56 protein-coding genes (2 of these 56 running past the window's edge) are annotated in these 57,493 nt (G+C 53.8%); 11 read left to right on the top strand and 45 right to left on the bottom strand.

Features of this window, described 5'->3' with window-relative positions:
• The 9 genes from MKZ15_RS03590 to iolD form a co-directional block, all read right to left on the bottom strand.
• On the bottom strand, positions 1-225 hold the beginning of the coding sequence (locus MKZ15_RS03590) for an ABC transporter permease (RefSeq protein WP_193416607.1). It extends 774 nt beyond the left edge of the window; only the first 225 of its 999 coding nucleotides appear in the window; the start codon lies at positions 223-225; the stop codon falls past the left edge of the window.
• A 101-nt stretch (positions 226-326) separates the two neighbouring features.
• Positions 327-2,297 (bottom strand): ABC transporter substrate-binding protein, encoded by a 1,971-nt coding sequence (locus MKZ15_RS03585; RefSeq protein WP_339819894.1) that lies wholly within the window; start codon positions 2,295-2,297, stop codon positions 327-329.
• Positions 2,298-2,686: 389 nt separating this feature from the next.
• Positions 2,687-3,715, bottom strand: coding sequence for a LacI family DNA-binding transcriptional regulator (locus tag MKZ15_RS03580; RefSeq protein WP_193416609.1), 1,029 nt, complete (start codon positions 3,713-3,715; stop codon positions 2,687-2,689).
• 90 nt (positions 3,716-3,805) lie between these two features.
• Positions 3,806-4,642 carry a 5-deoxy-glucuronate isomerase gene (gene iolB, locus MKZ15_RS03575; RefSeq protein ID WP_339819892.1) on the bottom strand — a complete coding sequence of 279 codons (837 nt, stop codon included), beginning with the start codon at positions 4,640-4,642 and terminating at the stop codon, positions 3,806-3,808.
• A gap of 4 nt (positions 4,643-4,646) precedes the next feature.
• Positions 4,647-5,696, bottom strand: a complete 1,050-nt coding sequence (iolG, locus tag MKZ15_RS03570) for an inositol 2-dehydrogenase (protein WP_193416611.1) — start codon at positions 5,694-5,696, stop codon at positions 4,647-4,649.
• A gap of 27 nt (positions 5,697-5,723) precedes the next feature.
• Positions 5,724-7,172 carry a CoA-acylating methylmalonate-semialdehyde dehydrogenase gene (locus MKZ15_RS03565; protein WP_213623585.1) on the bottom strand — a complete coding sequence of 483 codons (1,449 nt, stop codon included), beginning with the start codon at positions 7,170-7,172 and terminating at the stop codon, positions 5,724-5,726.
• Between the two features lie 42 nt (positions 7,173-7,214).
• Positions 7,215-8,231 carry a 5-dehydro-2-deoxygluconokinase gene (gene iolC / locus MKZ15_RS03560; RefSeq protein ID WP_339819888.1) on the bottom strand — a complete coding sequence of 339 codons (1,017 nt, stop codon included), beginning with the start codon at positions 8,229-8,231 and terminating at the stop codon, positions 7,215-7,217.
• Positions 8,228-9,145 (bottom strand): myo-inosose-2 dehydratase, encoded by a 918-nt coding sequence (gene iolE / locus MKZ15_RS03555; RefSeq protein ID WP_213623587.1) that lies wholly within the window; start codon positions 9,143-9,145, stop codon positions 8,228-8,230. The genes iolC and iolE overlap by 4 nt, the downstream gene beginning before the upstream one ends.
• A gap of 25 nt (positions 9,146-9,170) precedes the next feature.
• The gene (iolD, locus tag MKZ15_RS03550; RefSeq protein ID WP_339819884.1) at positions 9,171-11,033 is read right to left on the bottom strand and encodes a 3D-(3,5/4)-trihydroxycyclohexane-1,2-dione acylhydrolase (decyclizing); all 1,863 of its coding nucleotides are present in this window, start codon (positions 11,031-11,033) and stop codon (positions 9,171-9,173) included.
• 153 nt (positions 11,034-11,186) lie between these two features.
• Here iolD and MKZ15_RS03545 point away from each other — a divergent pair, with 153 nt between their 5' ends.
• A complete protein-coding gene (locus tag MKZ15_RS03545) occupies positions 11,187-11,864 on the top strand; it encodes a hypothetical protein (RefSeq protein WP_339819881.1) in 678 nt (225 codons plus the stop codon).
• A 162-nt stretch (positions 11,865-12,026) separates the two neighbouring features.
• On the opposite strand, the gene MKZ15_RS03540 is transcribed toward MKZ15_RS03545, so the two are convergent.
• The 3 genes from MKZ15_RS03540 to MKZ15_RS03530 form a co-directional block, all read right to left on the bottom strand.
• On the bottom strand, positions 12,027-13,316 hold the full coding sequence (locus tag MKZ15_RS03540; RefSeq protein ID WP_339819880.1) for an ABC transporter permease: 1,290 nt from the start codon (positions 13,314-13,316) through the stop codon (positions 12,027-12,029).
• Between the two features lie 55 nt (positions 13,317-13,371).
• On the bottom strand, positions 13,372-14,082 hold the full coding sequence (locus MKZ15_RS03535; protein WP_339819877.1) for an ABC transporter ATP-binding protein: 711 nt from the start codon (positions 14,080-14,082) through the stop codon (positions 13,372-13,374).
• A 95-nt stretch (positions 14,083-14,177) separates the two neighbouring features.
• Positions 14,178-15,497, bottom strand: a complete 1,320-nt coding sequence (locus tag MKZ15_RS03530; RefSeq protein WP_339819874.1) for an MFS transporter — start codon at positions 15,495-15,497, stop codon at positions 14,178-14,180.
• A gap of 266 nt (positions 15,498-15,763) precedes the next feature.
• On the opposite strand from MKZ15_RS03530, the gene MKZ15_RS03525 reads away from it, so the two are divergent.
• A complete protein-coding gene (locus tag MKZ15_RS03525; protein ID WP_155607251.1) occupies positions 15,764-16,231 on the top strand; it encodes a MarR family transcriptional regulator in 468 nt (155 codons plus the stop codon).
• A gap of 295 nt (positions 16,232-16,526) precedes the next feature.
• Here the strand turns inward: MKZ15_RS03525 and MKZ15_RS03520 are convergent, their stop codons facing one another.
• The 7 genes from MKZ15_RS03520 to MKZ15_RS03490 form a co-directional block, all read right to left on the bottom strand.
• On the bottom strand, positions 16,527-16,700 hold the full coding sequence (locus MKZ15_RS03520) for a hypothetical protein (RefSeq protein ID WP_167521246.1): 174 nt from the start codon (positions 16,698-16,700) through the stop codon (positions 16,527-16,529).
• A 24-nt stretch (positions 16,701-16,724) separates the two neighbouring features.
• On the bottom strand, positions 16,725-17,066 hold the full coding sequence (locus MKZ15_RS03515; protein WP_155607252.1) for a hypothetical protein: 342 nt from the start codon (positions 17,064-17,066) through the stop codon (positions 16,725-16,727).
• A 156-nt stretch (positions 17,067-17,222) separates the two neighbouring features.
• On the bottom strand, positions 17,223-18,749 hold the full coding sequence (locus MKZ15_RS03510; protein ID WP_193416619.1) for an MDR family MFS transporter: 1,527 nt from the start codon (positions 18,747-18,749) through the stop codon (positions 17,223-17,225).
• A gap of 145 nt (positions 18,750-18,894) precedes the next feature.
• Positions 18,895-19,842, bottom strand: coding sequence for an ABC transporter ATP-binding protein (locus tag MKZ15_RS03505; RefSeq protein ID WP_339822276.1), 948 nt, complete (start codon positions 19,840-19,842; stop codon positions 18,895-18,897).
• Positions 19,843-20,443: 601 nt separating this feature from the next.
• The gene (locus tag MKZ15_RS03500; RefSeq protein ID WP_155607254.1) at positions 20,444-21,049 is read right to left on the bottom strand and encodes an ECF transporter S component; all 606 of its coding nucleotides are present in this window, start codon (positions 21,047-21,049) and stop codon (positions 20,444-20,446) included.
• A 161-nt stretch (positions 21,050-21,210) separates the two neighbouring features.
• Complete coding sequence (locus tag MKZ15_RS03495; RefSeq protein WP_193416621.1) at positions 21,211-21,963, bottom strand: energy-coupling factor transporter transmembrane component T; 753 nt, start codon at positions 21,961-21,963, stop codon at positions 21,211-21,213.
• A complete protein-coding gene (locus MKZ15_RS03490) occupies positions 21,953-22,537 on the bottom strand; it encodes a GNAT family protein (RefSeq protein ID WP_339819870.1) in 585 nt (194 codons plus the stop codon). Before MKZ15_RS03490 ends, MKZ15_RS03495 begins: the two co-directional genes overlap by 11 nt.
• A gap of 228 nt (positions 22,538-22,765) precedes the next feature.
• On the opposite strand from MKZ15_RS03490, the gene MKZ15_RS03485 reads away from it, so the two are divergent.
• Positions 22,766-23,719 carry an alpha/beta hydrolase gene (locus MKZ15_RS03485; protein WP_213623594.1) on the top strand — a complete coding sequence of 318 codons (954 nt, stop codon included), beginning with the start codon at positions 22,766-22,768 and terminating at the stop codon, positions 23,717-23,719.
• Here MKZ15_RS03485 and MKZ15_RS03480 read toward each other — a convergent pair.
• Complete coding sequence (locus MKZ15_RS03480; protein ID WP_155607258.1) at positions 23,701-23,901, bottom strand: aspartyl-phosphate phosphatase Spo0E family protein; 201 nt, start codon at positions 23,899-23,901, stop codon at positions 23,701-23,703. The genes MKZ15_RS03485 and MKZ15_RS03480 overlap by 19 nt on opposite strands.
• 220 nt (positions 23,902-24,121) lie before the next feature.
• Here MKZ15_RS03480 and MKZ15_RS03475 point away from each other — a divergent pair, with 220 nt between their 5' ends.
• Positions 24,122-24,601: a GAF domain-containing protein gene (locus MKZ15_RS03475; protein ID WP_155607259.1), complete on the top strand. Its 480-nt coding sequence runs from the start codon at positions 24,122-24,124 to the stop codon at positions 24,599-24,601.
• Between the two features lie 459 nt (positions 24,602-25,060).
• Here MKZ15_RS03475 and MKZ15_RS03470 read toward each other — a convergent pair whose 3' ends face one another.
• Complete coding sequence (locus tag MKZ15_RS03470; protein ID WP_339819866.1) at positions 25,061-27,046, bottom strand: DNA mismatch repair protein MutS; 1,986 nt, start codon at positions 27,044-27,046, stop codon at positions 25,061-25,063.
• Positions 27,047-27,996: 950 nt separating this feature from the next.
• Between MKZ15_RS03470 and MKZ15_RS03465 the strand changes: the two genes are divergently transcribed.
• On the top strand, positions 27,997-29,877 hold the full coding sequence (locus MKZ15_RS03465; protein WP_339819863.1) for an LTA synthase family protein: 1,881 nt from the start codon (positions 27,997-27,999) through the stop codon (positions 29,875-29,877).
• Between the two features lie 75 nt (positions 29,878-29,952).
• On the opposite strand, the gene MKZ15_RS03460 is transcribed toward MKZ15_RS03465, so the two are convergent.
• The gene (locus MKZ15_RS03460) at positions 29,953-31,389 is read right to left on the bottom strand and encodes an MATE family efflux transporter (RefSeq protein ID WP_193416626.1); all 1,437 of its coding nucleotides are present in this window, start codon (positions 31,387-31,389) and stop codon (positions 29,953-29,955) included.
• 148 nt (positions 31,390-31,537) lie between these two features.
• Between MKZ15_RS03460 and MKZ15_RS03455 the strand changes: the two genes are divergently transcribed.
• Both MKZ15_RS03455 and MKZ15_RS03450 read left to right on the top strand, forming a co-directional pair.
• Positions 31,538-32,443 (top strand): helix-turn-helix domain-containing protein, encoded by a 906-nt coding sequence (locus MKZ15_RS03455; RefSeq protein WP_339819859.1) that lies wholly within the window; start codon positions 31,538-31,540, stop codon positions 32,441-32,443.
• Between the two features lie 107 nt (positions 32,444-32,550).
• Positions 32,551-33,414 (top strand): DegV family protein, encoded by an 864-nt coding sequence (locus tag MKZ15_RS03450; protein WP_193416628.1) that lies wholly within the window; start codon positions 32,551-32,553, stop codon positions 33,412-33,414.
• A 164-nt stretch (positions 33,415-33,578) separates the two neighbouring features.
• On the opposite strand, the gene MKZ15_RS03445 is transcribed toward MKZ15_RS03450, so the two are convergent.
• Together MKZ15_RS03445 and MKZ15_RS03440 are read right to left on the bottom strand one after the other, a co-directional pair.
• On the bottom strand, positions 33,579-34,721 hold the full coding sequence (locus tag MKZ15_RS03445; protein ID WP_193416629.1) for a phosphodiester glycosidase family protein: 1,143 nt from the start codon (positions 34,719-34,721) through the stop codon (positions 33,579-33,581).
• Between the two features lie 124 nt (positions 34,722-34,845).
• Positions 34,846-35,634, bottom strand: coding sequence for a sulfite exporter TauE/SafE family protein (locus MKZ15_RS03440; protein WP_339819854.1), 789 nt, complete (start codon positions 35,632-35,634; stop codon positions 34,846-34,848).
• Between the two features lie 121 nt (positions 35,635-35,755).
• On the opposite strand from MKZ15_RS03440, the gene MKZ15_RS03435 reads away from it, so the two are divergent.
• Positions 35,756-35,938 (top strand): hypothetical protein, encoded by a 183-nt coding sequence (locus MKZ15_RS03435; RefSeq protein ID WP_167521247.1) that lies wholly within the window; start codon positions 35,756-35,758, stop codon positions 35,936-35,938.
• A gap of 41 nt (positions 35,939-35,979) precedes the next feature.
• Here MKZ15_RS03435 and MKZ15_RS03430 read toward each other — a convergent pair whose 3' ends face one another.
• From MKZ15_RS03430 to MKZ15_RS03415, 4 genes are all read right to left on the bottom strand, one after another.
• A complete protein-coding gene (locus MKZ15_RS03430) occupies positions 35,980-36,387 on the bottom strand; it encodes a rhodanese-like domain-containing protein (protein ID WP_339822273.1) in 408 nt (135 codons plus the stop codon).
• A 5-nt stretch (positions 36,388-36,392) separates the two neighbouring features.
• Positions 36,393-36,704: a rhodanese-like domain-containing protein gene (locus MKZ15_RS03425; protein WP_155607268.1), complete on the bottom strand. Its 312-nt coding sequence runs from the start codon at positions 36,702-36,704 to the stop codon at positions 36,393-36,395.
• Positions 36,705-36,724: 20 nt separating this feature from the next.
• On the bottom strand, positions 36,725-36,997 hold the full coding sequence (locus MKZ15_RS03420) for a metal-sensitive transcriptional regulator (RefSeq protein WP_193416631.1): 273 nt from the start codon (positions 36,995-36,997) through the stop codon (positions 36,725-36,727).
• Between the two features lie 165 nt (positions 36,998-37,162).
• A complete protein-coding gene (locus tag MKZ15_RS03415; RefSeq protein WP_339819851.1) occupies positions 37,163-38,437 on the bottom strand; it encodes an extracellular solute-binding protein in 1,275 nt (424 codons plus the stop codon).
• Positions 38,438-38,818: 381 nt separating this feature from the next.
• On the opposite strand from MKZ15_RS03415, the gene MKZ15_RS03410 reads away from it, so the two are divergent.
• The 3 genes from MKZ15_RS03410 (at position 38,819) to MKZ15_RS03400 (ending at position 41,668) form a co-directional block, all read left to right on the top strand.
• Positions 38,819-39,829: a substrate-binding domain-containing protein gene (locus MKZ15_RS03410; RefSeq protein WP_339819849.1), complete on the top strand. Its 1,011-nt coding sequence runs from the start codon at positions 38,819-38,821 to the stop codon at positions 39,827-39,829.
• A gap of 151 nt (positions 39,830-39,980) precedes the next feature.
• Positions 39,981-40,850 carry a sugar ABC transporter permease gene (locus MKZ15_RS03405; RefSeq protein ID WP_155607272.1) on the top strand — a complete coding sequence of 290 codons (870 nt, stop codon included), beginning with the start codon at positions 39,981-39,983 and terminating at the stop codon, positions 40,848-40,850.
• The gene (locus MKZ15_RS03400; protein ID WP_155607273.1) at positions 40,847-41,668 is read left to right on the top strand and encodes a carbohydrate ABC transporter permease; all 822 of its coding nucleotides are present in this window, start codon (positions 40,847-40,849) and stop codon (positions 41,666-41,668) included. Before MKZ15_RS03405 ends, MKZ15_RS03400 begins: the two co-directional genes overlap by 4 nt.
• Positions 41,669-41,725: 57 nt before the next feature.
• Here MKZ15_RS03400 and MKZ15_RS03395 read toward each other — a convergent pair whose 3' ends face one another.
• The 17 genes from MKZ15_RS03395 to map form a co-directional block, all read right to left on the bottom strand.
• Entirely contained in the window at positions 41,726-42,310 is a 585-nt protein-coding gene (locus tag MKZ15_RS03395; protein WP_339819847.1) for a hypothetical protein, read from the bottom strand.
• Positions 42,297-44,108 carry an ATP-binding protein gene (locus tag MKZ15_RS03390; protein ID WP_339819844.1) on the bottom strand — a complete coding sequence of 604 codons (1,812 nt, stop codon included), beginning with the start codon at positions 44,106-44,108 and terminating at the stop codon, positions 42,297-42,299. Before MKZ15_RS03390 ends, MKZ15_RS03395 begins: the two co-directional genes overlap by 14 nt.
• Entirely contained in the window at positions 44,105-44,785 is a 681-nt protein-coding gene (locus tag MKZ15_RS03385) for a response regulator transcription factor (protein ID WP_339819840.1), read from the bottom strand. Before MKZ15_RS03385 ends, MKZ15_RS03390 begins: the two co-directional genes overlap by 4 nt.
• A 468-nt stretch (positions 44,786-45,253) precedes the next feature.
• Positions 45,254-45,520 (bottom strand): hypothetical protein, encoded by a 267-nt coding sequence (locus MKZ15_RS03380; RefSeq protein WP_339819839.1) that lies wholly within the window; start codon positions 45,518-45,520, stop codon positions 45,254-45,256.
• Positions 45,521-45,647: 127 nt separating this feature from the next.
• Positions 45,648-45,848, bottom strand: coding sequence for a hypothetical protein (locus tag MKZ15_RS03375; protein ID WP_193416638.1), 201 nt, complete (start codon positions 45,846-45,848; stop codon positions 45,648-45,650).
• A gap of 12 nt (positions 45,849-45,860) precedes the next feature.
• Positions 45,861-47,144 carry an ABC transporter permease gene (locus MKZ15_RS03370; protein WP_339819838.1) on the bottom strand — a complete coding sequence of 428 codons (1,284 nt, stop codon included), beginning with the start codon at positions 47,142-47,144 and terminating at the stop codon, positions 45,861-45,863.
• Positions 47,137-48,042, bottom strand: a complete 906-nt coding sequence (locus tag MKZ15_RS03365) for an ABC transporter ATP-binding protein (RefSeq protein ID WP_155607278.1) — start codon at positions 48,040-48,042, stop codon at positions 47,137-47,139. The genes MKZ15_RS03370 and MKZ15_RS03365 overlap by 8 nt, the downstream gene beginning before the upstream one ends.
• Before the next feature lie 39 nt (positions 48,043-48,081).
• Entirely contained in the window at positions 48,082-49,008 is a 927-nt protein-coding gene (locus tag MKZ15_RS03360; RefSeq protein ID WP_155607279.1) for an ABC transporter ATP-binding protein, read from the bottom strand.
• Positions 49,008-49,421, bottom strand: a complete 414-nt coding sequence (locus MKZ15_RS03355; RefSeq protein WP_339819835.1) for a GntR family transcriptional regulator — start codon at positions 49,419-49,421, stop codon at positions 49,008-49,010. Before MKZ15_RS03355 ends, MKZ15_RS03360 begins: the two co-directional genes overlap by 1 nt.
• Positions 49,422-49,466: 45 nt before the next feature.
• On the bottom strand, positions 49,467-50,189 hold the full coding sequence (locus tag MKZ15_RS03350; protein WP_339819833.1) for a hypothetical protein: 723 nt from the start codon (positions 50,187-50,189) through the stop codon (positions 49,467-49,469).
• 239 nt (positions 50,190-50,428) lie between these two features.
• Positions 50,429-50,893, bottom strand: a complete 465-nt coding sequence (locus MKZ15_RS03345) for a DUF420 domain-containing protein (RefSeq protein WP_155607281.1) — start codon at positions 50,891-50,893, stop codon at positions 50,429-50,431.
• A 58-nt stretch (positions 50,894-50,951) separates the two neighbouring features.
• Positions 50,952-51,905 carry a cytochrome c oxidase assembly factor CtaG gene (gene ctaG, locus MKZ15_RS03340; RefSeq protein ID WP_193416642.1) on the bottom strand — a complete coding sequence of 318 codons (954 nt, stop codon included), beginning with the start codon at positions 51,903-51,905 and terminating at the stop codon, positions 50,952-50,954.
• A gap of 136 nt (positions 51,906-52,041) precedes the next feature.
• A complete protein-coding gene (locus MKZ15_RS03335) occupies positions 52,042-52,362 on the bottom strand; it encodes a cytochrome C oxidase subunit IV family protein (protein WP_155607283.1) in 321 nt (106 codons plus the stop codon).
• Positions 52,363-52,365: 3 nt separating this feature from the next.
• Positions 52,366-52,992 (bottom strand): cytochrome (ubi)quinol oxidase subunit III, encoded by a 627-nt coding sequence (locus tag MKZ15_RS03330; RefSeq protein ID WP_155607284.1) that lies wholly within the window; start codon positions 52,990-52,992, stop codon positions 52,366-52,368.
• The gene (gene ctaD, locus MKZ15_RS03325; RefSeq protein ID WP_167521250.1) at positions 52,989-54,839 is read right to left on the bottom strand and encodes a cytochrome c oxidase subunit I; all 1,851 of its coding nucleotides are present in this window, start codon (positions 54,837-54,839) and stop codon (positions 52,989-52,991) included. Before ctaD ends, MKZ15_RS03330 begins: the two co-directional genes overlap by 4 nt.
• A 98-nt stretch (positions 54,840-54,937) precedes the next feature.
• Positions 54,938-55,996, bottom strand: coding sequence for a cytochrome c oxidase subunit II (gene coxB / locus MKZ15_RS03320; protein WP_155607286.1), 1,059 nt, complete (start codon positions 55,994-55,996; stop codon positions 54,938-54,940).
• A gap of 975 nt (positions 55,997-56,971) precedes the next feature.
• Positions 56,972-57,493, bottom strand: the 3' portion of a protein-coding gene (gene map, locus MKZ15_RS03315; RefSeq protein ID WP_193416643.1) for a type I methionyl aminopeptidase. It continues 234 nt past the right edge of the window; only the last 522 of its 756 coding nucleotides appear in the window; its start codon lies beyond the right edge, outside the window — the gene reads right to left on this strand; it ends in the stop codon at positions 56,972-56,974.

Below are 57,493 nucleotides of genomic sequence, written 5' to 3'. Positions count from 1 at the left end.
GATCCAGACCGCATATTGCTCGTATACCGGACCGCTTAGCCCCAGGTTATCTCTCATCTCATCCATTTCCTCCGCCGTCATGTTGTCGCCCGCGGCCGCCATTTGCGCCGCATAGGTGGACACGTAGTCCCCGGGAGGCAGTTGGATAATATAGAAGACGATAAACGAGATCAGGATGACGACGGGAATGGCCAATAAAATGCGCTTGAGAATATATTGAAGCATCTGTGATCTGTCCCCTCCAATGCGATTTCGCGCGTTCCCGGCATGGAGACGCGGCAACGTGAAACTTGGATTCCCCGCCGCCGCCTCCCTGTGTTACCGAGTTACTGCTTCAGATAAAACTGCGCCGGATGCCCGTGACCTAAGGAACGGAATTCGTCCGCCCACACGGCCTTCTCGGGAACATTCCGCATCTTATTGCTGGCCACAACCAGCGTCGGCGTCGGACCGGCGTAGCCGATCACCCATTGATTATCCATATGAACTTTATAGATCTCGCCGGCTATGCGGTTGATCTCATCCTTGGAGTTGCTGGCTTTCAGTTGTGACCAGAGCTCAAGGATTTTGGCGACATCGCCTTCCGGCTTCACGCCCTCTTTGCCGCCCGACTCCGTATACAAACCGTAATGTCCGAACCATGGCGTGATAACGCGCAGCGGTACGAGCGTATCCGGACGGAATGCAACGTTCGCCACGGAAATCGCTTCGGTGTTAATGGGGACTTCATTCGCGTACTTCATATCCGTAAACGCGCCGGACTCGACGACCTTGACGTTAAACTTCAATCCCATATCTTCGAAATACTTCTTCAACAGCTCCAAGAAGGAGTCTGCGTTCGTACTCGATTCAATATCAGTCAAGGTAAGATCCGATCCGTCCGGGAACGTGCGGAAGCCATCCTTGCCGCGTTTCAAGCCGATTTCATCCAGCAACTGGTTCGCGCGGTCCGGGTCGAACTCGGCCCACTTCTGTGCCCATCCCTCCTGGTAGCCGAACACGCCTTCCGGAACAGAAGCCTGAACCGGGTCGGCGATGCCGTTGGTCACGATTTCGGTTATCTCGTTGCGATCAACCCCGATCGAGAGCGCCTCGCGGAAGCGGATATCCTGGAACAGCTGGCGCAGCTTCGGATCTTTCGTGGTCTGGTTCAGCTGGATACCCGCACTCGTCCAGCTTGGCTGCGTCCACGGCAGGACGCGGAAGTCCCCCTTCTTCTCGTTTTCCTTCAGAATCGTAAAGTCTTTCGCGCCGTAAGTCGCCAAATTATAGTTGCCAGCCAGCGTACCGAGCAGAATTTGGCTCGGATCTTGAACTTTCGTCACGACAATGCGATCCAAGTAAGGCAGTTGATGGCCTTCGGAGTCGTTTTTCCAGTAGTACGGATTGCGCTGCATCACGAACTGGTCGCTATTCGGATCTGTGCTTGCAACCCAGGCGCGCAGCGTTGGAATTTGTGGGTGCAGCCAGTAGTAGTAACCGGTATCAACGAGAAACGCTTTCGTATCCTCATACCCCCATTCCTTGGCAATTTCAGCTGTTTTCGCCTCGCCGACGAACTCTGGAAGAATTGTCTTGTGGAAGTGCGCCGGCGCGAAGAACCACTTATTATCAATCGCGACCCTCTCGAGGAATTGCACGCTCGGATACTTGTGCGTAACGGTGAACGTATAGTCGTCAACCTTCTTCACTTCGGCCAGCGCTTTCTCACCCGTTATCGGATCAACCGAATAGTAGGCGTCATAGATCTTCTTGCCGAACGTTTCCTTGGTCAGCATGTGCTCCCAATAAAACAACACGTCGTCGGCCGTAAACGGCACGCCGTCCGACCATTTCATGCCTTTACGCAGATGGATCGTGAACACCGTGGAGTCCTCATTCACCTCGTAGCTCTTGGCAACGTTTGGCTCAACCCCAGTACCGTCCGCGTTGAAGCGGAACAAGGCTTCCTCCGTCGGCTGTCCGACGGCCCATTTGTCGCCGGGCCCCGTCCAAGCCATCGTCCAGTCTCCGCCGTATTGGCCGATTTCCTGGGCGACCTGCTCGACCATAACGTCCCCTGCTGCCGGCATCCGCTCTTCCAGCTTTGGCAGCTTCCCCTCCTCCACGAGTTTAGCGAGCGCGGGAGCTTCCTTACTGTTCGCACTGACACCGCTAGCCACGGGCTTCGATTCTTCGGCCTTCTGGGAATCGTTAGACTTCGCAGTGTCGGGCGCCGCCGCGTTATTCCCATCGCATCCCGCGAATATGACAGCTATCGTTAAAAGAAGTGCCCACAACATTCCGGACTTTTTCATATAACCCCTCCATTAATGATTTAACGTCCTGTCCTGCTCCTTCTTGCTGTCACTTTAACACTTCGCGCGCTCCGGCCTCACCTCCCCAGCTGTTAGGAGTAGCTTCAAATAGGTCCTTATCCGGGCCGTTGGATTGGGATCTTTGCTCACCTCGTTTAATGAAAGCGCTTTACATTATGGTTTAAGCAAAATTCATTCGATTCTAAATGAAGTGATGCGCACTGCGTCGGTGTTTGGAAAAGGCAATGATGTCTGGCAAGATGCATTTCATGCGGAGATTATGATGGGTTCGACTAGATGGTGTGTGGGAATTACGATGGATAGAACGAAATGCGTTGGTGTGTGGAGATTGCGATGATGTAGGTTGGGCACGATGCCCTAGGCCGGCCTTAACGGCCGGCGGCTTCGTGCAGTGATGGACCTGTGGATTCCCGGACGACGAGCTTGGGTTGCATCACGATCCGTTGTCTGATGGCGTCTGTCACCCCGTCCGGCGAAGAGAGGAGCAAGCCGAAGGCAAGCTTAGCCATTTCATCCGTCGGCTGGGCGATCGTTGTCAGCGACGGGTTCGTGACGGTTGATAAAATCGTGTTGTCAAAGCCGATGATCGACAACTTCTCAGGAACGCGAACGCCGCATTCCCTGGCCGCCTGCAACGCCCCGATCGCCAGCATGTCATTGCAGCAGAAGATCGCCGTTGGCGGATTCGGCCCGCCAAGCAATAACTCTGCCGCTCGTTTGCCGTCCTTGATCGTGGAACGGCAGGCGACGATCCGTTCATCGTCCAGCGTTTTGCCCGCCTCGAACAAGGCAAACCGAAACCCTCTCACACGCTCTTTACTGCTGCTAAATTTGGCGTTCTCGGACAAGATCGCTATGTTCTCGTGCCCCAGCTGCAGCAGATGTCCGGCAGCCAACGAGCCGCCTTTGAAGTCATCCGTCAGCACGCTATGCACGGCGATGTCCGGCGTCTCCCGGGCGATCATGACGATCGGAACGGAATTCTCGGACAGTTGAGCGATGATGTTCGCGTTTTCCACACCGGTGCCAATCAGAACGCCGTCGACGCTTTTCTGCTCCAGTAGCTTGATATACTTCTCGATGCGTTCATCATTATTATCCGTGCTGCACACGATCACGCTGTATCCTTCCTCATGGGCCATGTCCTCCACGGCCCGGGCAATTTCGGAGAAGAACGGATTCGACACATCGGGAATCAGAAGCCCCAGCGTATACGTCTTCTTCCCCATCAAGGCGGAAGCGATGACGCTTGGCTTGTATTGGAGACGGTTCATCACCTTAAATATTTCTTCTCGCTTCTTCTTGCCTACGTTGCCTTTGCCGTTAATGACGTTGGAGACGGTCGCAATGGACACTCCCGCTTCCTTGGCTACGTCGTAAATCGTTGTCGCTTTCATACCCAACCTCGTTCATAATCGGATGAATTCGTACGAGCGTTGCCGCTCTATTGTGCTATTATCCGATGATTTCTTTCCCTTTGCAAATGTTCATTCTTGTCTGTCCTCACGCGTGCGCGGCGGATCAAGCGTCCATGCGTGGTCCGGATCGTTGTGAATCCTCCAAACGCGAACAGGGCCGGCCATGACGTTAAGATAGTAGACCTCATACCCCGGAGGCGCAGATACCGGATGATACCCCTTTGGCACGAGCACCGTCTCGCCGTTCTTCACCGCAAGCGTCGAGTCGAGCGAGCCGTCGTCCGTGTATACGCGTTGAACGGCAAACCCTTGCGGCGGATTCACCCGGTAATAATACGTCTCCTCCAGAAGCGATTCATCCGGCAGGGCGTCTTGGTCGTGCTTGTGCGGGGGATAGCTGGACCAATGTCCCGGAGGTGTAAACACCTCGACGACAAGCAGGCTGTCCGCGGATTGCTGTTCGGGCAAAATATGGTGAATATCACGTCTCGTCGCGCCTTCTCCCCTGACTTCGACGCGGATATCCTCCGGCCCAATCCAGCGCGCCGGATGGCCGCCGTTCCGATCCGGCGCATGGCAGATCGCCAGCTCCGTTTCGGTCAAAGCCTCGACTTGGTACCGATTGCCGCCCGGCACGTAAACTGCATGCGGAGGAATGCGTTCGAATACGCTCATTCGCTCGCCGATCGCCTCCCACGTGGACTCCGCGGTAGATACATTTACCTTCCCTTCCAATATGACGAGGCAGTACTCGCGTTCCTCCGTATCCCTTTCGATTCTCTCCCCAGGATTCAGCCGATGTACGTCAAACCCGACATAACTCCAACCGGCAGACTCTGGCGTAACCGATAACAAGGGGTGTTCCCCCGACACTCCCGTGTCGGGACGAACGATCAAGTTCGACATTCCCTCATCTCCCTTCGCATCCGGCATGGATGGATCCGGCGATGTCCAGCTCCGACAGCTTGACAATTCGGCGCTCCCGGAGCGACAGCTTCGCCGCCCGAGCGATCCGCTCCGCTTGCCAGCCGTCCTCCCCGTTAACCGGAACCGAATTGCCACTTAGCACACTGTCTACAAATTGCTGCGTCTCCAGCACGTAGGCCTCGTTATAACGCTCCAGGAAGAAGTGCAACGGCTTGTCGCCATGCACGCCTTCCGACGTGCTGAGTGCCACCGTATTTGCGTGATCGTTGTCAGCGCTGGCCGCTCCAAGGTTGCCGAACGCTTCCACGCGCTGGTCGTAGCCGTACGCCGCTTGACGACTGCAATCGATGACGCCAAGCGCACCATTTGCGAAGCGCAGCGTCACGACGGCCGTATCGACATCCTCGTATTTCGCAAATACAGGGTCGACGAGCACGCCGCCGTATGCGAACACTTCCTCTACCTCGCTGCCGGACAAATAACGCGCCATATCAAAGTCATGGATCATCATATCCATGAAGATACCGCCGGATACCGCGATATAGGATTCCGGAGGCGGACTCGGGTCGCGGGACGTAATTTTAATGAGGTGTACATCGCCGATCGCTCCCGACTCGACATGCTCCCGAACTCGGCGGAAATTGTGGTCAAAGCGACGATTGAAGCCAACCTGCAGCTTCACGCCGGCGCGGCGCACTTCCTCCAGCGCTTCCTCCGTCTGCCGGATATCCATGCTGATCGGCTTCTCGCAAAAAATATGCTTGCCGCTTCTCGCGGCGCTCTCGATGAGCGGAACATGGCTGTCTGTGGACGAGCAGATAAAGATCGCATCGATATCGGGATGATGAATAATCGCGTTGCTGTCGGCCGTTACGATCGGAATATCCCTCTCCTGCGCCCATTCCACCAATTCGGCATTCGCGTACAAATCGCTGATTGCGACGACCTCCGCTTGCTGCAGCTTTCTCAGATTATCGACGTGGATTTTGCCGATTCTCCCGACACCGATGACGCCAATCCTTATTTTGTCCATGTAGTCTCTCCCCCTGCTTCAGCCTGGTCACGACCAGCGAGCGGTCACCATTTTTTTGCGCGTATAAAATTCGACCCCGTCTGTGCCGTTCGCATGCAGGTCGCCGTAGAATGAATTCTTGTAACCGGAGAACGGGAAAAATGCCATCGGAGCAGGAACGCCCAAATTGATTCCAAGCATTCCGGCGTCGATCGTCTCCCGGAACTTACGAACGCTGGCGCCGCTACTCGTGAACAAGCAAGCGCCGTTTGCGAACTCCGAGCGATTGGCGATCTCGACCGCTTCCTGGAGCGTCTCGGCCCGCATAACCGACAAGACCGGCGCGAATATCTCCTCCCGGCCGATCGCCATCTCGCCGTTCACCCGATCGAAGATCGTTGGGCCGAGGAAGTAGCCATCTTCGCTGGCCGCATCAACGCCGCGACCGTCTCTGACGAGCACTGCGCCTTCGGCGACGCCGCTTTCGATATAGCGGATCGTCCGTTCCTTGTGCGTCTGCCGGATGACCGGGCCAAGGAACACGCCTTCGTCGAGACCGTTGCCGATCGTTATCTTATCTGCGGCGGCGGACAGCCTGGCGACGAGGTCATCCGCGATCTTGCCAACGGCGATGACGACGGCGCAAGCCATGCAGCGCTCACCCGCCGAGCCGAACGCCGCGCTCACGATTTCCTTGACCGCAAGGTCCAGATCCGCGTCCGGCATGACGATCGAATGGTTCTTGGCCCCGGCCAATGCCTGAACGCGTTTGCCATTTGCCGCGCCGGTCGTGTACACGTATTCGGCGACCGGCTGCGATCCGACGAACGAGATCGCCTTGACGCCGGGATGCCGCAGCAAACCGTTCACGACATCATGCGCGCCGTGTACGACGTTCAGCACGCCTGACGGTAAGCCGGCCTCATGAAACAGCTCAGCCAGTCGGTTCGCCAGCAGCGGCGTCCGCTCGGACGGCTTGAGCACGAAGGTATTGCCGCACGCGACGGCTAGCGGGAACATCCAGCAAGGCACCATCATCGGGAAATTAAATGGCGTAATGCCGCCAACGACCCCCAGCGGATAGCGGTACATGCCGGATTCAAGGTTGGAAGCGATGTCCGGCAGCTGTTTCCCCATCATGAGCGTAGGCGCGCCTGCGGCGAATTCCACGCACTCGATGCCGCGCAGCACCTCACCATGGGCTTCACCGAAGCTTTTGCCGTTCTCCAGCGTAATGAGTCGGGCCAATTCATCCCAATGCTCTACGAGCAGCTGCTGATACCTGAACAGCACCCGCGCGCGTCGCGGGACGGGCGTCTGGCTCCAGGCCGCGTAAGCCTCCGCCGCGGCGGTAACCGCCACATCAACATCCGCCGGCGTGGATAACGGTACCTTCGCCAGCGTTTCTCCCGTTGCCGGGTTGTAGACATCCTCCGTCTGGCTGGATGCGGACGCGACCCAATGTCCGCCGATCCAGTTCTTAAGCGTTGAGTTCATAGCCCATGTTCTCCCCGTTTCTATAGGCCGGCGCACTTCGCGTCAACCGGCTGTAATTTCCCCGCGCTCGCAGCGCCGGATGTAATCCTCAACCGCCGCGGCGGTTGGCATCGCGTCCGAACAGCTGTGACTCGAGATGACCATACTCGCCGCCGCCCCGCCAAAAGACATGCTCCGAGCAACGTCCCAGCCGGACATCAGGCCATGGATGAAGCTGGAAGCATAAGCATCGCCCGCCCCAAACGTCTTAATGACGTTCGCTGGATACGACGGAGCGCGATGCTCCAGACCATCCTTCGTATAGGCGATGGAGCCCTCCTTGCCATGCTTGATGACGACGAGCTTCGCACCGCGCTCGAACCACTTGGCTGCGGTGTACCGGTCACTGCGGTCTGAATCACGTTCAAATCGCTCCAGGCTGTCGAATTCCTCACGGGTGCCGATAAGGATGTCGCTTTTCTCGGCGACAAGATGGCCGTACACCGCCGTCTCCTCCGGCGAACGCCAAGTATAAGGCCGATAGTCGATATCGAAGGCTACCGGAGTCCCGTGAGCGTGGGCATACTCCAGCGCAACGAACACCGCCTCCCGCGACGGAGTTGCGGCAAGCGCCGTACCCGAGATCAGCAGCACTCTGCTGTCCGAGATCAGCAACTCGTCAACCTCTGTCGGACTAAGCTTCAAATCGGCTACGTTATCCCGGTACATCAGGATGCTGCAATCGGTAGGACTCTTGATTTCGGTGAACGCAAGCCCGGTTACCGCGCCGGTGCGGTCTGTCGAGACAGCGCTGTCATCGATCCCGTTATCCCGCAGGTACGAACGAATGAACCGGCCCATCTGATCATCGGCCAACTTGCCAATGAATGCGACGCGCCGACCAAGCCGGCTCATGCCGATCGCAATATTCGCAGGCGAGCCCCCGACATACTTGGTGAACGTCATCGTCTGCTCCATCGGGCGATTGATTTCGTTTGCGTTCATGTCAATACACAGCCGCCCGAGCGCAGTGAGGTCGAACCTCCGATTCTCCGGGAACAGCGAAACCAACGTTGTCATGCCAGATCCCCTCCTTGAACCGGATTCAGCGAATGCAGATAGGCAAGCGCCCGGGCAGCGTATTCACGCGGCGGATGTTCCGCCGGATCCTGCTCACCCTCGAGCATGGCCCAGCCGTTGTAGCCGCGGCCGACCAGTTCGGCGAGGATCGGCCGAAAGTCAATGCAGCCATCGCCCGGGACGGTGAATACCCCCTCACGAATACAGGTGACGAAGTCGGAGCCCGCTTCCTTCGCCTGGCGCAGCCTGTCGGCGCGCACGTCCTTCAGATGAACGTAGGCAACACGGTCGTAATGCTTGCGGAGCAGTGTCAGAGGGTCAGCCCCACCGTACAACGCGTGACCGGTATCGAACAGCAGCCACACGGATTCCGGATCGGTCAGCTCCATCAGCTTGTCGATCTCTTCGGGCCGTTCGACGACAGTGCCGCCGTGGTGGTGGTACGTCAGCTTCAGCCCGTAGTCGCGTGCAATTTGGCCGGCCGTGTTAAGCCCTTCGGCCAAGCTCTCCCATCCCGCATCGTCCAGCGGAATGATGATCCGCTCATTCGGAGTGCGACGCGGATCGAAGTGCAGGGAGCCGCCCACTTCGCAAGTGCTGATGACTTTGGCACCCATTTCCTTTAGAAACTTTGCGTGCTCCCGGTACGCCTCCAATTCCTGCTCGCGGTAGGCCGGATCGGAGAACAGCACCGACTTCCATTGCGAGACAAGCCGGATTCCGCGTCCGGATAATTCTTGCTTCAGCACGCCGGTCTCGGTCGGATACTTTCTCCCCATCTCCGTCCCCGTCAAGCCAAGCGCCTGTATATCATCCAAGATTTGCTCGTACGTGGTGTCGTTTCCATGCTCCTTGACGTCTTCTCCAACCCAATTAATTGGATGTACGCCCAAGCGAAAAGAAAAGCCTGCCATCGCGATCCCTCCCGTTGCGTCTCCGTTAATAAGCTCTCGCCTGTTGAATGCGTTCGCTCATTGCTTCGCTAGCCTTAACGACCCGCTCGCCCGTCGAGACGGCGGGAACACCGACGTTCCACCAGGACTCGTAGCCCCCCGTATTCGTGCCGGGCAACACCGCGACCTCAATCAGTGTCGTTCGCGTCTCCGCCTGTGCCAGGTGGAGCGCCTCACGAAGCTCTTCCGCGTTCGACGCTTTATAAGAAGCAGCTCCGAGACTGCGGGCATGCGCCGCATAATCGATCGGAAGCGGTGCGCCCGTGTAGCGGCCCGTGCCGTCCTCCCGATAACGGAATTCGTTACCGAATCCGTCGCTTCCATGTTCGCTTTGTAAGTTGTGAATGCACTGGAAGCCGTGGTTATCAAACAGCAGCACTGTGATTTTCCGCCCCTCCTGCAAGCTGGTAAGCAGCTCGGAATGAAGCATCAAATAGCTACCGTCCCCGACCAGGGCATAGACGTCCCGCTGCGGCTCCGCAAGCGAGACCCCGAAGGCGCCGCTCACTTCATAACCCATACAGGAGAAGCCATATTCCAGATGGTAGGCGTCCGATTGGGACACCCGCCACAGCCGCTGCAAGTCACCGGGCAGACTGCCCGACGCGCATACAATGACCGCGCCGTCGCCAATCGTCTCGTTGATCACTCCGAGTGCGCGCGTCTGTGCGAACCCGGCCTCATGCTCCAGTTCAAACAGACGGTCGACCTCACGATCCCATTCAGACTTGAGCACTTCAAGCTCCGTTTCGCCGTAAGCCGGAGTGTACCCCGTCTCCACCAATAATTCCGCGAGCGCCGGCAACGTCGCCTTCGCGTCTCCTGCTAGCGGGATACCGTCCAGCTTGGCGCCGTCCAACCGACTGACGTTCACATTCACATATAACGCGTCTTCTCGGTACGCCGACTTGGACGCGGTCGTGAAGTCGGAATACCTCGTACCGACCCCAATAACAAGATCGGCCTGATGCGCGAGCCGATTCGCGGCCAGTCCGCCGGTTACCCCCACACCGCCGACGTTAAGCGGGTGATTCCAGGGCAAGACGCCTTTGCCCGCCTGGGTCACCGCCACCGGAATGCCAAAGCGCTCCGCGAAGGCCGACAGCTCCGCCTCTGCCCCGGAATAACGCACGCCGCCGCCCGCGACGATGATCGGCCGGCACTTGGATGCGATGACTTCCGCCGCCCGGCGGAGAGCATTAGTAGACGGACATTGGCGTTCGATCACATGCACCCTCTTGTCAAAAAACGCCGCCGGGTAATCATAAGCTTCCGCCTGCACGTCCTGCGGAAGCGCAAGGGTTACCGTCCCCGTGTCCGCCGGGTCCGTTAGCACACGCATCGCGTTCAGCGCCGCAGTCATCAACTGCTCGGGACGAACGATGCGATCCCAATACTTGCTGACCGGCTTGAAGCAATCCGTCGCCGCGATCGTGTAATCATGTCCCGCCTCCAATTGCTGCAGCACGGGGTCGGGCTGCCGGGAAGCGAAGTTGTCGCCGGGCAGCAGCAGCAGCGGAATGCGGTTGACCGTCGCCGTCCCGGCTGCGGTCACCATGTTCAGCGCGCCAGGACCAATCGACGTCGTGCACGCGTAGATGCGCCGGCGGCGCGATTGCTTCGCAAACGCGATCGCCGCGTGAGCCATACCTTGCTCGTTCTTGCCTTGTACGAACGCGAGGCTTCCGGGGCTGCGCTCCAGCGCCTCGCCGATGCCGGTTACATTGCCATGGCCGAATATACCCATAACACCGGCAACGAACTTCATCTCAACACCGTCGACGGAAACGTATTGACTGTCCAGAAACCTCAGCAACGCTTGTGCCATTGTAAGCCGGATCGTCTGCATTTCGTCCTCCCACCCATTCATTAATCGCTTAAAAATATAACGCTTTCAATTATTTAAAATTTGCCCTATAGTAATTATGTAAAGCGCTTAATTCACTTTTTACTACAATTTTTAAGTAAACGCAATCATTTTTTATTTGGGAGGATGATAAATTTGAGTCATTCCCTGGAAGCCGCACATTGGGAAGCGGCCCTGCGTTATGCACCCGACCTTTATTTCGATGTATTGGAACCTTTCAAGCCGGATCGCGTTGGGGTCACCGTCTTCGAGGCGACCGCCCCGTCCCCTTCCTTCGACCGGGTCGTGGAAGTCGACGGCTCACAAACGATGATGGCGATCGAGTACGCGATCTATTGGGACTATGACATTCAACATCTGTATGAGCTGGAGCATGTCTGGATCTTCGTTGGACCGGACGGGGACATCGTCCACTGTGAATGCAGCTCCCACGGGCATCGACTGATTGGGCTGTTGCGGGACCGCAGCAATTTGTCCTCCGACGGACGCGTCCAGCTGTTCTCCCAGCCGGGCAAGCATGCCATGTCGCCGATTGCCGAGTTCTTTCGACTCATGCCGACAGCGTCTTCGTGCTGCATGGAGGACGCGGGCAACGACGGCTTGCTGGAGCCGGCCATGTTCCGCGGCGAGCTCCGAACGCTTCCGGACTCGGATCTGCTTGCCAGGCGATGCCTGCAGCAGTACCGCTTTCAGCCCTCGTTCGAATATGCGCTTCACGCGTGGGACCCGTCGTTATTCGTGTCTTGGGAACAGCTGCGCCGGGAGATTCCGATCCGGCTGAACGCATTGCTGGCGTCGCTCGCGGGAGAGTGAGCCGACAAACCGAATCAACCCCGGCATCGATTCACGATACCGGGGTTGGTTGACTTGGGCAACAAATTCGATTTATAGAGTGAAGCGCTTAACAAACTATTTTATGTTTTGATTCACCCAAATAGAACAAAAAAATTTATCGTCGCCTGTCTCTTCCCCGGTTTAACCGGACCGCGGACGGCGTCCGAAAGTCTGCCCAAATCCGCGGGACAAGCCGCCTAACCACCGAGCCGTCAGCACGCCACAGACCGCGCCTGTCGGTAGGCCCCAAAGCGGCGGAAACAGCTTGGCGCCAAGCGCCGCTGTCAGTACGACGACTGCCGGAAGCAGCAGCAGCGTCATCGCCGGGGCCGCGCTGTGATAGGCCAGCGATTCCTCCAGCGGGAGGATCGACATGAGCTCACGATCAAAGAAGGCCCTCCGGTGGCCGCCCAGCCAATACATCAGCAGCAGAAGCATTGCGGCATAAACGATTAGATTCACGGCGGGATACGGCGGCAGCACGACGGCAGCCAGCCCGGCCAGCGTCATCTGGGCGTACAGCTTCCATTCGCTCCCGCGAAAGAAAGCTTTGACAAGCGCCTCGGCGATGCGGGCCTCCGGCTTCCGCGAGCGCGTCAAGCGGCGCAGGCGGCGGAACAGCCAAGGTTTGGAGCCGCCGGGCCGGGGCGCTTTCGGCCGCTCGACGACCGAAGCAAGGAGCAGCGCGGTCAGCCTTGTGCGCTGCCGCTCCTCCTCGCGCACTTCGGCGTCAAAGCGGCCCCGCAGGCGGAAGCGGAGCCATCCGAGCGCGCCGGCAAGCAGCGCAAGCACCGGCAGGGCAACTCCGGCCGCCAATCCGGCCGGCCGCCCGGCGCCCGCCGCAGCAGCCCAAGCGGCCCAGGCCCCGAACCCCGCCGCCAGCGCCGAATACGCCAGCGAACGCAGCAGGAGATGGCGCCAGCCTGTGGTTAATACGCCAAGCAGTTGCTGAATCAGCATCTGCACGATTTTTGCGGCATACGCTACCGCATATAACCCGGCAATGTCCGCCCAACCCATTCCGTAAACGCGAACCAACAGCGGGCTAAGCACGGCGATGACGGTTGCCAGCATGATGGCCTGAACGGCGGAGCTGGCAGCCAACCCGCGCAGCATTAATTCCGTGATCCACCGCGGGCGCTGCCGTAGGAACAGCACGTCAGCCGCTTCAATATAGAAGGAAATCCCTCCGCTGCTATACAGGAGTAGCAGCAACAAGATCGGGATAAACGGATAGGGCAAGTGAGCCAGCCAAGCCGGAAGTCCTTCCCGCCACAACCCATAATACGCCCGGCCGCCCAGCAGCAAGCCGGGAATGCCGAGATATAAAAGAATGATCCAATCAAACGTAAACTTTAGAACGCCCAACTTCTCCCGGAACCGGTCGCGCCAGCGCCGGGCGAATAAACGCCGAGCCGTCATCCGTGTCATGCTCTTCAATACTCCAGCCCCTCTCTCCGCTCTCTGCCGTATACCGACATCGACCTCAAGTTAAGGCGTCGAAACAATCGAATAAGGAAGCGCTCGGCATGTTCGCCGCCGTCCGAATGTCGTCCAGTGAACCACTCGCCCTGACCCGGCCCTCCGAAATGAGGATCAACTCGTCGCAAATTCGTTCTGCCGTGTCCAACACGTGCGTGGACATCAGCACACCGGCGCCGCGGCGCCGCTCCTCCTCTAATAAGCCGAGAAAATCCTTGGTCGCCCGCGGGTCTAGTCCGATGAACGGCTCATCGACGATATATACATCGGGACGGCCGAGGAACCCGATCATCAGCATCATTTTCTGCCGCATCCCCTTCGAGAAACCACCCGGCAGCAGGTCCCGCGATTCGGTCATGCGGAACTTCTCCAGAAGCGCCCCAGCCTCCCGCACGAATTCGGGCTCGTCCATTCCGTATACGGCGGCGGCCAGCCCCAAATGCTCCCATAACGTCAGCGTATCATAAAAAACCGGTTGCTCCGGAATATAGGCATAATGATTCGCCTTGCCGTGAAATTCCACCGCTGCGTCTGCAAACGGAAGCAAGCCAAGGATTGCCTTTAGCGTCGTACTCTTCCCCGCCCCGTTTGGCCCAATGAGCCCGGTGAGCACACCGGGCTTGACAGCGAGCGAGATATTTTTGATGGCGGCATTCCCCGCCTCATACCCCGCTTGATCAATGTTCACTTCCAACCATGCTTGAGCTTGTTCCAAAAGAATCTCCTCGAATCTATGAGTCATTTCTTCCATTATAGTTCATCATGCGCTCTTGTACATGTCCGCGGCGCGTCCGGGCAAACCTGCCGACGTTACGCCCCGACGGCCGGCTCGATTGCCATGCGGTCCCGCTTCATGATCGCCGGGGCAATAGTCAGCAACAGGAAACCAATGGCGGCCATCAGGCATCCCGACAAAATGAAGGCCGGCTCCGGCCCAAAGGCGGTAACCAGCGAACCTCCAAACAGCGGTCCGATCAACGTTGCGGTGGAAGTTAAGCTGGATACCGTTCCAAACACCCGGCCAGTCACAGCCTCGGGGGTCCTCTGTTGCAGCATGACCTGAAACGGAATAAAGGTCATGCCGGCACCCAGTCCGGCAAATGCAAACAACGTCAACATCAGTGCGGTCACCCCGTCGGTATGGGACAAGTGGCTTACGATGAAACCTGCTGCCGCAAATACCAACCCTAGCATAGCCCCGCCGAAACCCATTTTGAACAAAGGGGCGATGCGAAGCCGCTGCGTAAACCAGGCTGCCGTCAGGGTTCCTACCCCGCTAAACGTAATGCACCAGCCAAGCAGGTCATCGGACACCCCCGGAATCTCCCGAAACAGGACAACCGCTTGCGAGTCGGCGATTTGCAGGACGAGCAAGGTGGCACACAGGATCAGGGTTCCGAAGGCGAGCAATGGAATCCCTCCGATAATTTTGGCGCCGGCCGCCATTTCCGTCCAAAAACTTTGCTTGTTTTTGGCGGAAACCGGTTCCCCCGCTTCTCCCTCCATCGACTTCAACTGCTCCGCAGCCTCCCGCAGTTTACCCGGAACCTTGCTTAACAACAGCGCCGAAACGAGAAAGGTTCCCGCATCGACAACAAAGCACACCGTGACGCTAAAGGCCGCGGTCAGCATGCCGCCTAGGGCTGGCCCGATAATCTTGGTGCCCTGCTCGATGATTGCGCTGTAGGAAACGGCCTGATCCAGCTGCTCATGCGGCACGATTTCCTTGATTTTGCCGTTCTTCGCCGGGGAGAAGATCACGTCCAGAATCCCTTTGGCAATCAACAGGACGTACACCTGCCAGATTGCCGTCACGAATACGAAGCCCAGCAGGACCACAAACCGCACGAGATCCGAGAAGACCATCAGCTTCTTGCGTTCGATTCGGTCCGCAAGCATCCCGGCCAACGGCCCTCCCACGAGAACAGGCAGCACCATAAAAAGAGAAACCATCGTAATTTCCCAAGGCGTGGCTTGCCACTTCAGGCCAACCATCGTCAGTAACGCGAGTAAATACAGCCAATCGCCGATATTGGATACCAGTTGCGCCGACATCAGCGCTAAATAGGCGCGATTTTGCAACAGTCCGGACTTTTCACGGCTTTTCGTCTTATTCCCGAATCCCATCATTCTTCCCTCATCCCCTACTCCAAACGATTATGAAGTTATCTTAATGAATCCGAAGGGGCAATCCATCCGTCTGGGGACGGATTCGTCCCCTGTGCCGCAGGCTGAAATTTACAGAGGTCGCAAGGCGCAACGATAAACATTTATTTCCATTAAAAAAAGCGCAAATTGTGATAAATTATATTTTTTTTAATTCTGAAGTGTTTTAAGATTACAATAATTCGACCATGTAAAAAGATTCACAAATATAAAGTAAGGGCGGGATGCACATGATGACAACCGAAGAACGCGGAACGGACTTGTCGCTGCATTTGTACCGGGTTTTTGCCAAATCATTTAAGAGCGTCAACGAACACGCGGTCACGGGGAGCAAAATCCAGGGGTTTAACCCGACGGCTTTCGCCGTCCTGGAGGTTCTTTATTACAAAGGCTCACAGCCGATTCAGCAAATTGGGGCCAAGCTGCTACTCCAAAGCGGCAACGTGACTTACGTGATCGACAAGCTTGAGGCAGCAGGCTTGCTTCACCGGACGCCCTGTCCGCGTGACCGGCGCGTGATTTATGCCGAGTTGACGCCGAAAGGCAAAGAGTTGATGGATCAGCTGTATCCGGAATTTTCCGATCGCATCGACCATGCGCTTAGCGGGTTGAACGACGAAGAGAAGCAAATTATGATCGAACTGCTGAAGAAAATGGGCCGCGAAGCCGAGAAGCTCGCTCCCCTGTTGCGCAAATAAGACAAAAAGGCTGTAGCCGAGGTCATCGTAACGATGAACTTGGCAACAGCCTTTTTGTGAAGATCCGGGAGCAATTTCAATAGAATAGAGTGATGTAATCACCTTATTTCGCCGATCTCCCTAGATCCAGGCAAAATAAGGTGATTTTTTCACGTTATCCAGGTAAAAAAGAGTGTGATTCGCCGACCTATGCCCAAATAAGGTGAAACCATCACTTTATTTGAAGCTTGAATCGCCACCCCCGCCTCAATAAGGTTAAAAAATCACGTTAAGGACGGAAGCCTAACTCCCTAAACTAATGGCTTGGATCCATATCCTTGTTGTGATCGCGATTGTTGATGTCCCGGTGCCGACGGTCATTCACCTTTTGCTGCATCTGCTGGGCCTGATGCGCATTCACCGGGGTCCGGTCCAAATCCTCAACCACGTTAGTCAAATTTTTGTCGATACCCGATTTGCTTCGTGCCATCGCGTTTGTCCTCGCTTTCTCTCCTTAAGGGTTCGTCATTGGCGACAATGCTTGCGCGCATTCATGGATATGACGGACGTAATCCCCGGTCAATTCCTGGATCTGCACGCTGTCCTCCGCTATGGTCTGCCCGTCCCGCTCCACATCGACCAGCTCAACGCGAATCTCGCGCGGGTCCATATAAGAGCATTGAAAATCAAAGGAAAAAAACTGATGTCCCGCCGCATTGATATGAATTCGCAGCCCCTGGGGGTTGGCCCCATCAGCCTGCACCTGCGCAGAGTCTCCCGGATTCAGATATTCCGGCAACTGCTTCTGCCAGGCATCCACCAGCGTGTGCTGGTCCATATTCATTTCTTTGTTCATAGTTACACCTCCCCTTTCCCGTTAAGGTGCGAAGAGGCGGGCTTTTTTATACCGGGATACGAAAAACAAGCTGCCGCCCTGTTTCAACAGGAATCGGCAGCTTGGGGAAGGCGAAGGCTGCGCCGGGAAGTTCAGGCGAATGGGACAAGCGCTAAGCTAAGCTCTGTCCACGGCGGGCTTGCTTGCCGTGGCCTCGTCGTCCTCTTGCCCCGGGGCCCGGTTGCGCAGCCCGAAAGCGCACAGGATGCCGGCAATCGCGATGACCGCCATCACGATAAACAACGTATGCAAGCTTTGCGCTAGAACCTGCTTCAGCTCTCCCCAAAGTTCGGGGGCTAGTAAATGGACTTTTTCGGGAGACAGCAGTTGGTCGATATCGTCCTGTGAAATCGGGACGCCCGCTGCTGTACCATTTTTCGTCTGGGCCGCGATCCGCAGATTAATTAAGGTGCCGAAGGCGGCGACACCAATCGTCTGCCCGATCGATTTGACGAACGAATTCAGCGCCGTGGAGGCGCCGCGGAGGCTGTATCCAACAGAGGACTGGGCGATGATGGTAAATACGGTGAACGAGAAACCAAACCCGATTCCGTACAATGCGTTAAAGATTAATAACGGCCAAATCGGCATTCCTTCGGTGATCATGGCCAATCCCGCCGCACCCAAGGCAATGATAATCATGCCGATCAGCGAAGTGTAGCGAGAGCCCCGGGAAATCAGCCAACGGCTGCCCAAGACGGAGCCCAGCATCCAGCCGATGGACATTGGGGCCAGCGCCAGCCCGGAAATCGTCGCGTTTTGGCCATGCACCCCTTGAATCCAAAGGGGGAGGTATGACGTTAAGCCGATCAGCAGTGCGCTGGCTAAAAGGCTGGTCAAATTCGAGAAAGCGATGTCGCCAATCCGGAACAACTTCAACGGCACGAGCGGTTCCTCCGCCCGTTGTTCCGCAACGAAGAACAACACCAGGAAACAAGCCGCCACAGCAAAGATCCCGATCAGCCACGGCGAAGTCCAGGCCAACTGCTGCCCGCCCGTCGCCAGTCCGATCAGTAAGGCGGATACACCTATCGTAAAGGTTACCGCCCCCAGATAGTCCACCTTAACCTTGCGTTTCTCGATCCGCTCATGCAGATAAACGATGATGAAGTAAAGCGACAGCAAGCCAAACGGCACATTAAAGTAGAAGGCCCAGCGCCAATTCAGCGAATCCACGACATATCCCCCCAGAAGCGGACCAATCAAGGAGGAAATGCCCCAAACGGAGCTGATCCAGCCCTGGATTTTGGAGCGTTCCTCGATGGAGTAAATGTCGCCGATGATCGTAAACGTGACCGGAACGAGACCGCCGGCCCCGATCCCTTGTAGGGCGCGGAACCCGATCAGTTGCCCCATGCTTTGGGCCGTACCGGATAATATGGAGCCGGCCAAGAACAGCAGCGAGCTGATGACAAACACCGGCTTACGGCCGTACAGGTCACTGATTTTGCCGAAAATCGGCGTTGTGACGGACATCGTCAGCAGATAGGCGGTAAATACCCAACCGAGCAGCCGGGCTCCGCCGAGGTCGCCGACGATACGGGGGCCCGCCGGGCCAATGACGGTGCCTTCAATCGCAGCTAAAAACGTGGATAATAGCAAACCGGTCAAGATATAGTTACGTTTCAGTTTGGGTGCTTTCATGTTGAACGATACTTCCTTTCTCTACCATCCGTACAATGATTTCATAACCATTCATTATAGTAGAATGCCCGAAAAAAAGAAAGCCGGACGGCAAACCCGGGTCCTGTTCCTGGATTGCCGTCCGTATCGTTATCGTGTGGCTAGTTCAGCTTCGTTTGCTCCAGCTCAGCTCCTCGTCCCTAAGCAGCCCTTCCGCCATTCGCCAGCGTTTGACGGGTTCGCCTTCAAACAACTCCGGTTCATGGGTGATCATGATCAGCGCGGCCCCCTCCCCCAGCGCCTCGCGGCATAAATTCGTGAGCAAGCGGACGCCGCCATAATCGATGCCCGCCGTTGGCTCATCAAGAATGTACAGCCGCTTCGGACAGATCATAACCGAGGCCGCGCTCAGCAGGCGCTTCTCCCCGCCGCTTAACCAATACGGGGATTCGCCGGTTTTACCGGCTAAACCAATCGCTTCCAACATGCGTTCGGCCCGCTGTCGCAGCTCCTTTGGCACAGGATCCTGCGGTCTCAGCCGCAGTTCGGCGCGCGGGCTATAGAACAGCTCGTCCCACACGGTTGAGGCGACGAATTGCTGCTCCGGCTGCTGAAACACGTAGCCGATCTCGGACGCCCTATCGTAAAGCGTCCGGCGGGCAGTGTCCCGGCCCTGCCAAAATACCGTACCTTTAGGTGGGGGCAGAAGACCCATCAGCAAGCGGGACAACGTGGTTTTACCGGAACCGTTGTCCCCGCACAGCAGCCGCCAGTCGCCAGGGTACAGCGTCAGGCGGACATCCCGCAGCACCAGCTCGGTTCCGCGGGCGAAAGCGTAGCTGAGCCCTCGCGCCTCGAGCAGGGGCGCGTGAGTCGCCGCCGATGCGGGCCCGGCGGCGGGGGCGAGGGCGGCGGGCCCCGCAGGGCCGCCGCCGCTGGAGCCTGGGCATGCTGCCGCCGCCGATGGTTCGGCCGGCAGCATGCCCAGCTCCTCCAGCCGCGCGCTCGCGTCGCGGCGGAGGGGCTCCGCCGGACCGTCCAACGTGACGGTTCCGGCGTCCAGCACGACGAGCCGCGGCGCAGCCAGCGCGAGCTCGTCCATCCGGCCGGACATCGTCACGATGGTCCGGCCTTCGCCGTGCAGGCGGCGCAGCAGCGCCAGCAGCCGCCGGCGCGAGGCGGCGTCGAGGCTGGCCGCCGCCTCGTCGAGCACGAGCAACGGCGGCTCCAGCGCCAGCACCGCCGCAATTGCCGTGCGCTGCCGCCCGCCGCCGGACAGCGCATGCACGGGCGTAAGGCGACGGGGCGTCATCGCCACCGCCGCCAGCGCATCCGTTACCCGCCGTTCCAACTCGGCGGCGGGGACGCGCAGGTTCTCCGGGCCGAAGGCGACTTCGTCTTCGACCCGGCCCTGCACGAGCTGCGCGTCGGGGTCCTGGAACACGACCCCAATACGCCGGGCCACCTCGCCGATCTCCGCTTCCGCGGGATCGACGCCGTCCACGAGCACTCGGCCCGTGCGGTTCCCTCCCCCGGTTCGGGGGAGATAACCGCTGATCAGCTGCGCCAGGGCCGATTTGCCGCTGCCGCTCGCGCCGACGAGCGCCACCCACTCCCCGCGTTCCACGGTGAGCGTCACGCCTTGCACCGCCGGAACCCCGTCCGGCTCGAACGCGTAGCTGACATTGTGCAGTTCCAGTGCGGGGCGCGACATCTTACGCTTCCATCCGGCGGCCTGCCGCGAAGCGGCGAAGAAGTCCGCTGCCCGCCAAGGCGTCACCAAGCAGCTTGACCAGCAAGCCGCATAAGACCATCCCGCTCAGTACCCGGACGACCAATGCGATCAGCAGGATATCCATTCCCCATTTCGTATAACCGAACATTTGGGCGGCGAAGAAGAACCACACCGGCACCATCGCGCCTCCCGTCACCATCAGCATCGGCCAACTCCATTTTTTATATCGCACAAGGGCAAAGGCTCCCTCCACGATCACCAAATAACAGGCAGCGGCCACGAAGCAGGACAAAATGCCGTACGCCGTTCCCATAAAAGCTTGGACAACCGCCCCGATACCGTAGGTAATCAAGGCCGTCCCCGGTTTGCGGATAATATAATACGCCAGCAATCCGTAGATCATATACAAACCGGTGATCGTCGAGGTGAGGATCGGTCCCCCCAACCCGTTCAACGCTTGATTCAGCGGCGACAGAAAAACTGTCATCACGGCATTCGCCGCGGCCAGCATGGCCATCAACACGATATCTAGTGTGGTAAAGCGCTGAAACGCCTTGCCCGAACTTGCTCCCTTCACATGAACCATCCTCTCATCGCTTTCGATTGTTAACCATAAAACATAATTTAGGTTAACAATCAATCGGCGTCAAGTCCTTTTTTTGAACCGTTGCCCCTCTGCGTTAATCTCCCTGTGTCGCTAAAGCGCGAGAAAGCGAGATCCTTCGGGCCTGCAAGGGTTAAATTATCTCACAGCATCCACAGACCCGCCGTCAAAATCAAACTTATCATGATCGTCCCTATGCCAATGGCTTTAAACGGCACCTCCCGTAAAAACGTCCGCTCCCGATACGCGCCAAACCCCTTGGCATCCATCGCCCCGGCGGTTTGTTCCACGCGCCTTATCGCCCCGGTGAATACGGTCACTAACTGACCCCGACGCTGTTCCAGTCGCTCCTGGATCCCTCGCGGTTGCCGGCCCATCCGGAGTTTGCGGGCGGCCGCAGCCTGCCTGCCTTCCTCCGCCAACAATGGCAGAAACGTCAGCGCCATCGAAATTCCAAACACAAACCGGTACGGCAACTTCAAACGGGTTGTCATGATCACGACGAAATCCTTGGGATCGGTGGACTCGATATAAGCCAGCGAGGACAAAAACAAGCTAACCATCCGCAGGGTCACCGCTGCGGCGTCGCTTAGTGCAACCCCCGAAATCAGCAGAGGTCCCTCGGTACTGCCCTCTCGAAGCTGTACGGCTAGTGCAGTTACAACAAATAACGGCAGGCCAAAGCCGAGGATCCATGCGAACCGCCGCAATAACCGGTGCCAACTCATCCCGGCCCCCAGCTTAGCCGCTACGATCAACGTTAGCAACAAGACGATCTGCCGACGCGGGTCGTCCCAATGCATGGTGAGCGCAGCAAGGCAAGCTAACGCGACCAGTTTGCTGAGCGGATCAAGACGGTGAAGGAATCGGCCACCGTACTCTTTGCTATACTCCATCGTTAACTCCCCCTCCTGCGTAATACTCTTTCTTTAACAAGGAATACATCAGCAGATCAACAAAGCCGCTCTCCGTCCATTGATACTGCCGAAGCAGTCCTTCCTCCAGGAATCCGAACGCCTTCAGCAGCCTGCGAGAAGCGTTGTTCCTCGGGTCGACCAGCGCCTCGATACGGTTTAATCCCATCGTTTCATACCCATAGGCGAGCAGCATCCGCAGCGCTTCCGACATATATCCATGCCCCCAGTACTCCCGGCCCAAGTCGTAGCCGATCTCGCCGCGATAGGCTCCGGCCAGCTCCCAGACATTAAATCCGCAGCTGCCGATCAGCTTCTTCTCCTCCTTGAGCTCTATGCCGAAGCGAAGCGTGTCCTCGCTCTCGGATAAACCGTTAAGTAGGTTAATCATCTCCCAAGTGTCCTCTACCGAGGTGAACGGCGGAAGATTCATGTACTTTATTACCTCAGAATCACTCCAATAATGAAACAAAACCCCTGCATCGTTCCGCTCCATCCGCCGCAGCCGCAGCCTTTCGCTTTCCAGCACGGGAATGTCCCCGCCGCATCTAAACACGATTTCCAGTTCCCCCTCGCCGTTTCCGCTTCTGCATGTTTGAGTGATGTTCAGGGATTTGTTCTTTCTCCATTACAACACCTTTTTATAGATAATCATATCGGAATAAACTCGTCAAAGGGGAAGGGCAAATTTTACAGAGGGGCGATTTTCCTTCCAACTTTTCGGTGATACTATTATAGACATAGAGAGCTTTACGGATAGGCTCGCAAGGAGGAACCCACGCAGATGGTATTTACGATCGTTATCTTGGTTTTGCTGCTTGCCGTATTGGCATTTGTGAGCGGGGTGCCGCGCTTTGCGGTTCGCCAGATCACCCAGATGCGGCTGCAAACGAATGAGAGTATTTACGAATATTTAGAACGAACGGGTGTATATACCCGCGAACAATTCGAGCGGTTACCCAAACAAGCGGTACAGGTAATGTCCCGCGACGGATTGAAGTTAAACGGGTACGTGCTGGAGTTGTTCCCCGAGAGCCACCGCTGGATGATCATCGTTCACGGTTATACGGTCTCGTTGCTCGCCTCAACGCAATATATCGAAATGTTTCAAAAGGCGGGCTTTAACATTCTGCTCGTGGATCAACGCCGGCATGGCGGCAGTGAAGGAAGCTACACAACCTATGGTTATCAAGAGAAGTACGATGTCCAAACGTGGGTACATTGGATCCTTGAGAATTACGGGGAAAGTAGTGTGATCGGCCTTCATGGCCAATCCTTAGGGGGCGGAACGGTTCTGGAGTATCTCTCCATTGCCCATCCCAATGTGAAATTCGTCATCGCCGACTGCCCATACTCGGACCTGACGGAGCTCATGCGCCATCAAATCTCCAAGCTGAACAGGCTGCCGGCCAAGCCGCTCTTGCCGCTGGTTGACAAGCTGCTGCAGCGCAAAGCCGGCTTCCGACTGCATCAGGTTAGTCCAATTAAGGCCGTCGAAAACAGCAAGTTACCGGTGTTGTTCATCCATGGCATGGAAGACAACTACGTACCGACCTATATGAGCCGAGAGATGTACAGTCAAAAACCCGAACCCAAAGAACTGCTGCTCGTGGAGGGCGCGGTCCACGCCAATGCCTACGGCATCAATCCGAAGCGGTATACCGATCAGGTTCAGACCTTCATCGAGAAGGCACTAGGCGCGGATGAACAATCCACCGCTTATTTACCAAGCATCTGACTTTGAGCCATGACGATATACTGATCCAGGCGTTGGCTTAATTCCAGAATCGTGCCGCTGCTAAAGTTGTCTTGGGTAGCGGCATTCATTAATTCCAGACGCAGGTGCTCAATGGTCGCCTTCAGATCATTGCTGATTTTGTTATTGGTACGGCTTACGCCTCGGAGAGTTTGAGGTACCATAAAATCACCTTTTCATTAATCTTGTCCCTATTTTACCTCATGATGCCAAAAAACATATTTTGCAAATTTGATAAAAATTAGCACTCGGTGTCGGACTTTGTAAGAAAAAATAGTCCCTCCTCCGCAAGAATGCTATCCCTCGACAAAAAACTTATTTATAATAGATTTTATTACTGCCGGCGGCCTAGGTCAGCCTGCAGCTTCAAGGAGGGAATAACGTATGTTTCATGCCAGCGAATACAGCGGCTCCCGCGAAGAGCGGCAGAATGCCGTCTTGTCGCAGCTTCAAGCGCTCATTTACGAGGAAAGCAGCCAAGTAGCCAATTTAGCCAACGCCGCCGCGCTGCTGAACTTTTTCTTAGATGATATCAACTGGGTCGGCTTCTATTTGTTCGACGGCCAGGAGTTAGTACTTGGGCCGTTCCAAGGCCTACCGGCCTGTATTCGGATCCCGCTCGGCAAAGGCGTGTGCGGGACCAGTGCGGAACGCCGAGAAACGCTGCGGATCGAAGATGTCTACGCCTTTCCGGGACACATCGCCTGCGACGCGGCGTCCAATAGCGAGATTGTCGTACCGATCGTCGTGGGAGACCAACTCATTGGGGTACTGGACATCGACAGTCCGCTGAAGGGGCGGTTTGACGCCGAAGATCAGGCATTCCTGGAGCAATTTGTGGCGACGCTCGCCAAGCAGTTGTAGTTGACAGACCCACATAACGTGGGGAGTATGTTGCGGGATTTGCTCGTTCCACGAGTCCTATAGGCCTTTGCGCGTTTTCCGCGCAGGGGTCTTTTTTTGACTGTTACCTTAGTGCCCGCCGTCGCTCTCCCGCTTTGGGTTCCCATTCTATCAATTTTATGCGATATTTCATTCATATCCCGCTGCCTTCGCCTCGTTTGCTCCTATTCTGTTCGATTTTTCATACAAAATTCCGGTTTCAGGGCCTTACTCTCTCCGTTTTATACGATTTTTCATACAAATCCTCCGTTCGATAGCAAGCTCTCCCCATTTATACGCGATTTTTCATATACATTCCTTATACCAGGTTTACCCACGTTCGATAAAAAAGAAGCGCGAGCATAAGGGGCTAGACTGCCCTTTATGCTCGCGCTATTTTATCCTGCCATCCCAAGCGCCGCGGCTTAATACCGCCAGAGATTAATCTTCTCCCGGCTTTGTGACGATAACCATGCCCTCCACATGCCGTTTGCTCATCAGCTTGCGCTTTTTCCGGTTCTCCTTCGAATCAAAGACGATATCAAGATCGTAGTCCTCCGGATATAGCGACTCGCTCTTGAGATATGGCTTCAACCGTTTATGGTTGATTTTGATTTTCTGTTTCTGAACCTGAACCCATGCCATTCCTCGAGAATCCGGGGGTTCAACGACGATGCCGATTTTTCCAATGGACGTCACCAGGACAGCGTCGCCAACCTCAAACTTGCGGGAGGGTTGGATCACCGCTTCGGCAGCTTCTTCGGGGGCTCCTTCCGCCTCCTTCCCATCACCGCCTGTCTCTCGGCGACCCCGGGGCATTGACACGGCTGGCGCTGAGGATCGCTTCGGCGGCACGATTTCGTCCCACCGCATGCCCCCGCTTCCAGAGCCATCAGTGAATTGCTGTCGGCTGACGATATGCTGCGAGCGTTCGATGATTCCGCCGGACATCCCTAGCTTACGGGCAATTTCGATCGCATAGCTGCGGCCGGATTGCCCGATGGTCAAGCGATACAACGGGCGCAGCGTCTCGGCGTCAAATTCCATACGGGCGTTCTCGAAGCCCTCCGCTCGAGAGGCAAACGTCTTAAGTTCGTTAAAATGCGTCGTAACCATCACTGTAGAACCTTTGCGTGCGAACTCCTCCAATACCGCGATCGATAACGCGATCCCTTCCCCCGGGTCGGTACCTGCGGCCAACTCGTCGATCAGCACCAAGGTAGACGGCCTTGCCTCCTGTAAGATTTCCACCAGGGCACCGATCTGAGCAGAGAAAGTGCTGAGCGACTGCTCCAGGTTCTGTCCGTCCCCGATGACCGCGCGGATGCCTTGGTATACCGCAAACCGGCTGTCCGACGAGACCGGCACCAGCAGGCCCGATTGCACCATCAAGGACAGCAGGCCCACCGTCTTTAGGACAACCGTCTTCCCGCCGGTGTTAGGGCCGGTGATGATCAGCGTCCGGTAATCGGCGCCAATCGCTACATCCAGAGGAACCATCGTTTGCAGCAACTTCGGATGCTTTGCCCCTCGAATCACCGTGTCACCGCTCTCGCTCAGCTGTACCGGGGCACCACCAATCGCTGCCGCATATTTCGCTTTGGCAAATATGAAGTCGTACGTCCCCGTGATCTCGATGTTCCGAACAAGGACAGCGGCTTCTCGTTCGACCAATCCGGCGAGGTAACCTAAGATTTTGGCCTCCTCCCGGGCTTCCTCTCCTTGAAGCAGCTCCAGCTCTCCCTGCAGCGCCGCAACCTCCTGCGGTTCTATGAACACCGTCTGCCCGCTGGTCGACTGGTCCAGCATACGCCCGTTGACTTGCTTGTAATAATCCTTTTTAACCGGAATCACATATCTGCCACCGCGGACGCTCACAATGTTCTCTTGCAAAATGGAAGCATGGCGAGCCATGACGGACTGAATACGCTTCTGAATCCGCTCCTTGACGACCGCGATTTTCTTGCGCGTCTTCTCCAGCTCCCGGCTCGCTTCATCTGTGATCACCCCGAACCGGATACAACGAAGGATCTCCTGCTGCAGCGAGGGTAAATCTTGTAGGTCGGTCGCATAAATGCCAATTCGCCAGGCCATTTCGCCTTTAGAGGCCATATATTTCTTCAATTGCCCGCAGCTGTGCAGGAACGTCTGCACCGCCATCAGATCTTGTTCGGTGAACAAATAACCCGTGCCTAGCAAAGAGACGACCCACTCAATCCCTTCCAGAGAGGGCAGCGGTACACTGGCCCCTTTCCCGTATAAAGCGAGCGCTTCCGCGGTTTCCGCGATCGCCCGTTCGATTGCCCGTTTTTCCACCATCGGCGTAAGCTCCTCGATTCGATGCCGACCGGCATAAGATACCGCGTATCCCAGCAACTCCTGCTTAATGCTCTCATATTCCAACGTACTACTCGAAAATGTATTCAAGGTAGAACCTCCTTCAAATGGGTTGTCATTCCTTCTTTTTGAAATCAAAAAAGGCAAAGGACGGCACGTATGCCATCCTTTGCCTAGACCTCTCCCGCTGATGCCGATCAGAAAATCAAAAAAGCCGTGCTGAAAACAGCACGGCTTCATCATAATCATGATGACGGCAGCTAGGGAGAAGCTGCAAGATGTCCCGCGTGTGTTCTTAACTCATTCATAGACCGAAACAAGCGTACGGAAAAATACGGGCGCGCTCCAACTTCAAGCGGCACGTTCCTGTACCCTGTGTAACCGTCTCTATGAAGTTAACTAGTTAAGAACCTTCACCGACATCAATATCTCTCCTCTTTAGAGGTAATTCAAAAAGTCATCTTTCGATCACGAAGTGGGCCAAGAAGTAATTTCGACTTCGAATCTTGAATTCACCCGGGCCTTCCGTTGCTCTCGTAGCCTCCGGCTACGCTCCGCTACTCAGTCCCTAGCTTCATTCAACCTTCTCGGTGCTCCAAACCTGACTTTTTGATTTTCATTAAACTAGGTAATTCAAAAAGTCATCTTTCGATCACGAAGTGGGCCAAGAAGTAATTTCGACTTCGAATCTTGAATTCACCCGGGCCTTCCGTTGCTCTCGTAGCCTCCGGCTACGCTCCGCTACTCAGTCCCAAGCTTCATTCAACCTTCTCGGTGCTCCAAACCTGACTTTTTGATTTTCATTAAATAGGTAATTCAAAAAGAAGGAATACCTTTAATTTACCAAAAAGAGGCGCTATTCGTCAAGAATCCGAGTTTATGCGCACTTCATCCCTTTTTGAGTGGAATATCTTGCTAATTGAGTGAATTGATTAATTTTATTCTTACGATCATTTCATGTATTATATATGGGGCGTTAAAATTGTTAACTCGGCATTAAATTCAACTAAAGGAGCTTTTGCGGAAAGGAAGGAAACGAAGTGTCACAATTCAATCGCATCCGGCTCGCCAACATCAAGCCGTTTGTCTTTTTCTCCGTCATTATGATCTTGAAGATTTATCTCGTCTGGACGGCCATTTTTGATGGAGTTCCTGCTTGGGGGCCATTGCTGAAGGAAATCCCGTTTATCTGGGTTTTGTTCTGCCTGATTGAATGGTTCTCCTCCAAACGTAAGATTGGCCTTTATCTAACTGTAAACTTGATCGTTACCGCGATATTCTTCGCAGCCGTTATGTATCATAAATATTATGGGGTAATTGTAAATTATACTGCCCTGCAGCAGGTCAATCAGGTCACCGCCGTGAAGAACAGCGTGTTCTCCCTGCTGGCGCCTTATTATTTGTTGATCTTTCTGGATATCGTTATAATCGGCTTCTGGCTGTTCCGGAAGAAGCGTGCCGAGAAGCTTAAAGCTTTCTTTAATCTAAAAAAAGCCAGCACTGGCGTAATCGCCGGCATCTTCGGCTTCTCTCTGCTGCTGTGCATCTTCAACATATGGCCGAACCGGGCTAGCATGAACGAAATTAAGCAAGCCGAGCAAATGGGCATCCTGAACTATGAAACATACACGATTTTCTCCAGCACCAAGAAGGAAGAGCTGGTCGATAAAAACCAGATCTCGCAAGCGAAAATCGATAAGTTGAAGGGCATTACCGCCCCGTCCGAACCGAAGTATTTCGGTGCTGCCAAAGGCAAGAACCTGATCATCATCCAGATGGAATCGTTCCAGAACTTCCTAATCGACCTGAAGATCGACGGCCAGGAAGTGACGCCGAACATGAACAAGCTGGTCAAGGAAAACACGTACTTCAACCATTTCTATCAAATGGTTGGTCAAGGTAACACCTCCGATGCTGAATTTGTCGTCAATACCTCATTCTATATTCCATATAATGAGGCGGCGACGCAAAACTACCCGGACAAGGAATTGCCGAGCTTGCCGAAACTCATGCGGGATCAAGGTTATGATACCGCGACGTTCCATACCAACGTCGTTGATTTCTGGAATCGCGGCGAACTGTACAAAGCGATTGGCTTTAACCGTTATTATGACCAGAAATGGTTTGGTACAGAGGACACCGTATTCTTTGGACCTTCAGATGAAGTGCTGTACAAGAAAACAGCCGAAGAGCTGGATCGCATGCAGCAAACCGGACAGCCTTTCTATACCCAAGTCATCTCGATGACGGCGCATCATCCGTTCACGACGCCGCATGAGAAGGATAAAATCCAGCTGCCGGAGCGTTATCAGGACAATATGGTTGGCGATTATCTGCGGGCGCAAAGCTATGCAGACTACGCGTTGGGCCAATTTATTCAGGACTTGAAGCAAAGAGGCATTTGGGACAACAGCGTCGTTATGATCTATGGAGATCATCTTGGCTTGCCGATGTATTCGCTGGACAAACATGGACTTGAGCTGATGAAAGAGATCTACGGCCGAGATTACAGCTATATTGATATGATTAACATTCCGCTGCTCATTCATGCCCCTGGCGTCAACACGCCTGCGGTTATGAACAATGTCGGCGGCCAGGTTGATATCCTGCCAACGGTGGCTAACCTGCTCGGCGTGAATCTCGATAACCACATCCACTTCGGTGAGGATATTTTGAACCAGACGTCTTACAACTTATTACCGCAGCGTTATTATCTTCCGTCCGGCTCGTTCCTGAACGATCAGGCGTTATTTATCCCAGGGGTTTGGTACAACGATGGTACGAAGTACCCGCTGGCGAAAGATGGCGTGAAGCAAGCATTGACGACGGAAAGCGAATATAATCGTGCGCTTGAACTGCTCCGCCTCAGCGACAGTTACGTGCAACAGCTGCCCGACCGGGTGAAAGAAAACAAAGAATGACACGAGGATTTGCAAAAAAATCAGAGCCGCAGGCATCCCGAATCGGGATGTCCTGCGGCTCTCTTTTCTTCACCCTTACAACGCCGGAGTGGCAACTCCCTCCATTGCTGTTTTCTCTAGCGCTTGCCTTTGGTCTTCCTGGCTTAATCCGCGTTCATGAAGCAACTCCTGCTCTTTCATGCGTAGATGCTTACGCCCTCTCCAGCGGAAGAATGAAAACACGCCGCGGATATATTCGTCGCTGATCATGCTGGCATAAATCGCAATGATTCCCCAACCCAGCGATACCCCAAATAAATACGAACAACCGGTTGCCACCACCGACATGAAAATCAAGGAGATCACCATTGTGTAACGGGTGTCCCCTACTGCATTCAAGGAGTTGCCAAGTGCCATGTTAATCATTTTACCAGGCTGCAGCAGCAGATTCAGCCATAGCAACGCAGCGCATAAGGCCAAGATATCGGTATCTTGCGTAAACAGCCCCAGTAGCTTGGGACCTAACAACACGAGAATAAACGCGTTGACGATAACCAGCGGCAGTCCGAAGGCCAACACCCGGTATACCGCACGATACGCTTCCTTCGTTTTGCCTGCTCCGTAAAGATGGGCGATCTGAATTTGCGCCGCCATTGCCAACGAGAAACCTAACATGAAGCAAAACGACTCCAGCGTATTCATATACGTCCTGGCGGCCAGTTCGGTGGAGCCAAGCACCGCGAGGAACGAGAAGATCGCCAGCTGCGAGAACACCCAACTCGCCGAGTTGACCCCAAGCGGCCAGCCGATCACGAGCACTTCCTTGAATAGCTTGCGGTCAAACACCGGAATATCCTTTATCCCGATCCGCCGCTGGAACGTACCCAGGAAAATAAACAGCAACACAACCGTAGCGATCAAACGGCTAATCACTGTCGAAATGGCTACCCCGGTTAACCCCCATTGCGGAAATCCGAAGGCTCCGAATATAAAGCAATAGTTCATGAAGATATGGATGACGTTCATGCCGATCGCCGTAAACATCGGGCCCTTCGTATTCCCGGTGTTGCGGATCGCCGTCCCTAGCATGGAGATCATCGCGGTCAATATCATCCCGCCGCCAACGATGGAAATGTAGACTTTGGCCAGCGGCAGCAGTTCGTCCGGAAGCTGCAGCATCGTGGCGATCGGCCCCGGTACGGCGATCAGCAGGATACTGAGGAAGATCCCGATCGCAGCCGTTACTTTAAAGGCAATAATGGCAACGGTCCGGGCATCCTCTTCGCGGCCCGAGCCGATCTTCTGGGCGATGACGATCCCCGCGCCGCTCGCTACCGTAGCAAACAGCGTAGTCAGCGCATTAAACAGCTGGTTGGAAAACCCGACGACCGCCACCGCATTATCGGATATGCGGCTGACCATCAACGTGTCGACGGTGCCCAGCAGGATTTGCAGGAACAATTCGATAAATATAGGCCAAGCGAGCAGCCAGAGGGAAAATTTATCCTTCTCGCCGCCCTTGATTTTCTTCATTATTACAACCTCCTGGATATCGGAGAATCCAATGGACTCCCTGTCATCGTGTTAACATGAAACACATTATAGATGTTAACCTCATCTTGATGTATCATTGAATCAACTCAATCTTTCAATATTCCAACTTAAGAGGAGCTGGTACCTTTTGCCTCCTATTATTGAATTTACCGCGCCCCCACTCCCTCACTATATCGTCAGCGGTTCGGCGGTTATTCCGGTGGGCGGCAAGCATCCGAGCCGGCAAAATATCGGCGCCTTCGACCTATTAGTCGTCGAACACGGGCGTTTATTCATCGGGGAGGAAGGACGCGATTACGAGGTGACGGCCGGACACGCCTTGATTCTCCGTCCCGACTGCTATCACTATGCGCTGGAAGGCTGCCGGGAGGATACCCTGCACCATTGGCTGCATTTTCAATTAATGGGCGATTGGAGGGTTGTTGAGGACGAAGCCTATCGGCATTGCGGATGCAGCATGACGGATAAAGACGTCCCCGGTTCGATCTCCCTGCCTCCGTTTACCGCTACGTCGTATATCGTCCCCCTGCCCCAATATACGAAGCTGGCCCAGCCGCAAAAGATCATCACCCTGCTGAACGAACTGGTCGAATTGAACCGAAACCTTCATTTGGACAGCGTCCGACTGCGCCAGCAGGCCCTTTTTCAAGACGTGATCGTGGAGTTATCCGCCTCGTCCGCCCCTGCCGGACTTCCTCCGCAGTCGGCCTGCGCCGAGAAGGCGGCCTCCTATCTACGCGAGCATTACTGTGAGACCTTTTCCGCGCAAAAGCTTGGAGAGAGCATCAATTTCCACCCGGTGTACATCGCCCGTTGCATGCAGAAGGTGTTCGGCTGTTCGCCTGCCGTTTATCTGCAACGCCTTCGCATCGAGCAAGCCAAGTTGTTGCTCCTTCAAACGGATCTGACGATCGAGCGAATTGCCGAACAAGTCGGCTTTAACCAAGCCGCATATTTCACCGCCTGCTTCAGTAAGACCGAAGGGATGTCCCCGCGGAAATATCGCCAGCGATTCACTTGGAACAATGAATAGGCTACCTTTTTCCGTGATCCCGGGGATTGGTTTTTTGATTATCGCTCAGGACTCCTCTATAATTCAAAGAAACCGCTTTTTTACTTAAGCCAAATGGGGGAAATGGATTGACACTTGTGAAAATATTTGCCGACAGCATCTCGGATCTGCCGGAGACCTGGGCCCGTGCATATGATATCGGCATTGTTCCGCTTTATGTCGTTTTCGGCGAGACCGCCTACAAAGATAAACTAGAGATTACCACCGCCGACATCTATCGACGGGTCGATGAGGATGGAGTCTTGCCCAGAACGGCAGCGCCGGCTCCGGCCGATTTCATCGCCGCTTTCTCACCTTGGATTGAGCAAGGGCATACGATCGTGTATATCAGCATGTCATCCAAGCTCTCTTCCTCTTACCAAAACGCATTGATCGCCGCAGCTGAATTTCCCGAAGGACGCATACACGTCGTGGATTCCCTGAACGTTTCCGGCGGTATTGCATTGTTGGTTCTGAAGGCTGCCATCGCCGCCAAGCAGGGGACCGGCCCTTCCGAATTGGTCAGTATGCTGGAGGAAATGCGGGAACGGGTCGAAATTGAGGTGTTAGTGGACAGTCTTGACTACTTGCATAAGGGGGGGCGCGCTTCCAGCGTTCAGTATATGATCGGAAGCTTGCTTAAAATCCGGCCCGTGTTGAAAGTGAAGGAAGGGCTGGTCATCTCCGCCGATAAATACCGCGGCAAAACCGAGAAAGCAATCGAACGAATGCTTCATAACTTCATCGACAACGTCCACAAGGTTGATCGGGAGCTCATCATCGTCGCACAGACGCTAGCCGAAAAAGCCGCCGGCTTCATCAGGAATACCCTCCTTGAAAAGACGGATGTCAAGGAAGTATCAATTATTGAAGGCGGATGTGCCATCTCCTGCCACTGCGGCCCACGGACGGTCGCCATCATGTACCTTCGGCAACCGAATTCCGCCATATAAGCTAAATTTGGACAGCCAGAAGATATACAACCGGTGGAGGAGTATCTCATATCAAAGAGGCCGGGCGAAGGGATAGGTATCCCTCTGCTCGGCCTTTCCTTCATCATGCGGTGCTCAATATTTTCCGAATTCCCGATCCCTTAGTCAAGAAAATATGACCTATATCACTTCTTCCCCGGATCGATATCCTGCGGGCGAAGCCCTTCCCAAATGTTCGGGATATTCACCTTGGATGGATCATCAAACACGAGAAAAGCCGTCGGCAAATAACGCTCACCGTATTCGGACGAAGGCTTGTTGGCGATTTTGCCGCCTTCTTTCACCAATACGGTAGACGAACCACCATCTAGGTTGGCGGCGATCACTGCGCCATGATCGAGCATGATCTGCTGGACGTCGTATAAGCTGGCACCGATACTGTACCCCGGCTGACGCCCATCGATGACGACGAACAGGATGGCCCCGTCTTCGCGTTGCCCCATGGCCGTCCGCGGGGCGATCCCCCAGCCTTCCTTTTGGCTGCGGATTTGCCCTTTTCCATTCACGATGATTCTCGGCTGAAACGTCACCGCCTCCTGGATCCCCAGCTTATCTAGCTCCTCCAGCGTATATTTACCGGCAATCATTTTCCCCTGCTTATCCAGTCCTACGATTTGCGTCGCCGCGCCTGAACTGATGCCGTTGTAATACAGCTTACCTTGCGAGATGACCACGCCAATCGGCTTGAAGCCGTTGCCCTTCCAGTTCGGATCGGCAAACCCGCCGCCGTTGACGCCGGCGATAGCTCCGGTCCGCTCTACCATGCTGGAGACCTTCTCCCCTTTGCCTCGTTTGACCGGCACGCCTAAACGAATTTTGGTCGGATCGTTGACGGTCATCACATAGCCGTGGTAGCTGTTTCCAGAGACTTCCTCAATTTCGACGAGTGGCTTCTCCGCCTGTGTATCCTCTTTACCTGTGTTCGATAAGTCAATCGTATGGGTGTCCTTCTCCGTCCCCATCTGTTCGAACCGAGCCTGGTAAGCGGCTACCCGCTTGTCCAACTCAGCTTGCCCGATGATATATTTTGCCCAATGGCGATGCTGCGTCGTAATCAACGTATCCGCCATCAAAAATCGCATATTATTGCCGGACGGGGTGAAGAACAGCCAGATCATCGCCGCCGTCCCGAGAAGCATCATGGTTATAATCAATCGGGACAACAGAAAGAAAAATCCACGCTTTCGCCGTTTCTTGACGGACGTGCGTTTCTTGGCACCCGTTCCCCGCTTCACCGACGCACGGCTAGGTAATGTAGGCGTTGGCATGATGGTTGTCTCTCCCCTTGCTCTCTAATATAGCTTGCTGTACATTAAACGTTCATTCTAGTCCGAAAGTTTCACCCTTATAAAGATGGCCCGCGATCGCAACCAACGATCACGGGCCCATTCCTCAAAAAAGCGACCACCAAATCTTCACTGCCGTGAAGGCGATGATGACCACCAATCCGTAGCGCAGATATTTCACGTTGATTTTCGCCCCGAACCAAGCCCCCAGCGGGGCCCCGGCGAGACTGCCGAGAACGGTGTACAGCACCGGTTCCATCGGGATGGGCATCGTCGCGATTTTACCAACCACCCCGCCTATAGCAGAGAACAACACAATGGCTAGCGACGAGGCAATCGTGGTACGGGGTGGGATTTTCAGGATCGTCAACATGACGGGAATGAGCATAAATGCTCCCCCGGCACCAACAATGCCAGAAACGATCCCGATCAAAAACGCGGAAGCCATCGCGATCACGCGGTTGAAGGAGATTGCCTCTGCCCCCGTTTCCGGCACTGCGCGATTTGGAATAAGCATCAGCACGACTGCAACGGCTGCCAGAATACCATAAACGAGGTTGATGACGCCACTCGCCAGATAACCCGAGACCAGCCCTCCGAGCAGGCTGCCGACCAAAGTGCTGCCTCCCATATACAAGACGAGCCCCTTGTGGATGCCGCCTGCCGGCGTTGTCCGACTACGGAAGGCCAGTACGCCGGAAAGGGAGGCGAACAACACCTGAAACATGCTGATCGAAGATACCTCCTGCCCAGTGAAATGGGCCGCCCCAAGAGCCGCAGGAACAAACAGTAGCAGCGGATAATTAATAATCGCACCGCCAATGCCTAATAATCCGGAGAAAAAGGAGCCCACAAGCCCCAATACCACCATTACCGCAAACAGCAAAACATCCATACTCCCACTCGACTCCTGTCTAAGGTCCCTCGTGCAAATTCCTTTTCGTTCCTCTGTACTTCCGGGCTAGTAACCGTTATAATAAATACCAAGTAAACTTATCAGAAAAAGGTGATGGTTCTTGCGCGCCACTTTGAAGAAACTGTTCGAAAGCCGCTGCCCCAATTGCAGCCAGCCGCTCATTTCCGAACGGGACGCCGATCGTTCTTTGAAGACCTGTCCGCAATGCCACTATAAGGAAGAAACCTATCTTTCCCTGGGCGTCACCGTCGTCTACAACGAGACCCGAAACGACTTTAAATAACGCTGCATTTCCTATCGTAACATACTTAAAACCCACCTGCATCAGCAGGCGGGTTTCTTCTCCATACACAGATTCATCGCTGCTCTTACCCGGCAAACTTCCCCGCGCAAGGCATATAATTGCTGAAATCCCCGTCTTCTTAAGATGCGGGCGGCTTTCATGGCAGCATAACGGTTGTCTGTCAAAATAAGAACTGGGTCACCAGGCGATAGCTCCTTACTCCAAACAAATGGCAATCGTCCCAATGAAATGTTGATCGTTCCGTCCAGGTGGCACTCCTCATAATCGAAGGCGTCCCGGACATCCAGCTTCTTCGTCTGAGGTGGAACTCCGAACCCGCATAGGGCCCCGGCCTCCACAAACGTCAGACCCGAGACAGGCCATACCAACCGCAACAAATACCCACAAACGGCGGCGGCAGACAAAATTCCTCCAGCTATGACCAGCATTCCCGTCACTCCACTTCGTCCTGCCAGGCCATCATCCCGCCGGTCATGTTAACCACGTTATAACCTCTCTCACCCAGCAGCTCGCAAGCCAGACTGCTGCGTCCACCGCTGCGGCAGATAACAATGACCTCTTCCTTCGAATCAAGCTCGACGTGCCGTTCCGGCAACTGTCCCAGCGGAATATGTTTAGCTCCCTGAATATGGCCTTCGGCCCATTCGAGCGGCTCCCGAACGTCCAGAATATATACCGGTTCGCCCCGTTTCATCCGCGCGGCCAGCTCGGCCGGGGTAATTTCCTTCTCTGGCTGAAATGCCATGTTCATCGTCTCCCTTCAGGTTATCTGCTCTTGACCAATAACTCGACGGCTTCCTTCACCAAATGGCTGGTGTCGCCCCCTTGGATCTGCTCCTCCAAAATGCACTGCTGCAGGTTGTCCGCAACGATTTGCGCCATCGCTCTGTCCGCGGCGCTGCGTACCGCAGAAAGTTGACTTACAACTTCCTTGCAGGGCTTCCCTTCCTCCATCATCCGAAGTACGCCGCGCACTTGGCCTTCTATACGTTTCAATCTGCGTTTGACTTCTTCCGCATATAGATGTTCCTCATTCATGTCCCGCACTCCTTTCCGTAAACAAACGTGCCTGACTCTCACCTCTCAATACCCCTACGGGTATTTATTGTAGTGAATAATTCCCCCAAAGTCAACCCAGCTATCCACAAATAAAAAGAGGGCGGAATCTCGCTCTCCGCCCTCACGCACTTTACGATATGTGATTTATTTACGATTAGACACTTTATCCCATTCCGTATCCAGTTGTTTCAAATAGGCATCGATATCCTTCTTCTGGAGGAAACCTTGGATTAACGCATCCAGCTTCATGGCCCCTGGAATGTAGTGGTCCGCAAAATCGGATATTTGTCCCGCTGCGAAGGCTTCCTTAAAGCCGTCCATGATTGGATCGCTTTGCGATACACCGGTAATGGCCGGGAATGCTTTCTGTTCATCGATATATTGCTGTACATTTTCCGCTTCTAATAAGAATTGGACGAACTTCGCGGCTTCTTCCGGATGTTTGGTGTTCTTAGCAATCGTAAGCAACGTATCTACGCCAGAAATGACCTTGTTGCTTGCGGAATCATTAGTTGCAGGCAATGGGAACACGCCCAGTTCAATCGAAGGATTGGCCTTTTGGATTTCCGGAATCGCCCATACCCCTTGCAGATACATCGCAGACTCACCCTTGGCAAATGCCGTATTCCCATCGTTGTAGCCTTTGCCGAAGATATCCTTTTGCCCGTAATCCAGGAGCTTTAACTGCTTCTCTGCGACTTCTTTAAAGGCATCGGCGAACTTCACTGTACCTTCCTGGCGTTGCTTGAAAATATCGGTCCCTACGATGCTTGGTTCCAATGCATTAAACGGGACTAGCACAGTCCAAGAGTCTTTATAGGTCAGGTAGAAGGCATTTTTCCCGTCCGCTTTGAACTTCTCAGCGACGGCAATAAACTCATCCCACGTTTTTGGTACTTCTACACCCGCCTCTGCAAAGATCGCTTTATTATAAATGACACCGCTGGCATTTGCGGAGAATGGAATGCCATTAACTACCTCGGTTCCTGTCAGATCGTTCATCATCTGAATATATGCGGGTTGAATCGAGGAGAGCAGTTGATCCCCCGTGAAGTCCTTAAACATTCCACCGGCCGCCAGCGATTTGTAAGCATCCGTTGCGCCCATCCCTACAACATCGGGAATATCATTTTTGGCCGCTCTGGTTTTAAGTACGGTTTCCGCGTCAGGCGGGTTAACCTGAGTTACTTTGATATTCGGGTTGGCTTCGTTAAACTTCGCAACCAGCTTGTCGAACGTCTCTTTCGCTTCGGTTTTGTTTTGGAAAAATTCGATTTCTACCTTCTTGCCCGAAGAGGCAGCTCCATTTCCGGATGCCGTTCCAGAGTTGCTTGTTTCGCCATTATTCCCATTGCCGCAAGCGCTAAGCATGGATAGAGCCAACAGACCTGCTAATACGGGTGCTACGATTTTTTTCATCGTTTTGAATCCCCCTGATCATATAAGTTTTTGGGACTAAGGACTTCACAGAAATCCAACGTAAACGTTTACGTTTTTGGCGTAAAAAATGTGCTGTTGCCGTTGCATGAGCCCGTCTCACGTACCCAATCTTGAGGGCAATCGTCGAACTCGACCCGGCTTCTGATTTTACGTAAACGCTTACCTAGAATATATCTCCGGGAAATTTGTTTGTCAATCCTCTTTTCGAATTGCCAATAACTTCTTAGAGCCTATCCCCTCCCCCAATCAAAAAACAAAGTTGACAAATAAAAGGACACGATCTAAAATTCGAGTAAGCGTTTACGTATTCTCCTTAGGCTTCTTAATCGGTTCCAAATTTAAAGCGGATGAGGCTGAGTAATGATGAATCCAACCATAAAGGATGTCGCAAAAAAAGCGAATGTCTCTATCGCAACCGTGTCCCGGGTGCTCAATAATTTGCCAGGGTATTCGGATCGTACGAAGGCCAAGGTATATCGGGCGATTGAAGAGATCGGTTATCAACCCAATGCCATAGCCCGCGGCTTAATCAACAAGAGAACCCAAACGATCGGCGTCATGTTTCCAACGGTATCGAGTCTCTTCTCTTCCGAGATTCTCCGTGGCGTCGAGGACTTTGCTCAAGACAATGGATACAGCGTCGTGGTTTGCAATACCGATTCGGATGGTAAGCGAACGCTGAAGTATTTGCAGGTGTTGCGCGAGAAGCAGGTCGACGGCTTGATATTCTCCAGCGAAGTGCTGAAGGATGAATACTATCAGACCCTACAGCAAATGCAAATCCCTTATGTGCTGGTATCGACCGAATGCCAATACGACAACGTTCCATATGTCAAGGTCGATGATTTTCAGGCGGCCTATGATGCCGTGGAGTATCTAATACGTTACGGTCATCGAAAAATCGCGCTGCTCAGCGGGACAAAACACGATACGATCGCCGGGATCCCCCGAATCGAAGGGTACAAGAAAGCCCTCGAGCAACATGGCATCCCGGTTAACGAATCGTATATCGCCTATGGCGATTTCCTATTTGAAACAGGCTGCAAAGCGATGGAAGAGCTCTTGACCCATGCTCCGGATCTCACCGCGATATTTGCCGCCAGCGACGAAATGGCTATCGCTGCTATTTCCGTAGCTGCCAAGCATGGAATTAAGGTTCCCGATGAGTTATCCATTATCGGGTATGATGATTTGAAGCTGGCCCGGATGTCGGTTCCTCCTTTAACGACCGTCCGTCAGCCATTGTATGAGATGGGCAATCTTTCCTGCCAAAAGCTGATTCGCATGATCCAAACGGAGGAACCGGAAAGCAGCATGATCATGGACCACTCCATTATTGAAAGGCAAACGGTGAGGCCGTTTGGTTCTTAACCCTCTAACCGAATGTCCATCATGCAAATAACGTAAGCGGATACGATAAAGCTTGATATCCATATGCCGCTCACGTTTTTCTTTGCACGTAACGTAAACGTTTACTACCTGTTTGTCGAAGAACCATTTTTCACTTTGAGGAGGAACTCTCATGACCAAACGCCGTGCGGCCTTTTATTGGATGACCTTACCCGCTCTCCTGCTATTCTTTGCTTTCCACACTTATCCGGCCCTTCAAGGCATATTTTATGCGTTCACGAACTGGGACGGCTTTAGCGGCGGGTACGAGTTCATCGGCCTAAAAAACTTCGTGAATGTGTTCAAGGATTCCAATGTGCTGGACGCCTACATCTTTACATTCAAGTATGCCATTACGGCGACCATTCTTATCAACGTCCTCAGCCTGCTGATCGCATTAGGGCTAAATGCAAAAATCAAGGCGAAGAACTTCTTCCGTGCATTTTATTTTCTTCCTAATGTCCTTGGCGTTCTGATCATCGGATACATTTTCAACTACCTGTTCTCCAACGTCTTCCCTGTATGGGGCGAGAAGCTTGGGAGCGACTTATTATCGACCAACCTTTTAGGAAATCCGGACTGGGCATGGATTGGCATCGTTTTTGTTGGAGTATGGCAAGCCATTGCTTACAATACGATTCTTTACCTGGCAGGGCTCCAAACGATTCCGACCGACTTGTATGAAGCTTCGAGCCTTGACGGTGCCTCCAAATGGCAGGAGTTCTGGAAGATCACCTTCCCGATGCTCGCTTCGTTCTTTACCATCAATATGGTGCTGGCCATGAAAGGCGGCCTGATGGTATTCGACCAGATCGTCGCGTTAACCGGAGGGGGTCCCGGGACGGCTACGCGCTCCATTGCGCTGCTGATATATCAAGGCGGATTCACCGGCGGCGAGTTTGCTTATCAATCGGCCAATGCGGTCATCTACTTCATCGTGATCGTCGCGATATCCTTGTTCCAAATTAAAGTTCTGCAAAGACGGGAGTTGGATCAACTATGAAAAAGAAAATCAATTGGCTCGCGACAATACTCATTGCGCTTGGCTCCCTTTTCATTTTGTTCCCGCTTTACATGACAGTCAGTATCGCCTTGAAAAACCCGGAGGAAATGGCGAACTCTATCTTCTCCTTGCCAACCGGCCTACATTTCAGCAATTTCACGCGGGCCATTGAAGCCACCGACTTCTTTCAGGCTCTTGGGAATAGCATCGTGGTAACGGTCGTATCGGTTGTCTTTATCCTATTGACCAATTCCCTGGTCTCTTATGCCATTGCACGCAACATGAACCGCAAGTTCTTCAAAGGTCTGTATCTTTACTTTATCAGCGCGATGTTCATTCCGTTTCAAATCATTATGCTGCCGGTCGTGAAAGTCACCACCGAGCTTAGCATGAACAATATTCCCGGCTTGATCATTCTGTACATTGTATATGGCCTGCCGTTTAACGTCTTCGTCTATGTCGGGTACATCCGCTCCGTGCCGATCGAACTGGAAGAAGCGGCTAGAGTGGACGGCACCTCCACCTGGGGGACCTTCTGGCGGATCATTTTTCCGCTACTTGCACCGATCAGCGCTACGGTTGCCATCTTGTCCAGCTTATCGGCGTGGAACGATTTCCTTCTCCCCCTCATCCTGTTAGCTGAACCGACCCAATATACCCTGCCTCTCGTGCAGTACGTGTTCCAGGGCCAATTCAGCACGGATTACAATCTGGCCTTCGCCTCCTACTTGCTGGCGTTGCTGCCGATGGTGATCGTCTATCTGTTCCTTCAGAAATGGATCATTAACGGGATTACTCAAGGGGCAATCAAAGCCTGAATGCAAACACAAAACGACCCAAGCCTTCGTGAAGACACGGATGGCTTGGGTCATTTTTTATTTCAACGTGATATCTTTCTCCCAGGTCAATTCCTGGCCTTGCTCATTGCCGAATACGAAGGTGACCTTTCCCTCTTCGCCTTTCATCTCATCGGGATAGAGGAATCCCATAAACTGTCCGTTCCCGCTGATGTAGAAGCCGTTCCCGCCGTTTTGCCCATGCTGAATAGCTTCCTTCAGCGTATTCACGATCTCGTTTTTCTCCGACTTCCACTTGATTTCCTTGAGCATATAACCTTCCGGCGCTTTCTTGACGGTGAAGTCAAAGCTGCCCCCTTCTGCAAGCGGTTTGGGTGTCTGATCAATGACAATCAGGATATCCCCGTTAGCAGTGCCGTTTGCATCAGCTTGGTTACCGTTTGCATCGCCTTGATTGCCGTTCGTCGCTGCCTCGTTGCCTGAGTTGGCCGTGTTATCCCCCGAGTTGGTATTGGCCGACGACGGATCGCTGACCCCTACCGTATTCGAAGGCGCATTCTGGCTCTGCGGCGCTCCGGTAAGGGTTTTGCTGCCGCATGCGCTCAGCATCAGTACCGTGGCCAGGGCCATCAACAAGAATATTAGGGTTTTACGTTTCATCATGAGTTTCTCCTCCGTTTTGGGTTTCTTTATCTAGTAAGGTAAAATAGAAAGCTACACCTTGCTCCGTATTCAAAGCGCCATATTCACTGCCATGCAGCTCCAGGATATGCTTTACGATCGCCAGTCCCAGACCGGTTCCGCCTGACTTGCGGTCACGAGAACGCTCCGCCCGGTAGAAATGGTCCCAGATCCGAGTGAGATCCGCCTCAGCGATGGAAGGGCCGGCATTTTCGATCTTTGTCGTGATTGTCCCATCCTCGTCTCGGTGCAGTCCGATGTGAATCGTGCTATGCTCTCGGGCATGACGGACGGCATTGCTTAATAAGTTCAGAATCACTTGCTCGATGCGTCTCGGATCCGCCCAAACCGTGACTTCATTCCGTTCTGGGGGCAACTTCCCCCCTTCTTGGCTCCGGTTCAGTTCGATCCGAAGTTCCTTCGCCTCCAACTGCTGGTCAAAGGACTCCGCCACCCGTTTGATCAGGCTGGTCAGAGAGAAGCTCCGGGGATGGAGCTGCACCTTCTTCACCTCAAATTTGGACAATTCCAGCATATCCATAATCAAGGCGTTCATGCGGTCGGTTTCGCTGACGATCAGGGCCAGATACCGCTCCTTCTTGTCGTCCGCCACGCCGTCCTGCAGCCCTTCGGCAAACCCTTTGACGATGCCAAGCGGTGTTTTTAACTCGTGCGAAATATTGGCGACTAGTTCCTTACGCAGCTCTTCTGCGATCCGCTTCTCCTCCACGTCGAGCTGCAGCTGATGGTTTGCGCGGGTTAACTCCTTCAGCGCCTGATCCAAATTACGCGACAACCGCGCAAGATGACGGGACAACTCGCCGAACTCATCCTTGGACCGGGCCTCCGGCACCGCGGAGAAATCCAGCTCCGCCAGCCGAGCCGCCGTACGATTCAGGGCGAGCAGCGGACGGGAAACCATCCGAGAGAAAATCAGCGACAGCAGCAGCACTAGCACGACGATCAGCGGCGCTAACACAATGACATAACGTTGAAGGATATCCACGGCCTCGCCAACCGGCTGCAATGAGCTTAACGCAACCATGTAGCGTGGGCCGGTCTTGCCTTCATTTGCGAGCGGCTGCAGTAGCACTACGTATTCGACGCCGCTCCATGTGTCACGCCATTCGAAGCGTACCGGATAACCTTCACGCAGACGGGTCTTAGAGGTTTGGGCCCTCCAGGTTTGGAGCGCATCATCGATCAGCGTATCCTGATAAAAGGGATTATAGGAGCGGGAGTTCAGCTCCGGCAGCAGCAGATCCGTCACTTCACCTTCCGACCGCACCAATCCGATGTCGGGTTCTTGGGTCGCCTCTACCGACAAGCGGATGTTCACGGGATTCATGATCGTATCCAACTGATCCATGAACATCCCATCGACCGTTAGCCGATCGCCGATGGCAGCCTGCGGAATCGCCTCGCTTGTCGTTCCTTCGGTCGGAATCACCACCTTCACCGTTTTCCCGTCCGAAGTTCGTATATCGATGTAATAGGGTTCATAGTGAAGCTGCGTAAACTCCCGATTCAGAATCGCGATGCTGGCATCGTGTCGGTTCATAAATTCGCCCAGCTGCCGGGAAACCTGCTGCTCATCGTCGGGATGCTTCCTATACTGCGCGGCGAAGCTCTCCATGCTCCCCGCCAGACGGCTAATTTTAGTTCCTCGGTAAAACCGCTCGAAGAATACTCCCTCCGCCGCCATCACCACCAAGAAGGCCAGCAGGACCAAAGCCGATGTTACGACGAACAACTTGAAAACAACGCTATGCCTTTTCATGGGTTCATATCGAATTTATAGCCCGATCGGATCACGGTCGCGATGTACCGTCCTTCGTCTCCCAGTTTGGCTCTTAATTTTTTGATATGGGTATCCACCGTCCGTGAATCCCCCAAATAATCGTAACCCCAAACCGCATCCAAAATAGCTTCTCGGCTCAGCACCTTACCGGTATGCTTAACCAGAAAGATCAACAGCTCATATTCCTTTGGCGTCAGATTAACCGGCTCGCCCCTGACGGTTACGACATGGGATTCTCGATTGATCGATAAGTCGCCGAATACTTGCGTTTCGCTGTCTCGGCCGACCGTGCCTTCCTTCCTCTTCATCAAGGCGGTGGCACGTGCAACGAGCACTCTTGGACTCAGCGGCTTCGTCACGTACTCGTCGGCGCCCAGCTCGAATCCAAGCAGTTGGTCGTCGTCTTCGGCCCGGGCCGTCATGATAATGATCGGCACGTCCGATTTGCCGCGAATTCGCCGACATACCGACCAGCCGTCCATCTCGGGCATCATGATGTCCAGCACGACCAGGTCGACGGAGGTTTGCTCGAACATCTCGAGCGCGATCCGACCGTTTTCCGCTTCATGAACTTCCCACTGTTCTTTTTTAAAATAATCGGTAATAAACTCGCGCATCAGCACGTCGTCTTCCACCAGCAATATGCTTCGTTTCATTCGGGCATCACCTATGCTCGTATTCTGGCCTTCCCACTACACTTCTATGAATTCGGGCGGCACCTCCATTCCTCCTTGCAAAACCAAGTATAACGAAGCGATGTGTCCGCCGTGTGAACTTAGGGTGAACATCAAAAAGGACTTTCCGCGCGGAAAGCCCTACCTTCAAATTCAGATGCACTTTCGATTTCCATTAGGGATGACTACAAGACCATCGCCCAAGGGGCTTCCACGCAAACATGGGCGGCCACATCTCAGGAATGGAAAGGGTTCGGTGGCTTATTCTTGGAGGATAACCACATTGCAGTTACTGTCCCGGCAGATTCGCAGTCCCGTTTCGGCGTACGTCCGTGGGCTATTGATAATGAGCAGGCAAGCGTTTGTGGAAATTAAGCGAAGAAATGACGGGGGTCCATTTTGATTTATCTTAATGAAGTGCACTCCACCACATCTATACCTCAGTTATATTCAAGGTAAAGCATCCAGAGATAAATACAGACAGGCTGCGGAAACGGCAAAGAACAGGAAAGAAATCCGACGATTTCTACGCATATTAAACCCGAAAGCTCCAAAGAAGATCATGGCTGCGAGCTTCGACACGCTATCCGAATAGCCGCCCAGCGAAAAAACGGAACTGCTAAACACAATAGACGACAATAAAGAAATCACGACTCCCATACGAAACCACAAGGGTTCTCTCATGAATAAATGAAAGAATGATTGAATTTGTCTCACAAGCCCCTCCTTCTGAGCAGTCACGATAAGCGAATAAGAAAACCCTTGATTTATCACCGTTTTTGACAAATCAAGGGTCTTATCGTGTCACAAACCTGCATTGTAAATTGTCTCAGTTAACCGTTACTCACCATGTGCTTTTCGTTCTCTTCGATTTATTGCCATAACGAAGTAGCGCAAGCAACAGGAAGCCGATTCCTGCTCCGTTCATCAACCCCAACCCAAAATCCGTCATCTGGATGTCGCTTCTACCGAGGTACATTGCCAGAACAATGAACAACATACCGACCATGGTCAACAACAGGCCTTGCATCTTCTCTTTCGTCATGGAAAACCCTCCTTAAATCTTATACGCCTTCATGGCTTTGCGCAGTTCTTTGAAGGTAGGACGTTTGCCGTACAGCAGGACGCCGGTGCGGTAAATTTTCGCGGACAGCCAGCCGAACAGGAAGATCGCAATGGCTAGGACAACCAGCGAAAGCGCAATTTCCCAAACTGGCGGTTCGCCGATGCCAATCCGTACGATCATCGATACCGGTGACACGAACGGGATGAAAGAACTCACCTTCATGAGCAGCGAGTTTGGCGTGCTCAAGCTGAAGATCCCGATATAGAACGATGCCAACGACAACATCGTGATCGGCATGACTGCCTGCCCCAGCTCTTCAGTGCGGCTGACCAGCGAACCGATCGCGGCAAACAGTGTCGCATATAAGAAGTATCCCAAGATGTAAAAGACAAGGCCAAGCACTAAGACTTCCACGCGGATATCGGACAATTGAAGGTTGAAATCCGCCAACACCGGCTGATTATACGGCAATGAAATGTTGATCGCAATAACGCCGGCAAAGATAGCGATCTGTAACAAGCCAATGAAGAACATCCCGAGGATCTTGCCGAACATTTGCGCCAACGGCGATACGCTCGTGATGAGAATTTCCATGATCCGCGAACTTTTCTCCGCGGTAACCTCGGCCGAGATCATATTCCCTGTCATCATGATCGTCATGAAGAACAAGATGATCAATACGTACACAATCACGTAGTTAATCGCACCGGTCTCTTCCGCCTTATTCCCGGTTTCGCTTCCACCCGTTTCCGGCGAAGCCTTCACCGTATCAATTTGCACCGGCGCGCTCAGCGCGGCAATCTGCTCATCGGTCAGCATGCCCTTCGTCAAATACTCCGCCTTGACGTTCTGCAGTGCCGCTTGCAGCGCGGTTTGCAGCCCCATCCCCAAGCTGTCTTTCTTGGAAGTGTAGGTCACGGTCGGGAAGACACCGCCGTCCCCTTCAGCAAATTGCAGATAACCGTCAATGTCTCCAGCATCGATCGCTGCCTGCAGTGCCGCTTTATCTGCCTGTTCGTAAGGAATAAGCGTGTAGCCTGCTGCCGGCTGTTTCGCCGTATAAGCCTCAAGCGATTTCGCCAGTTCCGTCTGTCCTTCGTAGATAAGACCGATCTTGGCCGGATTGTCGTCCCCACCGGTAAACTTGTCGATAAAATAAGGTACATGCATCCCGATGGTCACGAGCAGAGCCAACACGAGCGTAGTAATAAGAAATGATTTCGTTCTGACTTTATTCATAAAAGTAAAGCCAACAACCGTCCCCATTTTATTCATTCGACTCACCTACCTCTTTAATAAAGATCTGATTCAGGGTGGGCTCCTTGATCTCGAAATGCTCCACTTCACTGACTTCCATCGCTTTACGCAGGATTTCTTGTGCAGCCGCTACCTGCGAGATGCGCACGAGGTAACCGCGTTCCTTCCGCTCTACCTTCTCGACGCCTGCAATCTGCTCCAGCCCGGTCACTTCACCGATCGTGTGCAGCAACACTTCTTCACGAGGATACCGCTTTTTAATCTCCCGCAGATTGCCTTGCAGCACGGTGTTTCCGCGATGCAGAATCGTGATGTTGCGGCACAGCTCCTCCACATGTTCCATCCGGTGGGTGGAGAATAGGATACTGGTGCCTTGATCGCGCAGCTCCTTCACCGTCGCTTTCAGCAGCTCGACATTAACCGGATCCAACCCGCTGAACGCTTCGTCCATGATCACGAGTTTCGGTTTATGGACAACCGCGGCTATGAAGCCCATCTTTTGCTGGTTCCCCTTAGATAACTCCTCGATCTTCTTGTCGTAATATTCCGGCACTTCGAACCGATCAAGCCAATATTTCAAGCTCTTGTCGGCTTCCGCCGCAGACATGCCGCGCAGCCGCGCCAGGTAAATGATCTGGTCGCTGACCTTCACCTTCGGATACAAGCCGCGCTCTTCCGGTAAGTAGCCCATCTTCGCTTGCAACTCGCGGCCATAGGGCTTCCCGTCATACGAAATCTTCCCGCCGTCCGGATAGATTAAACCCAGTACCATCCGCATTGTCGTTGTTTTGCCGGCGCCGTTTGCCCCGAGCAATCCGTAAATCTCGCCTTCCTCCACCTGCAGTGAGATGTTGTCGACGGCGGTCTTCTCGCCAAATTGCTTCATTACGTTTTCCAGAACCAATGGATTTGCCATATTCCCTCTCCTTCTTCTATATGAAATCAATTCATCCCATTAAGCCATTGTCGCTTCCGGTGCCGGTTTGACCGGTGGATGCCCTTGGATCCACAGCTGCAAAATCTCATCCAGCTCTAGGCTGCGGGTCTGCATGACCTGTAGCCCTTTGGCCGCAAGGCTTTGCTGGAGTTGCCCTTCATGCTGCTCCTGTACAACCAGCTTGGTCACCGACGGGCCATCCACGCAGAGGATCGTTCCTTGCGGTAAATCGTCCGGCGAGCACCCGCCGCTGCGGATCCAGATCTCTTTCCAACTGCTGAATAATTGATCCTTCTCGGCCATCCCCAGCACCTGTCCGTGATGCACCAATGCGATGTAATCGGCCAGCCGTTTCACTTCCTCAGCGACATGTGTTGCGAGGAGTATCGTCATATCCTCATCGGCCATGAACTCCCGGAGCTCCTCAATCATGCTCTTCCAGGCGAACGGATCCAGTCCCGAAGAAGGCTCGTCGAGCAGCAACAGCTTCGGCCGAGCCGCCAGCGCCGCTGCGATTTCGAATTTCCGCCGCTCCCCTTTGGACATTCGATTGAGTCGTTCCTGTCTCGGGACATCAAATCGATCCATCAAAGCTTCAAAGAGCTTCTCATCCCAGGATGGATACCAATGCGACCGGAACTGAGCTGCCCGCTCCGCCGTCATATAATTCTCTTCCGGCTCAGGCGCTTCGGGGACATACCCGATTTGTTGACGCAGATCAATCGGTATCACGCCGGAGAATGTTTGCCCGAACCAACGGATCTCCCCCGCATCAGGCCGGAGCATCTGCTGGATCATTTTCATGATTGTGCTTTTTCCCGATCCGTTAGGTCCGACCAGAGCCACAATATACCCCTTCGGCACTTGCAAGTGTAGCGGTCCAATCGTCTTGCGACGCCCCTGCTTAAGAGCTCCGACCAGCTCAATTGCCATAGGTTGTTCCATTAGTTCGTTTCCTCCTTGCGTGGCGACGCATCGTATTTCTGCTTCACGATTTGCAAAAACAGCTGCTTCAGCTCTTCCGCCCCATATTGCAGTGATTGTCCGGCATCAACAGCCTTTTCGATCGCTTCCTTCACCACTGCGGTGCGGTATTCATCTCGCTCACCTGCAGTGACCTTGGCGACGAAGGTCCCCGTTCCCTGCTTGGTACGAAGGAGTCCCTCGGTCTCTAAGTCTTGGTAAACCCGGCGTACCGTGATCACGCTGCAATTTAAGGCGCCAGCGAATTCCCGGATTGAAGGCAGCAACGTCCCTTCTTCGATTTGTCCGCTGACGATCAACGACCGGAGCTGCGACTCGATCTGATGATACAGCGGCGCGGCGCTATTTTCGTTAATTTGAATGGGAATCCACACCCTTCTTGCTCACCTCCGCCTTACTCCCCTTTTTTCCGTACTTCATTAGCCCAAATCTCGTTGGTTTAGTTTCCGCAGCGTCACCGAGGACAGTGAGGCCAATCCAACAATCCCTACAGTCAGTGTGCCCCACATCAATGGAGACCGTACGAGATGTTGCCGGGAGAACTCCAGGGTGAACGACATGAGGTTGCCGCCAAACCAATTCGCAGCAAATGCGATTAGCCCCAAACCAAGCATCAGCAGGAAGGTTAACCATAAATAAACTTTGCCCTTCTTCAGAAGCTCGAAGTAGATGAACACCCCGTTGATCAATAATCCATAACCGTTCCAAGTTAAAGCAAACACAATAAATGTACCAAGCCCCAATCCACTGTTATTCATCAGTTTCGTTACCAGATAAATACCGCCGTAGAACAAAACGCTATTCAGCAGCATCGCTACCCCCAATTGGATCAACCGTTCCCGAATCACTGTCTTTAAGGGAATCGGTAACACACGGTAATAACGCAGCATCTGAGTATAGGTGTCTCCTTTAATGTAGTTAAATGATCGCCGAGTAAAGAAGAAACCCGTGAACGGAACCATCGCCAACATCAAGAAGTCAACCATCGGATTCATTACGTAATCGGTCTCCTCCCGAGCCCCCACCAAGGAGCCGAGCATCAGCGCGACGTAGAGCATAAAGATGACGTTCCAGATCAAATAAAGCCGATCGTTTCGCAAATCTTTTTTGAAGATGAACCACGCGTCTTTCCAACTGTCCAAGTCGATCAACCTCTTTTCATCCCATTCGCCTTCAGCTTGTTTCTCTCATTCGTCAATGAATTTTGTAATCACTGTGCTTACTGTTTATATCTTTATACACAGTATAATCACTGTGCTTACCCATGTCAACATTTTCCTTTGGTTACATAAAAAAAACGCCAACAGCGCGATTCCTCAAGAATCCGCCATTGGCGATTAGCCTTACGATCAAATGAAGTTTTCCGTTAGACTAGCCTACCCTAAGCTCCCAAAATCACTTCCCACACCGGCTTCGTATGGCCGCCCGGATACATCAGGTACAACAGCACATATACAGCTACACCGGTAATGGCCGTACAGAACCAAATGACCGAGGTCACCCGGCCCCATTTGCGGTGTTTAGCGTATTTTGCCTTAAAGCCTAGTACCAACGTAGTGATTCCGAATACAGCCGCGACGGTTGCCAACACGATATGGAAAACAAGGAACGTTTGATAATAGCCCTTCAGGCTGTCCGGTCCGCCCCATGACGTATTGCCGATAAATACGGTCCGCGACATGTAGATCACGAAGAACAGCAAGGCAGCCGCGGCGGCAGCGATCATCGTCTTTTTGTGGGCTTCTCGTTTCCCTTTGATGATTAGCCCCCAACCGATCGCAACCAGCACCGCACTAATGACGATAAACGATGTGCTTAGCGTCGGAAATAACGTGAACAGATCCAATTTGCATCCTCCTAAACATAGACCACATTTTGTGAGCGTGTACACTGGCCCTGTTATGTCACGGCCCAGCTTGCGGGGGCAGCGGCGGATTTAAGGGATCATTCGGTCGCGCCATCCCCAGCATTTCATCTTCCTCGGCGTTCTCCCGGTTCTCTTGCTTGTACCACTGGAAGAATACATAAGCCAGCATCGACGCAAAGATGAATTCCTGAATAAATTTCATCAGGATCCCTCCCACCTGCTGATCAATGTCCGGCTGCAGGTAACCAAAGAACTCGGGACCGCCAAATTGGCGGAGCAGCATCGCCGGATCGCCAGCCACGCAGTAACCCATTGCCCGCGCCCAAACCGCAGGATCGCTGTACGTCGCATACAGCGGTTCATCGGCAAAGATGATCAGTCCGCAGGCCGGCGTCAACAGAACCATATTGAGGAAGATAAAACCCATCTTCTTGAGCCCCTGAACACCGGCCCGTTCCGGCAGCGGGTTGACCAACGTCCACCACATGAGCACCGCGGCGACAAATAAGACAATGTAATACAAGCGATGTATCCCGAAATGAAGCATGACATAATCATGCACGACCGGCAGATGGTAAAACGAAAATAACCCGTTAAACACCACAGCCGCTACTACCGGACGAGCAAACACCTTCAACTTACTCAAAGGGCTCCCGGCCAGGTAAGAGGTCACTCGCCGCCAAACCCACGGCGGCAGGCCCAGCATTAATAACGGCGGCGCCAGCAGATAGGACAACGCCATGCTGAGCATGTGAAAGCTGAACATCATGTGGCCCAGCAGTTCCACCGGACCTCCTTGAGCCAGGTAGAGCAACACCATCCCGGTAACGAACAACAGTTTCCGTCCTACCGAAACGTGAGAATTCCCCTTCGCCCATCGTTCACTGCCCGGCCCGATCAACACGAAATACCCGCCTGTAATCAATAGCATCAAGGCCAAGAATACCGGACTCCAAACCGCCGTAAATGTAAAATATTCTAATCCCAGCACGGCAAACCCTCCTTCCGTAGCGCCGTCAGTTCTGTCCAAATTGTGAACAAGCCTGCAAATACGACAAAAACGGTGACAGCGCCCCAAAGGGGCGGTACCGTTTCTGCTTTGTTCCTATAGATATCCAGTTCTTCGTTTACCACCACATCCAATATAACGCGGCAATAATCGCTGTAAATGCAACGAAAAATCCGCCAGCCATGAAGATAATCGGGATCAAATGCCCCTTATCCTTCATATGCATCCAATAACCCAGTTGAATCAGCACCTGTAACACCGCCATCACGAGCAGCAAAATAACGGTAAAAGCGGTGTTCACCCCGCCTGCCGCAACCGCTGCGAAAGCGATTAGGGTTAGGACGATGGAGAAAATAAACGCGATGATATGCTTCTCCGGACCTTCATGCCGCTGGCGATGCTTTACCGCCGGCGAACCGTTCGATTCCTGATTAACCATCCGTTAGACCACCTTTCCGAGCAGGTAGACAACCGTGAAGATGAACACCCAGACCACGTCGATGAAATGCCAGTAAATGGCCGACACATAAACCTTCGGTGCCGTGACGACGTTCAGGCCCTTTTTAAAGAGTTGCCCGATGAGCAGAGAAATCCACAAAATCCCGAACAATACGTGCGCTCCGTGGAAGCCCACTAACGTGTAGAACGCTGAACTGAACGCACTTGTCGTCATCCCGTACTCTTCATGCAGTACATACTCGGCAAATTCGTAAATTTCCAGTACAAGGAATGCGAGGCCGAGCAGCACGGTTACGCCTAACCAACCTGCCAGTTTCCCTTTATCGCCGCGATGCATCGCCTGGATGGCGAAAACACTCGTTAAACTGCTGACCAAGAGGATAAAGGTTGCGGCTGCCGTCATCGGTAAGTTAAACAGTTCGCTTGCAGACGGGCCATCGGCGATTTGGTTCCGCAACGTCAGGAAGGTCGCAAACAAAGTACCAAACAGAACCGCCTCGCCTCCGAGGAACAACCAGAAGCCCAAAATTTTATTACGGCCTTCCAGCGTTGCCTTCTCCGGTTCATGCGGCAGCGTGCCGGTTACATGCGATGTGTTTGGCGTACTCATGCTTTGACCCCCTTCCCATTCAGTTCGTCCAGTTCAATGTGCCAGCCGTGATCGTCATACAACGAACGGAGCAGCATGCACAGGAACGTGATCGCCAAGCCGATCCCGACGACAATATAGTTGTTGAACAGGAAGTTCATCAAACCGTTACCGAAATCATCGTTCGTGAACATAAAGCCCAAACCCGCGATGAACAAGCCGACCGACATAATGAAAGGAAGAATCGTCGGCGATGGCATATGGATCGGTCCAACCGGCTCCGCCGGCGTCATTTCCTTATTCCCGGCCATCTTCTCTTTCCAGAACGCGTCGATGCCGCGTACCAGCGGAATTTGTTTAAAGTTATACTCTTCCGGCGGCGAGGCAATCGACCACTCGAGCGTACGTCCGTCTTCCCAAGCATCGCCAGGTACGCCTTTCGGTTTGCTTGCCGTGATGGCGATATTCACCAAGAACAAGATCACGCCAACCCCCATCAGGAATGCACCGATCGTACTGATCAAGTTCATCAAATCAAAGCCTTGATTCGGCAAATACGTGAAGACGCGGCGCTGCATCCCGATCAAGCCAAGGAAATGCTGCACGAAGAACGTCATGTGGAAACCGATGATAAAGAACCAGAACTCCCATTTACCGAGTCTTTCATCCAGCATGCGGCCGAACATCTTCGGCCACCAATAATGCAGTCCGGCAAACAAGCCGAGTACAAGACCACCTACAATAACATAGTGGAAGTGCGCTACGACGAAATAAGTATCATGATATTGGTAGTCCGCCGGCGCCGAAGCCAGCATAACCCCGGTTACCCCGCCCATTACGAAGGTTGGGATAAACCCGGAAGCGAACAGGTTTGCCGTCGTAAAGCGGATTTGTCCGCCCCACATCGTGAACAACCAGTTGAAGATTTTGATCCCCGTCGGAACGGCGATCAGCATCGTGGCGATAGAGAACAGGGCATTAGCCACCGGTCCCATCCCTGTCGTAAACATATGGTGCGCCCAAACCATGAAGCCGAGAAAGGCGATCAAGATCGTGGCGAATACCATCGAGCTATAACCGAACAGTCGCTTACGCGAGAACGTACTTACAACCTCGGAGATGACTCCAAACGCCGGCAATATCAAAATGTAGACCTCGGGGTGACCGAAGATCCAGAAAATATGTTGCCATAGCACCGGGTTGCCGCCGCTTTCTACATTAAAGAAGTTAGCGCCGAGAATCCGGTCGAACGTGAGTAGCACCAATCCAACCGTAATCGCCGGAAAAGCGAACAGGATCATTGCCGACGTGACGAACGATGTCCAGGTGAACATCGGCATCCGCATAAAGGACATCCCCGGCGCACGCATCGTGATGATCGTCGCCAGGAAGTTAATGCCGCCGATCAGTGTCCCAAGACCGGCAATCTGCAGGCCGATCGTGTAGAAATCAACCCCGTGCGTCAAGCTATAGGTCGTTGACGAGAGCGGCGTGTACGAAGTCCATCCGGCATCCGGAGCGCCGCCCATGATCCAACTGAGGTTCAGCAGCAAGCCGCCGAACAGGAACGTCCAGAACCCAAGGGCGTTCAGAAAAGGAAACGCCACGTCCCGAGCCCCGATCTGCAGCGGAATCACCGCGTTCATCAGAGCGAAGATGACCGGCATAACGCCAAGGAAAATCATCGTTGTGCCGTGCATCGTGATTAATTCGTTAAATTGCTGTGCCGTTACAAAACTATTCATCGGTTTTGCCAGCTGCACGCGGATCAGCAATGCTTCGATGCCGCCGATCCCAAAGAAGAAACCGCCCGCCACTAAATACAAAATGGCGATTTTCTTGTGATCGACCGTCGTCAACCAGTCCATTATTCCCTTGTGCCGCTTGACAGTGTGAGCATGAGCCAAGGTTTGTACCCCCTCTTTTAATTCCTATCTATCCATGCCGTCCATAGAGGCACGCAAGATTAATAAGATAATTTGCTGTTTGCCAAGTAGTCGGCGATCGCTTCAATATCCGCATCCGTCAATCCGAGGTCTTGCTTCGGACTCGGCATTTTGTTGCCCGGTTTCACCTTCTGCGGATCTGTCAGCCATTCCACCAAATTATCCTTGACCGGTTTGCCGTCGATCGGTTTGCCGGACGCTTCTGCATTATGTAAAATGCTCGCCACCGTCTCTCTGCTGCCGATGCCCGTCAGGTTTGGCCCGATCGGTCCACCTTGATCGCCAACGGCGTGGCAGCTCAAGCATTGCGTCTTAAACACTTCAGCCACGGCCGGATCTTGAATCGTTTGGACCGGCGCCTTCATCGCTTCAACCCAACGGTCGAAGGACTCCTGGCTAACCGCCTTGACTTTGAATTCCATGAAGGCGTGGGATTTCCCGCACAGCTCGGCGCATTTCCCGAGGTAAACCCCTTCATTCGTGGCTTCCAGCCAAGCTTTGTTGACCGTTCCGTCCGTATTCGTATCCGTTTTGCCGCCGAGCGAAGGCACCCAGAAGGAGTGCAGCACGTCGGCCGTCTTCAGCTCAAGCGCAATTTTCTTGCCCGTAGGAATGATCATATCCTGGGCTGTCGTAATTCCGTATTCCGGATAGGAGAACTCCCACCAGAACAAATGCGAAGTCACTTTGACTTTCACCGCATTCGCATCCTTCGAGTAGTCCTCGCCAAAAGCAAATACTTTCTGCACCGTCGCAACCGCCAGAATCAACACCAGGACCAGCGGAATGGCCGTCCAGATAATCTCCAGCTTATGGTTGCCTTCAACTTGCTTCGGAATATCCGTTTGACCCGGCTTGCGGCGGTACTTGACCCACACGTAAGCGGCAATTCCGAAAACGATCAGCATGACGACTACCATGATCGTAATCGACAGCTTAATTAGTCCAAGCTGACCCTCGGCTACCGGACCCTGCGGTCTAAGCACGGACAGGTCTTCGCGGCCGCATGCGGACAAGAGGAGCGCTAGCATGGCAAACATAGGTACTAGCCGCTTAACAGCCTTCCACGGTTTCATCATTGATCTACCCCACTTCTTACGTTTTCTTCCGCAGCATCACAGAGATTCTTAGCCTAAACAGCTCGAAAATCTACCTGTCTATCACGGAAACTACATTCCTGTCAATTACAACAATCACCTATTAAATATATGATCGAACCCCTCTTTTGTCAATGATTCAGGGGCAGTTCACAAATTGTTCAAATATCCGAAAAGCCGCACCACAAAAGGTTTTGTTAACGTTTTCCCTCGTTCGACACCCCTTGAAAAGGCTGCCAATTTTGAACATTTCCCGGCGAATTGTGACGAATCCTCGCTCTGCTTCATTTTTGACATTTCTTCAAACTTTATTTCATTATAACTGAAGTAAAAACCTGTTTTCTGCTTAGAGATACGGACTTCTAGAGGGACATTCAGCCGATGAACGGTGCATCCGTTGATCAGTAGAGGGTGCGAGTTGCTCGAGATACTACGATGTTGAGTTGGCGTTGGACGGTGGCTGACGGGTTGGTGGAGAGGGCCTTGCACTGGGTAACGGCGGAGATAGCGCGGGATTGTTTGCTCTAGGTGCGGTGAAGTAACTGGAGTGGTGTTGGGAGGGGGGGGATACTCGGAATCAAGTGGACGCATTTGCTTGGTAACTAACTTTCTAGAGGCAACTCTAACGGAACGTAATGACCTTATTTGCTCATTTCCCGGCCATTTCCCACAGTAACGGAACCCAGAGACCTTATTCGGCTTATATCGCCGGGATTTAGCCTTGATTGTACTAAATAAGGTCTCCCGGTTCCGTTAGAAATCGGGACATTGCCAAATCCGATAAATAAGGGCTCTTAGTTCCGTTAGAATATAGAAATGTGGCGATGGTACGTAGACGGAACGTAGTACTGAACATACGCGAAACATAGCAGTGCAAAGTTGGAGTCGCCCAGCCCCTCCCCATAAAATCTTATCTTAAAAAGAAAAAAGAGAGCTATGCGCTCTCTCTTCATCACCCTATTGTCCATTCGTAAGCACCAGCGGCCCGTCCTCCGTGATCGCCAGCGTGTGTTCGTAATGCGCTCCTAGGCTGCCGTCCGCGGTGCGTATCGTCCACCCATCGTCCTCCCACAACACGGCGCCGGTGTCCCCGCCGGTAAAGATCGGCTCGATCGTGATGACCATGCCCGGCTGCAGCGTTACCCCGCTGCGCGGACGGCCAAAGTTCGGTACGTCCGGTGCCTCGTGCATCGCCCGGCCGATACCGTGGCCGATCAGCGGCTTCACGATGCCGATGTTTGCCGCCTGCGCCACGCGCTGCACCGCATAACCGATGTCGCCGATCTTCTTGCCGGGTACGGCCTCAGCGATTCCGGCCAACAAGGCTTGCTCGGTGGTCGTGAGCAGCTTCTCCGCCTCATCGCTCACCTGCCCGATCCGATAAGACCAGCCGGAGTCGGCCATCCACCCATTTTTGCCCACAACGATGTCGATCGTCACGATATCCCCCGCCGCAAGCTTGTGATTACCCGGAAACCC

It is taken from the genome of Paenibacillus sp. FSL R7-0216 (genome assembly GCF_037969915.1).
GTDB classification, from domain to species: Bacteria; Bacillota; Bacilli; order Paenibacillales; family Paenibacillaceae; genus Fontibacillus; species Fontibacillus rhizolycopersici.
Note: the sequence above shows the minus strand (reverse complement) of the source record. Positions and strands in the feature narration are given on the sequence as shown.

Coding starts and splice junctions, on each gene's coding strand:
- MKZ15_RS03425 (WP_155607268.1), bottom strand. CDS start 36,704: ATGGCATTTCAGCCAGAGAAGGAAATTACCCCGGCCGAGCTGGCCGCG.
- iolB (WP_339819892.1), bottom strand. CDS start 4,642: ATGTCGAACTTGATCGTTCGTCCCGACACGGGAGTGTCGGGGGAACAC.
- MKZ15_RS03335 (WP_155607283.1), bottom strand. CDS start 52,362: ATGGTTAATCAGGAATCGAACGGTTCGCCGGCGGTAAAGCATCGCCAG.
- MKZ15_RS03415 (WP_339819851.1), bottom strand. CDS start 38,437: ATGAAAAAAATCGTAGCACCCGTATTAGCAGGTCTGTTGGCTCTATCC.
- MKZ15_RS03400 (WP_155607273.1), top strand. CDS start 40,847: ATGAAAAAGAAAATCAATTGGCTCGCGACAATACTCATTGCGCTTGGC.
- MKZ15_RS03420 (WP_193416631.1), bottom strand. CDS start 36,997: ATGAATGAGGAACATCTATATGCGGAAGAAGTCAAACGCAGATTGAAA.
- ctaD (WP_167521250.1), bottom strand. CDS start 54,839: ATGGACTGGTTGACGACGGTCGATCACAAGAAAATCGCCATTTTGTAT.
- iolE (WP_213623587.1), bottom strand. CDS start 9,145: ATGGCAGGCTTTTCTTTTCGCTTGGGCGTACATCCAATTAATTGGGTT.
- MKZ15_RS03505 (WP_339822276.1), bottom strand. CDS start 19,842: ATGTCCGGCCGGATGGACGAGCTCGCGCTGGCTGCGCCGCGGCTCGTC.
- MKZ15_RS03540 (WP_339819880.1), bottom strand. CDS start 13,316: ATGACACGGATGACGGCTCGGCGTTTATTCGCCCGGCGCTGGCGCGAC.
- MKZ15_RS03515 (WP_155607252.1), bottom strand. CDS start 17,066: ATGAACAAAGAAATGAATATGGACCAGCACACGCTGGTGGATGCCTGG.
- MKZ15_RS03585 (WP_339819894.1), bottom strand. CDS start 2,297: ATGAAAAAGTCCGGAATGTTGTGGGCACTTCTTTTAACGATAGCTGTC.
- MKZ15_RS03485 (WP_213623594.1), top strand. CDS start 22,766: ATGGTATTTACGATCGTTATCTTGGTTTTGCTGCTTGCCGTATTGGCA.
- MKZ15_RS03495 (WP_193416621.1), bottom strand. CDS start 21,963: ATGGAGTATAGCAAAGAGTACGGTGGCCGATTCCTTCACCGTCTTGAT.
- MKZ15_RS03375 (WP_193416638.1), bottom strand. CDS start 45,848: ATGACGAAAGAGAAGATGCAAGGCCTGTTGTTGACCATGGTCGGTATG.
- MKZ15_RS03390 (WP_339819844.1), bottom strand. CDS start 44,108: ATGAAAAGGCATAGCGTTGTTTTCAAGTTGTTCGTCGTAACATCGGCT.
- MKZ15_RS03410 (WP_339819849.1), top strand. CDS start 38,819: ATGATGAATCCAACCATAAAGGATGTCGCAAAAAAAGCGAATGTCTCT.
- MKZ15_RS03480 (WP_155607258.1), bottom strand. CDS start 23,901: ATGGTACCTCAAACTCTCCGAGGCGTAAGCCGTACCAATAACAAAATC.
- MKZ15_RS03565 (WP_213623585.1), bottom strand. CDS start 7,172: ATGAACTCAACGCTTAAGAACTGGATCGGCGGACATTGGGTCGCGTCC.
- MKZ15_RS03500 (WP_155607254.1), bottom strand. CDS start 21,049: ATGGTTCATGTGAAGGGAGCAAGTTCGGGCAAGGCGTTTCAGCGCTTT.
- MKZ15_RS03405 (WP_155607272.1), top strand. CDS start 39,981: ATGACCAAACGCCGTGCGGCCTTTTATTGGATGACCTTACCCGCTCTC.
- MKZ15_RS03395 (WP_339819847.1), bottom strand. CDS start 42,310: ATGATGAAACGTAAAACCCTAATATTCTTGTTGATGGCCCTGGCCACG.
- coxB (WP_155607286.1), bottom strand. CDS start 55,996: ATGATGAAACCGTGGAAGGCTGTTAAGCGGCTAGTACCTATGTTTGCC.
- iolG (WP_193416611.1), bottom strand. CDS start 5,696: ATGGACAAAATAAGGATTGGCGTCATCGGTGTCGGGAGAATCGGCAAA.
- MKZ15_RS03475 (WP_155607259.1), top strand. CDS start 24,122: ATGTTTCATGCCAGCGAATACAGCGGCTCCCGCGAAGAGCGGCAGAAT.
- MKZ15_RS03445 (WP_193416629.1), bottom strand. CDS start 34,721: ATGCCAACGCCTACATTACCTAGCCGTGCGTCGGTGAAGCGGGGAACG.
- MKZ15_RS03580 (WP_193416609.1), bottom strand. CDS start 3,715: ATGAAAGCGACAACGATTTACGACGTAGCCAAGGAAGCGGGAGTGTCC.
- MKZ15_RS03360 (WP_155607279.1), bottom strand. CDS start 49,008: ATGGAACAACCTATGGCAATTGAGCTGGTCGGAGCTCTTAAGCAGGGG.
- iolD (WP_339819884.1), bottom strand. CDS start 11,033: ATGCAGACGATCCGGCTTACAATGGCACAAGCGTTGCTGAGGTTTCTG.
- MKZ15_RS03370 (WP_339819838.1), bottom strand. CDS start 47,144: ATGAATAAAATGGGGACGGTTGTTGGCTTTACTTTTATGAATAAAGTC.
- MKZ15_RS03530 (WP_339819874.1), bottom strand. CDS start 15,497: ATGATGGGATTCGGGAATAAGACGAAAAGCCGTGAAAAGTCCGGACTG.
- MKZ15_RS03330 (WP_155607284.1), bottom strand. CDS start 52,992: ATGAGTACGCCAAACACATCGCATGTAACCGGCACGCTGCCGCATGAA.
- MKZ15_RS03460 (WP_193416626.1), bottom strand. CDS start 31,389: ATGAAGAAAATCAAGGGCGGCGAGAAGGATAAATTTTCCCTCTGGCTG.
- MKZ15_RS03510 (WP_193416619.1), bottom strand. CDS start 18,749: ATGAAAGCACCCAAACTGAAACGTAACTATATCTTGACCGGTTTGCTA.
- MKZ15_RS03430 (WP_339822273.1), bottom strand. CDS start 36,387: ATGCTGGTCATAGCTGGAGGAATTTTGTCTGCCGCCGCCGTTTGTGGG.
- iolC (WP_339819888.1), bottom strand. CDS start 8,231: ATGACAACGTTGGTTTCGCTGTTCCCGGAGAATCGGAGGTTCGACCTC.
- MKZ15_RS03520 (WP_167521246.1), bottom strand. CDS start 16,700: ATGGCACGAAGCAAATCGGGTATCGACAAAAATTTGACTAACGTGGTT.
- MKZ15_RS03385 (WP_339819840.1), bottom strand. CDS start 44,785: ATGAAACGAAGCATATTGCTGGTGGAAGACGACGTGCTGATGCGCGAG.
- MKZ15_RS03365 (WP_155607278.1), bottom strand. CDS start 48,042: ATGGCAAATCCATTGGTTCTGGAAAACGTAATGAAGCAATTTGGCGAG.
- MKZ15_RS03525 (WP_155607251.1), top strand. CDS start 15,764: ATGATGACAACCGAAGAACGCGGAACGGACTTGTCGCTGCATTTGTAC.
- MKZ15_RS03440 (WP_339819854.1), bottom strand. CDS start 35,634: ATGGATGTTTTGCTGTTTGCGGTAATGGTGGTATTGGGGCTTGTGGGC.